The sequence below is a fragment of the Streptomyces sp. SID13726 genome, from assembly GCF_010548375.1.
Taxonomy (GTDB): domain Bacteria; phylum Actinomycetota; class Actinomycetes; order Streptomycetales; family Streptomycetaceae; genus Streptomyces.
This window is the reverse complement of record NZ_JAAGLY010000024.1, coordinates 1-56,165: the sequence shown is the minus strand read 5'-3', so window position 1 is coordinate 56,165 and position 56,165 is coordinate 1. Positions and strand designations below refer to the sequence as shown.

Genomic DNA, 56,165 nt, shown 5'->3' with positions numbered 1-56,165 from the left:
CGGCCAGCGCGAAGTCCAGATGCACGACGGCCGCCTCGGCCGGGTCCTCGCACTCCGCCGCCGCCCGGGCCGCCCGGTGCAGCTGGTTGGTCCGGAAACGCAGCAGCGAGGCCTCCTGCTCGCTCTGCTTGGCCTCCGTCACGTCCTGGAACAGCCAGCCGACGCCCAACGGCACCGGCTCCTCCGCGAGCGGCGAGGCCAGCCGTACGAAGCCGCAGCGCCAGCACCGCCGTTTCTCCCCGTCCGGTGTCCGCACCCCGACCCAGATCTCGGCCGGGGCCGGCGGCGCGCCCTCGGCCAGCACATGGGTCAGCGCGCTCTCCAGCTCCTCCACGCCCTGCGCGAGCAGCTCCCCGAGGGGCCGCCCCAGCACGGACGTACGGCCGATGCCCAGCGAGCGGGCCGCGTGCGCGTTGACCACGGCGGGCCGCAGATCGGCGTCGACCAGCACGACACCCCACGAGGCGTCCTCGAACAGGGCCTCGCTCAGCGCGATCGACCGCTCCAGGTCGATCTGGGTGTGCACCTCGCTGAAGGCGCAGTACACCCCGGCGGGCTTGCCGTCGGGGCCGCGCACGGCCGCGGACTGGGTGCGTACGAGCACCCGGCCGCCGTCCTTGGTCAGCAGCGCGAACTCGTGGACCTGCCGCCCGGGGGCCTGCATGGCGGACATCAGCCGCCCCTCGACCTCCTCGGCGTCCGCCTGCCGTACGGCCCACCCGGCGAAGCCGTGCCGCCCCACCGCCTCGGCGGCGGTCCAGCCGAGGATGCGCTCGGCCTCGCGGTTCCAGTGGGTGACGACACCCTCCGCGTCGAACGCGCACAGGGCCGCGTCCATCCCGTCCAGCAGCGCGGCGAGCAGATCGGAACCGCCCGAGCCCTCGGGGCCGTCCGGTCCCGGCCCGTCCGGCCCCAGCTCGTCGGTGGTCCCACTACGCCGTGAAGCACTCACCACCTGGACCCCCTGCCAGCCGCTCACTAACAATCATTCAACTCGAACGTGACGCAGCACACACCACGTTCCCGCAAGATTGAGGGAATCGTTGTACGCCGGAAACGTGCCGAATCCCCCTAAGAGGCTCACCCGTCGGGCGCCAGCCGCAGATCGATCCACTCGTCGCTCCCGCCGTCCAGCACATACCGGTCGACCTCGACGAACCCGCGCGCCCGCGCGAACCGCGTCCCGTCCTCGTTGACGGCCAGCACACATGTCTCGATCACCCTGGCACCGAGCACGCGCGCGTGATCAAGACCCTTCTCGTACAGAGCCGCCCCGAAACCTCGCCCCCGGAACTCGGGCAGCACCCGCGCGATGACGGTCGCCACAGCGTCGTCCCCCACCGGCGGCCGGACAGTCGAACACCCCACCAACATCTCCCCGAGATAGGCGTTCTCCAGCCGATACCGCCCCACCCGCTCCCGCACGTCCTCCGGCCCCATGGCAGCGGGCGGCACGATCACGTTGTGCACGTGGCGCCACTGCTCGGCCATGGCGTCGCCTACGACGGTTTCGATCCGCAGATCAGTCACGGTCCCCCCTTCCCCTCCCACACCCGACCTCGACGAACGGCCGCATCCGTGTCATGAACAGGAAGCTACCGGGTGATCGCGGAGGCCGGATCCATAGCGGCAAGATCGGCTCAGTCGCTCCCCGACCGCGTGGTCGTCGGCTGACCAGCTCCAGTCATCACGATCCGAGGATCAAGGAGGTGCCCTTGATGACTACGTTTCCTGTAGGCGAGCAGACCCACCTGGCTGTGCTTCCTCAGCAGCCCGCTCTGGAATCCGTGGGAGCAGACACCCCTGGGAGCAGGGACGAAACGGCTCACGGACACCCCGCCGCCGTGCGGGGCGCCGGCAGGGAACATGAGCGAGGGGAGACCGATGGGCACTGCACCGGCGTCCGTCGGCGTCACGCCAAGGGCGTTGCCACGGCAGCGCACGCGGCAGAGAGCTGGAGCGGTGACGCTCCTCCGCACGATCAGTCGTACGCGGGAGGCGTCGGAGAAGGCCAGGTCTTCGTCATCTCCAAGGACGGGCGGCCCCTCATGCCCTGTCACCCCGCCCGCGCCCGCGAACTCCTGAGCAGGGGAAGGGCGGTGGTCGCCCGCCAAGTGCCCTTCGTCATTCGTCTGAAGGACCGCACGCTCGCCGCATCGGAAGTCGACGGCGTGCACCTGCGCATCGATCCGGGCTCCAAGGGGACCGGCCTCGCCCTCATGGACCAGAAGCCGGAGACCGGCGGGCAGGGAGGCACGTTCACCGTCAGACGAGGGCTGATCTCGGTCGAACTCCGACATCGTGGCGAGCAGATCCGGCTGTGCATGAGGCAGCGCGCGGGCTACCGGCACAGACGCCGGTCCGCCGACCGCCGCTACCGAGCGCCTCGCCCGGACAACCGGTCCCGCCCGGCGGGATGGCTGCCACCCTCCCTGCGTCACCGCGTCGACACCACATACGCCGTGGCCGCTCGCCTGTGCCGCTACGCGCCCGTCACCGAGATCCACGTGGAAAGCACGGCTTTCGACGTCCACTCCATGAGCGCGGGCAGGCCCCTCACCGACGTGGAGTACCAGCAGGGCACTCTCGCCGGACTCGAAGTCCGCGCCTACCTGCACTCCAGGTGGAAGAACGCCTGCGCCTACTGCGGGGCCACCGGGGTGCCTCTGAACGTCGAGCACCTCAGCCCTCGCAGCAGAGGGGGCTCGGACCGTATTTCCAACCTTGTCCTGGCCTGCGTTCCCTGCAACAGGGCCAAGGGCGCCCTGCCCGTCCAGATCTTCCTCGCCGACCGCCCCGACCGTCTTGCGCGGATCCTCCGGCAGGCCAGGACGCCACTCAACGACGCCGCCGCGATGAACGCGACCCGTTGGCGGCTCATGGAGTCGCTGAGGACCCTCGGCCGGCCGGTGCATACCTGGTCCGGCGCGCGGACACAGTGGAACCGCGAGACCGCGGGGCTGCACAAGACCCACACGGTGGACGCGCTGTGCGTCGGGGGCATGGAGCCCGAGCGCGGTGACGTGATCGTGCGACTTCCGGACCGGGTGCTGGTCGTCAAGGCCACCGGGCGCGGCTCGTACGCGCGCACCACTCCCGACCGGTTCGGCTTCCCACGCCTGCGGCGCGCGCGGGTCAAGCGTCACTTCGGATACAGCACCGGCGATCTCGTCCGGGCCGTCGTGCCTGCCGGAAAGTGGGCCGGCGCATGGACGGGCCGCGTCTCGGTCCGAGCCACCGGACGACACAGCCTCACCACGCCGGAGGGGCGGATCGATGTCTCGTACCGGAGTCTGCGGCTGGTGCAACGGGGCGACGGTTACGGATACGACTTCCGGCTCGAAGGAGGTTGGCCCTCACCGTCTCGAAAAACCGGTTGAGCCGTGACCGACCGGTTCCTAGTGTGTCTCCTACCGAGGAGAGGAGGTGGTTCGGAGCATGTATGCACACCGGACGTCGGAGGTGGCTGCGGGCTAGCGCCCGTCACCCACCGAGTGCGGTGCCGGACCCGCGTGCACGAGATGTACGCAGCCGGCCAATTCAACGCAGTCACCCGACCCGCGAGCTCGCCGGTAACGTCCGGCCGGCCCCTCTCCGCAAGGTGGAGGGACCAGAGCTCGCGGGTCGCCTGCGTGTGTGGGCCTAGTGCCGGTAGAAGATGCGGTCCCCGTACTCCTCGAAGACCCGGTCGTTCCACTCCAGCCCGCCGTCCACGTTTCCCGAGCGCAGCAGGGGCGGCTCGATGCCCCGGTCGGCGAGTGCGCCGGCCGCCGTGGCCATGACCGCCTGGAGCAGGGCCGAGGTCAGCACCGTGGAGGCGGGGGCGAAGGGGGCCGGGACGGTGTCGAGGGAGAGTTCCGCGTCGCCGACGGGGATCTTGGAGTCGAGGACGACGTCGCAGTGGTCCTTGAGGAAGGTGCCGGAGCTGTGGCGGGGCTCGGTCGACGTCGTGTAGGCGAGCGAGGTGACGCCGATGACCTTGACGCCCAGGGAGCGTGCGGTCAGGGCCATCTCGACGGGGAGGGCGTTGCGGCCGGAGAGGGAGATGATCACGAGGGCGTCGCCCGCGCGGAGCGGTGAGCAGCTCAGGACCGCGCTCGCGAGGCCGTCCACGCGCTCCAGGGCGGAGCCCAGCGTGGCCGGCATGACGTCGACGCCCACCACCCCGGGCACGGTCAGCAGGTTCATCAGGGCGAGTCCGCCGGCCCGGTAGACGATGTCCTGCGCGGCCAGCGAGGAGTGCCCGGCGCCGAAGGCGAAGAGGCGGCCCCCGGCGGCGACGGTGTCGGCGAGGAGCTCACCGGCCGCCGCGACGGACTCGGCCTCCTCGTCGCGGGCCCGCCGCAGCAGTCCGATCGCGGCGTCGAAGAACTGCTCGGACAGCTTGCCGTCGTTCTTCCCGGACCCCGTCTCGCCCATGCGGTATCCAACCCCTTCGTCGCGGTGTCGCGGATCACCGTGCGGTCTGGACCAGTGGGATGTCAATACGGCCGCGAGCCCGGTCGTAACCGCCCTGTTTCCACGGCGCGGCACGCTTGTCAGTGGTATCCGGCAGAATTGACGTCAGGGCCAGCGCACGCGCCGGGAAGCTGTCGTGCTTCCGGCAGATCTCATCAAGGGGCACGTATGTCCGGACTGATCGACACCACGGAGATGTATCTCCGCACCATCCTCGAGCTGGAGGAGGAAGGTGTGGTCCCCATGCGCGCCCGGATCGCCGAGCGGCTGGACCAGAGCGGACCGACGGTCAGCCAGACCGTGGCCCGGATGGAGCGTGACGGACTGGTGTCCGTCGCGAGCGACCGCCACCTGGAGCTGACCGACGAGGGCCGCCGGCTGGCGACGCGCGTGATGCGCAAGCACCGCCTCGCCGAGTGCCTGCTGGTCGACGTGATCGGCCTGGAGTGGGAGCAGGTCCACGCGGAGGCGTGTCGCTGGGAGCACGTGATGAGCGAGGCGGTGGAGCGCCGCGTCCTGGAGCTGCTGCGCCACCCCACCGAGTCGCCGTACGGCAACCCGATCCCGGGCCTGGAGGAGCTGGGTGAGAAGGACGGCGCGGACCCCTTCCTCGACGAGGGCATGGTGTCGCTGGCCGACCTCGACCCGGGTCTCGACGGCAAGACGGTCGTGGTGCGCCGCATCGGCGAGCCGATCCAGACGGACGCGCAGCTGATGTACACGCTGCGCCGCGCGGGTGTGCAGCCCGGTTCGGTGGTGAGCGTGACGGAGTCGGCCGGCGGGGTGCTGGTGGGCAGCGGCGGCGAGGCGGCGGAGCTGGAGTCCGACGTCGCGTCGCACGTGTTCGTCGCCAAGCGCTGAGCGGTCGCGGGCGGGGCGAGCGGGCGCGCGCGGGGGACGCGCAGGGTCTCAAGTCCCGGGTCCCGTGGGGTGGTTGTGGTGTTCCCCGGGGCCGGTGGAGCCAAGATTCACTGTGCGGAATCGCAGCGCTTCGACGCTTCCCGTGCAAGGCTGTCGCGTGAGGCATATGACCTGAGGGGGCGGGCGGATGTGCCGTAGACATGTGGATGGCCCCGGCACCTTTCGGTGCCGGGGCCGGTCCTCCCCTGTGCTGACCTGGAGCCCCGAGCTCTCAAGGTCATCCCCTTCGGACCGATTTCCCCGAGCGGTCCGCCTCCCGCTGAAGGTCTCCCCTCGACTGCGGCGATCATTCCTTGAGCGAGGTCACTCGAACGAGGGGTGTTGCCGCGCGAGACCCGATTTTCGAATACGTATTCGATAGTCTACGGGTGACGGGGCGCACAGGACGTGCGCTGAAGAGATGTGCGACACGGCGAGCGGCGACTGACAGGGCAGGCACGGACAAGACGGGCACGGACAGGACGGAACAGGCACAGCAGTCAGGACACGGTGCACACGGCCGGCCGGCTCGCGCGGGAGCGAGCGGTCCGAGCGGAGCTAGGGGGGTGCCAATGGCGCGGCGCATCGACGTGACCGGGGCGGGCGGCGTACGTCTCGTGGCCTGGGAGTTCGGTGATCCTCCCAAGACGGATTCGGTGGGGGAGCCGCCGGAGGCTCCCGAGGTCCCGGAGAAACGATCACCCGGGGTGCTGTTACTCCACGGCCTGATGGGCCGCGCCTCGCACTGGGCGTCCACCGCCCGTTGGCTCTCCGAGCGGTACCGGGCCGTCGCGCTCGACCAGCGCGGTCACGGCCGTAGCGACAAGCCCCCTCGGGCCTCCTTCACACGTGACGCGTACGTCGAGGACGCCGAGGCGGCCCTCGAACAGCTCGGCCTCGCCCCGACCGTCCTCATCGGCCACGCCATGGGCGCCCTGACCGCCTGGCAGCTCGCCGCCCGCCGTCCCGACCTGGTGCGCGGGGTGATCATCTGCGACATGCGGGCCTCCGCACTCGGCTCCGCCTCGCAGCGGGAATGGGGCGACTGGTTCAAGGCCTGGCCCGTCCCCTTCGCCACCCTCGCCGACGTCCGCAAGTGGTTCGGCGAGGACGACCCCTGGGTGGAGCGGCCCAACCCGGCCCGCGGCGAGTTCTACGCCGAGGTGATGGCCGAGTCCCCCGACGGCTGGCGCCCCGTCTTCGACCCCGAGCAGATGCTGGAGTCCCGAGAGACCTGGGTCTACGACGCCCACTGGGAGGAACTCGCCCAGGTCAGGTGCCCCACCCTGGTCGTCCGCGGCCTCGACGGCGAGCTTGGCCGAGCCGAGGCCCAGGAAATGGTCCGCGTCCTGCCACGGGGCGAGTACGCGGAGGTCGCGGACGCGGGCCACCTCGTCCACTACGACCAGCCGGAGGCCTGGCGGGCGGCCATAGAGCCGTTCCTGGACGGGTTGGCGGGGTTCGAGCGGGAGTGACGGGGCGGGCCGGGGCGGGGATTGAGCGCGGGGGTTGAGCGCGGGGGGTGAGTACCGGCGCCTGCGGACCTGGGTCTCGCCTCCCACGGACCTGGATCTCGGCCCCCGTGCGGACCTTGACCTCGGAACCCCGGCCCCCCGCTTCGACCTCTGCCTCGCCCCCCTGCGCAGACCGCCCAACCGCGCCCCACCCCCACCCCCACCCGCACCCCGTCCGAACTCCCGACCGGACCTCAGCCCTTGCTCACCGCCGTCAGGATCTCCGGCAGCTGACGAGCCGTCCGCGGTGCCGCCAGTCGCAGCCCCGCGAACGTGATCACCGTGCCGTAGACCGCGCCGATGGGCAGCAGCAGCCAGCTCCAGTCGTCGCCGTTCGCGCTGACGTTCGCCCAGATGGCCAGGGCGATCACCGGCGCGCAGAGGAGCGCGGCCGAGACCATTCCGCCGACGACGGCGGCGAGGGCCAGGCCCGACTGGCCGGGGGCCACGTTCTTGTAGCCCTCCTGCGGGATGGAGTACGGGAAGCGCGCCGAGGTCCACGCCCCGGTCGCCAGCATCGCCCCGAGCAGCGCGAACGACATGCCGAGCACCTCGGGCAGCTTCGGCCAGTCGCCGATCAGCGCGGTCGTCAGGACGGTGACGAGAGTGGCGTACGGCAGGGTGATCACCAGCAACGCCAGGGCCCGCGCGCGGAGTTCGACGTAGGCGTCCCGGGTGGAGGAGATGGTCATCGCGACCATCCAGAACGCGGACGTGTCCTGCCCGAACTGGTTGTACATCTGCACGCCGAGCATCCCGGCGGCGAAGCAGGAGAAGTAGATCGAGCCGGTGCCCTGCACCGCGTTGAACACCGGCACGATCAGGCCGATCGCCAGCGAAGTCACCCACGCGGCCTTGGTCTTGGGGTCGCGCCACACATAGCGCAGGCTGCGCTCCATCACGGTGCCGGTGCGGCCGGCGGGCAGCAGGCGCGCGAGTCCGGTCGAACTCCGTTCCCGCGAGGCCCCGTCGGCGGAGGGCAGCGTGGAGCCGTCGGGCGAGGTCATCAGCCGGGTCAGATGCCGGGACCAGAGGGCCAGCAGCCCCGCCAACGCGAGTGCGGACAGGGCGAGTTGGGCGATCGCGATGCCGTACGACCCCTCGCTCGCGGAGTCCACCGCGCCGATCGCCGAGGCGGGCGGCACCCACTTCAGCACGTCCGCCGTTCCGTCGAGCTGCCCGAGGCCGCCTGAACCCAGCCGCTGCGCACCGAAGTTCACGACCTGCGCCCCGACGGCGATGACCAGTCCGCTCAGCACCGCGAGGTCACGGCCCTTGCGACTGGTCAGCAGCCGGATGTTGGCGACGGCGACGGTCCGCGCGAGGGCCACGCAGACCAGCAGCGCGAGCGCGACACCGAGCACGGCGAAGACGTACGCCGCCCCGCCGTGCGCGACCGCGACGACGGACCCGGCGAGCATGCAGAGCGTGAACACCGGCCCGATGCCGACCAGCGAGGCCGCGAGCAGCGCCCCCACCAGGGGCCGGGGCCGCAGCGGCAGCATCACCAGGCGGGTGGGGTCGAGGGTCTCGTCGCCGCCGGGGAAGAACAGCGGCATCACCGCCCAGCCCGCCGCGAGCACCGCGACCAGCGGGACGACGACGGAGCCGGCGTGTTCGTTGCCGCGCAGCGCGACGAGTCCGACCAGCTGGAGGACGGAGACGAGGAGTACGGCGATCGCCGAGGCGACGTAGGCGGCCCGCCGTCCGCCGGACTGGCGCAGGCCGTTGCGCAGCAGCGACAGCTTCAGCCGTACGACGACGGGGGTGATCGCGACGTCCCCGGTCACCGCTTGCCGCCCAGCCAGTCGAGGTCGGACCCGGCGTCCCGCCCCTGCGCGCCCACGAGTTCGAGGAATGCCTGTTGCAGCGAGGGGGCGGAGCCCCGTACCTCGTCGAGCGTCCCGTGGGCGCGGATACGGCCCGCGGCCAGTACGGCGACCCAGTCGCACAGCGACTCGACGAGCTCCATCACGTGCGAGGAGAAGACGACGGTGGCGCCGGACGCGGTGTAGCGCTCCAGCACGCCCCGGATGGTCTGCGCGGAGACGGGGTCCACGCCCTCGAACGGCTCGTCCAGGAAGAGCACTTCGGGGTTGTGGAGCAGCGCGGCGGCGAGCCCGATCTTCTTGCGCATGCCGGTCGAGTAGTCGACGACCAGCTTGTGCTGGGCGCCCGCCAGGTCCAGCACGTCGAGCAGTTGCGAGGCCCGCCGGTCGACCTCGGCACCGGGCAGGCCCCGCAACCGTCCGGAGTACGCGAGGAGTTCACGCCCCGACAGCCGCTCGAACAGCCGCAGCCCCTCGGGCAGCACCCCGATCCGGGCCTTGACGGTCACGGGGTCCTGCCACACGTCGTGCCCGACGACCGAGACGGAACCCTGATCTGGCCGCAGCAGCCCGGTCACCATGGAGAGGGTCGTCGTCTTCCCGGCCCCGTTGGGCCCGACGAGCCCGATGAACTTCCCGGCGGGAAGCTCCAGATCGATCCCCGCAACAGCAACCTGCTGCCCGAACCGCTTCCAGAGCCCACGCACACTCACAGCCGACGTCATGAACGCCAACCTTAGGCGCGCGGAGCCGCGCTCAATAAGCGGCTACCGCCGGACAGGCGACCCCGGCCGCACAGACGACCACTACCGGACAGGCGACCGTAGCCGCACGGACGACCGCCGCCGCGCAAGCCCTGATCAGCGATCCCGGCCGCACGCGTAGGCGAGCGGCGAGATCAACTCCTCCGCGTCCGGAAGCCAGCGGTTCGCGGGCGTGGGACGGCAGGCCCACTGAACGGCCCCCGACGACCCGAACCGAGTGGGTGGCGCGGCGACGTACGCGCCCTCCCCGAGGGCGACCAGGTCGAGGGACGACGGGGCCCACCCGAGCTTGCGCACCAGATCCGGCACCTTCACCGACGCGCCCGGCAGCACGAAGAACTGCATCCGGCGGTCCGGCGTCAGGGTCACGGGCCCCAGCGTCAACTCCATGCGCTCCATCCGCGCGAGCGCGAGGAACCCGGCGGTCTCGGCGACGGAGATCGCGTCGAACGTACGCCCCGTGGGCAACAGGATCGACGCCGCGGGCTGCTTGGACCACATCCGGCGCGCGACGGTCGCACTGCCCGTGGCCTGCGTCGCCCAGTCGTCCCGGGTGGGATGCGCCCCAGGGGCGGCGCACGCGACGTCACCGCAGGAGCAGCGCTGCACCCCCTCGACCGGTTCCAGCCAGGTGCCGGGGAAGACGTCCCAGTGACGCTCCTCGGCGTAACGTACGGCTGTCTCCAGCAGCGATTCCCCGCGCTGCTTCGGAATCTGAGCGGCTTCGGTGCCCGCGATCGTCTCTTCCACGCCCAACACAACTCCCGCACCCACCTGGAGTTACGGCCAGGTCCCGGCGCCGGACCGACTTGTGTCTCGCGACGCCCAGTGCCCTGTGATCTTACGCTGCCCGGAGCACTGTCCGAGCCCTCTCGCGGGACTGCGCCAGGGCCCGACTGCGGTTGCCGCAGGGCCTGTTCGGCGGGCGGAGGCGGCCCGTCCGGCGCCGGTGACCGCGCGCGGGGGAAGCGCACCGGTTCCGCGTCCGGGGCGCATGGATGCATGGGTGGGGGCGCGCAGGAGGAACATCCGCGTGAGCTGGGTAGCCAGGTGTGGGGACGGCAACCGCCTTTACCCCGGCAATCCTCGCATGCCTCGCATTTTCGCCATGACTTCGGGGCATTGATCTTCACGGCCGGAACTTTTCGGTGGAAGACACGTCAACTCGGTGCGTGGGCAGGCACCGCAGCCACAGGGGGTACGCCATGGCCGCAAGGCCTCTCGTCGCGCGGCAGCCGAACGAACGGCTGCAGGCGCTCATCCAGGAGGCGGGGTGCTCGAACGCCGGGCTGGCCCGCCGGGTCAACATGTGCGGTGCCGAGCACGGCCTCGACCTGCGCTACGACAAGACGTCGGTGGCCCGCTGGCTGCGCGGACAGCAGCCGCGGGGCCGGGCGCCCGCGATCATCGCGGAGGCCCTCGGGCGCAAACTCGGCCGTACGGTCACGATCGACGAGATCGGCATGGCCAACGGCAAGAACCTCGCCTCCGGCGTCGGCCTCCAGTTCTCGCCGACGGTACTGGGCGCCATCGAGCAGGTGTGTGAGCTGTGGCGCAGTGACGTGGGCCGCCGGGACTTCCTGTCCGGCTCGTCCGTCGCCGCGTCCGCGCTGGTCGAACCGAGCCGTGACTGGCTGATCTCCTCGCCGGACTCCCAGGTGGCGCGGGCGGCGGGCCCCCGGGTGGGCCAGTCCGACGTGGCGGCCGTCCGCGCGATGACCCAGGCCCTCGTGGACCTCGACCACCAGTACGGCAGCGGGCATGTGCGCCCGGTCGTCGTGCACTACCTCAACAGCGTGGTCTCCGGGCTGCTGGCCGGGTCGTACCGGGAGGCGGTCGGGCGGGACCTGTTCGCCGCGGTGGCCCGACTGACCGAGCTCGCCGGGTACATGGCGGTCGACACCGGCCAACCGGGCCTGGCCCAGCGGTACTACATCCAGGCGCTGCGGCTCGCGCAGGCGGCCGGCGACCGCGGGTACGGCGGCTATGTGCTCGCCGCGTCCATGAGCCATCTCGCCGCGCAGCTCGGGAACCCGCGGGAGATCGCCCAGTTGGCGCGGGCGGCGCAGGAAGGGGCGCGGGGCCGCGTGACCCCGCGCGCGGAGGCGATGTTCCACGCGGCGGAGGCCCGGGGGCACGCGCTCATGGGCGACGCGCGGGCCACCCAGGCGGCGTCCGGGCGGGCGGTGAGCGCGCTGGAGGCGGCCGATCCGTCGGCCGGCGACGACCCGGCGTGGATCGCGCACTTCGACGAGGCCTATCTCGCCGACGAGTTGGCCCACTGCCACCGCGACCTCGGCCAGGCCGACGCGGCGGCCCGGTGCGCGCGGGAGTCCCTGGACGGGCTCCCGGAGAACAAGGCCCGCCGCAGGGCCATCGGCTACGTCCTGCTGGCCACCGCGCAGGTGCAGCAGCGCGAGATCGAGCAGGCCTGCAACACCGGCCTCAAGGCGGTGGAGTTGCTGGAGACCCTCCGCTCCAACCGGGGCGCGGAGTACCTCGACGACTTCCAGCAGCGCCTCGAACCGTTCCGGGACGAGCCGGTGGTCCGGGAGTTCGGGGCCCGTCTCGAACTCCAGGCGGCCGCGTGAAAGGAGGGCATGTATAGCGGACGGGAGCCCGGAACTGTCACATGATCCCCCGGGATTTGTTACCGCGGTCACAGGGACGCAGGTCACGTCCTGTGCTACGTGGCACCGGGCTCGGGGGACCCGGTAGCGTGAGCCGACGATTCCGAAGTTCCCCCATAAGTAGGAGTCCCGGTGACGCAGAGTGGACAGGGCGACCAGCCCTCGGCGCGCGAAGCGCGCGAAGGCATCGTGCTGCCCTCCGACGGCGGGGAACCCCTGCTGCCGGGACAGACGGGCGGATATGGCGGTCCCCGACCCCCCTACGAGAGCCCTCAACCCGCCTACGAGAGCCCCCAACCCGCCTACGGCAGCCCGCAACCGGGCTACGGCGGCCGGCCGTCCGGACAGGACACCCCCCAGGGCTCCTACGGCGGCCCCTCGCAGCCCGACGCGGCCTACAGCCAGCCGCCCGGCGGCCAGGCCTGGGGCACCCCGTGGGGCCCCGACCAGAACCAGGGCGGTCAGGCCCAGGACTGGTCGCAGCCGGCCACCCAGACCTGGGGCACCCCCCAGCAGCCCGGCGGCATACCGCCCCAGTCGCAGCCCGAAGCCCCGTCGCAGCCGCTGCCCCCGCAGGAGGGCCAGATCGCGGCCTACGGCGCCCCGCAGCAGCCGACGCCGGGCTACGACACCAACGAGCCGACCTCCTACTACCTCCCCCCGGTCGGCCAGCCCCTCCCGTCGGCCCCGGCCCCGCAGTCCCAGCCGCTGCCCGCCCAGGAGGGCCAGGTCACGGCCTACGGCGCCCCGCAGCAGCCGACGACGGGCTACGACTCCAACGAGCCGACGTCGTACTACCTGCCGCCCGTCGGCCAGCCCCTCCCGTCGACGCCGGCACCCGGCGCGCCCACCGCGAGCGCCCCCGGCGCCCCCGCCTCCGCGCCCCTGCCGCCCGCCGACGAGGGCGCCACGCAGTTCATCCCGCCGGTCGCGGCCGGTCCCGCGGCCTCCGAAGGGGCCACGCAGTTCATCCCGCCCGTCCCCGCGGGCCCCGCGGCCTCGGAGGGCGCCACCCAGTTCCTGCCGCCCGTCGGCCCCGGCGCGCTGCCGCCCGAGGTGTCCGCCCAGGCGGCCCAGTTCGGCCAGGCCCCGTACGGCACCCAGGGCGCGGCGCCCGGCGCCCCGCTCCCGCCGCACGCCCACCCCGACGCCCAGGCCACGCAGTTCATCGCCCCCGTCCCCGGCCAGGGCCCCGGCACGCCCTACGGTGGGGAGCGGCAGCCGCCCTCCGACTTCGACAACCTCTTCCGCGGCGCGGCCGGCGGCGAGAGCGCGGCCGGGGCCACCCAGCAACTGCCCCGCTTCGCCCAGCCCGAGGCGACCCCGCCCGGGTACGGCGCCCAGCAGCCCCCGTACGGGGCGCAGCAGCCGTCGTACGCCGCACAGCAGCCCTCGTACGTCCCGCCCGGCGGTGACGCCTACGACGACGAGCGGGGCGGTCGCCGCAAGTCGCGGGTGCCGGTCATCGCGGCCGTCGGCATCGGCATCGTGGTGCTCGGCATCGGCGCGGGCGCGCTGCTCGCCGGGGGCGGGGGCGACGACGGCGGCGACAAGAACCAGACCGTGTCCGCGACGGCCCCGGCGACCGACGGTTCGGCCTCGCCGTCCGCCGACCCGGCGCAGACGCAGGCCGCCGAGCTGGACAAGCTGCTCGCCGACAGCGGCAACAGCCGTTCCTCGGTGATCAACGCGGTGGCGAACGTGAAGTCCTGCAAGAACCTCGGCCAGGCGGCCGCGGACCTGCGTTCGGCGGCGACCCAGCGCACCGGCCTGGTGACCCGCCTCAAGGGCATCTCCGTGGACCAGCTGCCGAACCACGCCGAGCTGACGGACGCCCTCACCAAGGCCTGGCAGGCGTCCGCGTCCGCCGACGACCACTACGCGGCCTGGGCCGACCAGGCGGCCGGCCGGAAGGGCTGCAAGAAGGGCCAGGCCCGCACCACCGGCCAGACCCAGGCCGGCAACCGCGACAGCGGCACCGCGAGCACCGAGAAGGCCAAGGCGGCCCGGCTGTGGAACGCGATCGCCAAGAAGTACAGCCTGACCGAGCGCTCGGCGACCCAGCTGTAGGCGGTACGGTCAGTCGACGTCCGCGTTCTGGAGGGTCTTCGTCACATCGGTGAAGCCCTTGTGGGCCGCCACGAGCCGGCCCTGGCGCACGACCTGGAGCGTCACGTTGGCGTTGACCATCCGCGGGAAGCCCACCGAGGCGAGGTCGTCCGCGGAGCTCCAGGTGTCCCGGGTGGTCCACTGGAGGGTCGGGGTCAGACCGCCGGTGCTGATCTTCAGCCCGTCGTTGAGGGCGGCGCGCACGCTGTCCGCGGACACCTGGCCGTCGCCCAGCGACTCCACGACCGCCTTGAACACGGTGTAGGCGATCCAGGTCGTCTGCACCCCGGCGTCCGCCGAGTCGATGCGGTTGTCGTCGAAGGCCTCCGCGTTGATGACCTTCTTCATCCCGTCCCAGCGGGCGTCGCCCTCCACCGGGTACCAGCCGGTGATGTACGACCCCTCGTACGGCCCGGACTTCCCGCCGGAGGCGTCGATCACCGTCTGGTCGACGCTGCCCATCGCCATGGCGGTCCGCACCTGCGGGTACTCCTCGCGGGTGCGCCGGAAGGAGTCCATGAAGGTGCTGGTGCGGTCGCCGAGCGCGGGCACCACGCACCCCTGCTTCGCCGAACCGGAGGCGGAGCCGCCGGATGTGGCGGTGCCGGCCGCCGAGGAGCCGCCGGTCGAGGTGTCGAGCGCCCGCGTCGACTGCTCCGAGTACTCGGTGGCGTCGTCCGCCGCCCGGATGTCGCTCGCCGCCCGGTGCCCGCCGGTGGTCAGTCCGGAGTCGAGGAGCACGGGCAGTTCGTCGCCCGCGATGGTGTCGGGCCGGACCAGAGTGACGTTTCCGCAGGCCGTGGCGAGTTCCTTGCCGAGTCCGGCGAGCAGCGTGGGCTGGCCGCCGTTGACCGGATAGGACAGCGGGCTGGTGAACTCGGCGTTGGTGACGCCGTAGCCGCCTATGTAGGGGATGCCCGCGCCTTCGAGAGGCGGGAAGAAGGAGTCGCCGTACTGGCTGTAGGAGCCGATGACCGCGACGACGTTCTCCTTGACCGCGCGCCGGGCGCACTTCGCGGCGGCCACCCCGTCGTTGTGGTCGTTGCAGGTCAGGACGGTGAGCTTACGGCCGTTGATGCCGCCCTTGGAGTTGATCCAGCGGGCGTAGGCCTGGGCGAAGGCGGGCATGCCGGGTTTGTTGGTCGCCTTGGTGTCCGACGGGGCCCAGGTCATGACCTTGATCGGGTCGTCCCCGGAACCCCCCGTGGTACCGGGGACGACCCCGCAACCGGCGGCGAGCGAGGCACTGGCCACCAGCGCCCCCGCCGCGAGGACGGTGGCTCTGACGGGCCGGTGGTGCTTGGGGAGGAAGGTGCTTCGCATGAATCGCCTGCCGGTCATGGACACACACGCTTCCGCCACACCGCCAACTCGGGAGTGACCCTTGGTCAACGAAGGGTGACGTAAAGGTGAACAGCGAGGGGTCTGTGCGCCCCGTGTGAGGCAGAACGTACGATCGATGACCGTGCAAGGTTCGGAGAACTCTTCCCGTCGCGGCCGTCGCTCCTCCACCATGGGCGGCATGCCACTGAACGACATGCCGTGGTGGCGCTGGCGCAGCAATGTGCGCTCCGCGCTGCACATGCTCTCCGACCCCACGTTCCAGCAGAACGTCTGGCTGGCCGGTGTCGAGGGGTACGGGGACGTCACCGACGCCGTGTACCGCCTCGTCGAGGACACCTGGCTGGACAACTGGTCCGCCGAGAAATACGTCGGCACGATCTTCCGGGACTCCCAGGAGGCGGCCCTGGTCGACACCGCCGTCCTCAGGGTGCTGCGGATCATGCACCAGGTCGGGCCCGACGCCCCCGTCTCCGTGTACATGGAGAACCCGGGCTGGCCGGACGCGGTGCGGGCGGCGCGGGACGCGCACGTGCGCATGGCGATGGCCGACGGGGAGGACCCCGAGGCGCCGCCGCGCACGCTCCAGGTGCTCCAGATCATGACCCGGTCCGCGTGACGGACGCGGTGTCTGCCGGAGCGGGGGATATGCGACCCTGTCCTGCATGAACGCGCAGTCCACCCGGGCCGAGGCCCCGGCCGAGCAGTACGTCCTGACCCTGTCCTGCCCCGACAAGCAGGGCATCGTGCACGCCGTGTCGAGCTATCTCTTCATGACCGGCTGCAACATCGAGGACAGCCAGCAGTTCGGCGACCACGACACGGGTCTGTTCTTCATGCGCGTCCACTTCTCGGCGGAGGCGCCGGTCACGGTGGACAAGCTGCGGGCGTCCTTCGCGGCGATCGGCGACTCCTTCCACATGGACTGGCAGCTCAACCGGGCCGAGGACCGGATGCGGGTCGTGCTCATGGTCAGCAAGTTCGGGCACTGCCTGAACGACCTGCTGTTCCGCGCGCGCATCGGAGCGCTGCCGGTGGACATCGCGGCCGTGGTGTCCAACCACACCGAGTTCGCCGAGCTCGTGGGGTCGTACGACATTCCCTTCCACCACATTCCGGTGACGCGGGAGAACAAGGCCGAGGCGGAGGCGCGGCTTCTTGAGCTGGTGCGCGAGCAGGACGTCGAACTCGTCGTGCTGGCCCGGTACATGCAGGTCCTCTCCGACGACCTGTGCAAGCAGCTGAGCGGCAAGATCATCAACATCCACCACTCGTTCCTGCCGAGCTTCAAGGGCGCGAAGCCGTATCACCAGGCGCATGCGCGGGGTGTGAAGCTGATCGGGGCGACGGCGCACTACGTCACCGCCGACCTCGACGAGGGGCCGATCATCGAGCAGGAGGTCGAGCGGGTGGGGCACGACGTCACGCCGGACCAACTGGTCGCGATCGGGCGGGATGTGGAGTGCCAGGCGCTGGCGCGGGCCGTGAAGTGGCATGCGGAGCGCCGGATTCTGCTGAACGGCCGACGGACGGTCGTGTTCGCCTGACGGCTCGGGGGCTGCTGTCGTAGGGCGGCTGCGGGCCGGTGGGGGCCGTTCGCGCAGTTCCCCGCGCCCCTGAAAGACCTTCAGTGGACGCTTTTCAGGGGCGCGGGGAACTGCGCGAGCAACCACGAATCGCCCGCACTCGCCGACGAACCCGCAACCCACCCCCTACAGACGGCTCAAGCTCGCCGCGGCGAACAGCACATCCCTGATCGCCTCACGGTCACCGAGTTGCCCAGCCGCCGCCTCCGCCGGAGGCACATGGCCCGCCGCCAGCTGGCAGAACTCCACGCCGTCCAGCGCGACATGCGCCACCTCGTGGGCCGCCGACCCCACCGCCGCCGGGGAGTCGAGCGGGATCAGCCACTCGCCGCCGCCCATTCCCTCGATCTCCAGCCGCAGACTCCGGCCGGGGCCGCCCGCGCTCACCAGGTGCCGGCCGTGTACCGGTGCCGCGAGCCCCTTCCGCCGGCGTTCCGCCAGCACCGCGGGCAGCATCCTGGCCGCCAGGTCGATCATGCGGTTGAGGTGGCGGGGCGACGGGGGAGCGTAGGGGTAGTCGACGGCCTCGGCGATGTCGCCCGCGTGGACCCAGCACTCGAAGGCGCGGTCCAGCATCGCGTCGTGCAGGGGGAGTTCGAAGTCGCCGTAGGGCACGGCGAGTTTCCCCGAGGTGCTGCCCGTGAAGGACACCGTGCGCACGAGGTCGTGGCTCTGCTCGCGCCACGGCGCCCGTACCGAGCGGGTCGGCGGGAAGTGCGAGGCGCGCCAGTACGACTCGGTGCGGCCGGCCGGTGTGGGGGCGCCCGCGGGGATCTCGCCCATCGGGTCGTCCAGGCCGAGGGCGACCGCGACGAGGCCGTCGACCGACAGCAGGTGGGCTATGACCCCGGCGACGGTCGTACGGCGGCTGGTGGCCTCGTCGGCCTCGAACCACCGCAGCCGCACGGGCGCGTGCCACTCGGCGTCGCCGAAGTCCTGGAGCAGCGCGTCGAGCCGTGCGGTCTCGGCGTCGTACGGCGTGGCCCACTCGGGCAGCGGGATGCGCGGCGGGCGCCGGTCCAGGCAGCTCTCCAGGACACGGGTGCGCAGACCGGGGTCCAGGTCGAGGCTCTCCGGCCGCTGGAGCAGCCCGACCGCCTCGCGCAGCCGCAGCGCCTCGTCCGCGCAGGAGCCGCACACCCCGAGGTGGTCCTCCACGGCGGCCGTCTCCGCCACCGAACACGCGGCCAGTGCCCACGCCCCGAGCAACGCCTTCAGCACCCGGTGCTCCAGCACGAGCGGCGCGGGCGGCGGCAGCTCGTCCAGCGCGGGCAGCGGCCGCCCGGTGTCCTCGACGGAGGCCCGGGGGAGGGGTATGCGGGGCGGCCGGCCGGGATCGGCGCCGGAGCTGTCGCCGGTGCCGGGGCCGCCGGGGTCACCCGGAGCGCCCGGGCCGTGGGGGCGACCGGGTTTGCCGGGGTCGCCGGGGTCTCCGAAGGGGCCGGGGCCACTCGGCCCGCCCGCTTCCGTGCCGCCCGCGCCGTCGGCGCCGGGGTCGGGCGGATCACCCGCGCCGGCTCCCCTCGGGACGGCGTTTCCGGGGGAGTCCGCACGAGGAGCGCCCCCATGAGGGCCGCCCGCGCGGGGGCCGCTCGCCCCACCCCGGTCGCGCTCGCCGGAGGCCTCCGCGCCGTCGTCGTACCCGAAACCGCCCGGCAGCGAGGCCGCAGCGGCACCTCGGACGCCCCCGGAGCCCCCGGCATCCCCGGACCCCTCGGCGAACATCCCACCGAGCCCCGCATCCCGCGCACCCGAACCCCGCGCACCCGGCTCCCCGTACCCGCCACGCTCGCCGTACACCTCGAAATGGCCGCTCACGCCGCGCCCCCGTATCCCGGTGGCGCGCCCGGCGCTCCGGCGTCGTGCGCCGTGGACAGGAGTTGGAGGCCGAGGCGGAGGCGGCGGCGGGCCTCGTCCTCGGTGACGCCGAGGTCGGTGGCGGTCTGGCGGTAGTCGCGGCGCTGGAAGTAGGCCAGCTCCAGGGCGGCGCGCAGCGGTGTGGGCATGGACTGGACGATGTAGTCGGCGCGGGCCGCGACCGAGGCCCGGCGGACCTTGCCCTCCAGCTCCTCGGCGTCGGCGACGGCCCCCTCGCCGCCTTGGCTGAGCGCGGCGGTCTCGGTGGCGCGCAGCCGCTGCACGGCGAGTCGGTGGGTCAACGTGGCCACCCAGGAGCGCAGCGGGCCCTGTTTGGGGTCGTAGGACTCGGGGTGCTCCCAGACGTGGGCGAAGACGTCCCGGGTGATGCCGTCGGCGGCGCGCTCGTCACCGAGCACCCGGTGGGCGAGTCCGTGCACGAGCGAAGCGAAACGGTCGTAGAGCTCACCCAGAGCGGCCGCCTCCCCGCGCGCGAGCCGCTGCTGCATCTTGCGGTCCCAGCGGGGCGGTGCGTCCTTCTTCGCCATACGGCCCCCTCACCCCTGGAAGTCTCCGAGTCAAGCCTGCGCCCACCGTCTCCTCGAATGTAGTCGGCACCTCCGACAGCGCACGCCCCTTTGTTCCAATACGCGCCCCCCGCGAGGGCGCAAGTGGTAGTGGACCTTCCTCTACCCGTCCATAGATTGATCAGACCTGATCGAACAGGATCGAAGCCGACTAAAACAAGCCTCTTTCGAACGATTCCCGTTTCTCGGTCTGTGTTTCAGGGAACGGCCGCTGGGCAGCCGCGCTGCAAGGAAGCGTAGGTAAGGCTTCCGGTTGCTTTCCGGCGAGCGAAGGGCATGGTGGTGGCGTTCAATGTGACCGGCGACGAGCAGGGCGACTGGACCGTGCTCCAAGTGTCGGGCGAGCTGGACCTGGTGACCTCACCCGTGCTGCGCCAGCGGGTGCACGACGTGGTGGCCGAGGGGCGCCACAGTCTCGTCCTCGACCTCTCCGAGGTGTACTTCTGCGACTCCAGCGGCGTGGGCGTCCTCATCGCCTCCCGCCGCCTCATCCGCTCCTGCCGGGGTGATCTGCGCCTGATACTCCCGGCCCAGGGCGCCGCCGACGGCTCGCACGTCAACCGTGTCCTCGGTGCCCTCGGCGTCCGCCGCCTGTTCGAGGTCCACCCGGACCTGGACTCGGCGACCGACGAGGAGGCGGGACCACTCTCGGCCTGAACCGGCACAGCTGTGACCTGGGGCACTCGCACGGCCACACCGTTGTCCCGAAATTCCCCCGGTCTTGGCACAAGCGACGCCTTCCGGCCCCCGGGGCGCCCCGCGCGTCGTACGCTCCGTGCCAGATGCACCCGACGTGATGTGAGGCGGCCCGAAGAGACATGGTCAGCAGCGAGTACGAGCGCAGGATCGCCGGCCGGTTCGCCACCTTCGACCAGGACGGCAACGGCTACATCGACCGCGAGGACTTCAACGTGGCGGCCAAGGCGCTGCTCACGGAGTTCGGCACCACGGCACGCTCCGACAAGGGACAGGCGCTGTACATCGGCGCGGAGGCGTTCTGGCAGGGCATGGCCGGCATCGCCGACCGGGACGGCGACCAGCGGATCACCCGCGACGAGTTCGTGAACGGCGCGGTCAAGCGGCTGCGCGACAACCCGGACCGGTTCGCCGAGATCGCCCGCCCCTTCCTGCACGCGGCGATCGCCGTCGCCGACCAGGACGGCGACGGACGCGCCACCGTGGCGGACACCGCGCGCGTGCTCAGAATCCTCGGCGTCGGTGAGGACCTCGCACAGGCCGCCGCCGCGACCCTGGACACCGACGGCGACGGCAAGGTCGGCGAGGCCGAGATCGTGCCCGCCTTCGCCCGCTACTTCACCGTCCCCGAATAGCGTTCCCTGAGCTTGTACTTGAGGACCTTGCGCAGGGTCTCGTTGCGCGGAAGGGCGTCCACCACCTCCAGCTGCTCCGGCAGCTTGTGCGGCGACAGCCCTTCCGCGCGCAGATACCCGGCTACGGCGTCCAGGGTCAACTCCCCGGCGCCCTCGGGCTGTTCCACCACCGCGCACACACGCTCCCCGCGCTCGGCGTCCGGCAGCCCGATCACCGCCACGTCCCCGACGTCCGGATGCGCGGCGAGCAGATCCTCGATCTCCTTCGCCGAGATGTTCTCGCCCTTGCGGATGATCACGTCCTTGAGCCGCCCGGTGAGCACCAGATGGCCGGTGGCCGTGAGCCGCCCGAGGTCGCCGGTGCGCAGATAGCCCAACTCGTCGAAGGCCTCGGCGGTCTGGGCCGGGTCGAGATAGCCCTGGCACACCGCCTCCCCCTTCAGCCGCACCTCCCCGTCCACGATCCGCACGGCCATCCCCTCCGGGGGCCGCCCCTCGGTCGTCGCCAGGTTCTCCGCCGTGTCGTCCGGCGCGCCCATGGTGATCATCGGCACCTCGGTCATGCCGTACCCGTGCGTCAGCTGCGCCCCCAACTCCCGTACGACGGCGTGGTACACCTCCGGCGGCTTGGGCGCCCCGCCCCCGGCGAGCAGCCGCAGCGTCGGGATGATCCGCTCGCCGGGCCGCTTGCGCTGCTCGGTGAGGAACATCGAGTAGAACGCCGTCGAACCGCCCGCCACCGTCACCTTGTGCCTGCGGTAGCCCTCCAGCGCGTCCGGCAGCGCGAACTGCTCGAACATCACCGCGGGGAAGCCGTACAGCAGCAGCATCACGGTGTAGTCCGGGCCCGCGATGTGCGCGTACGGGAACGCCATCGAGCCCACGTCGTCCGCCGCGAGGTGCAGCGCGTGCGCGAGGCAGGAGCCGCCCGCGATCAGCGAACGGTCCGTGTGCAGCACGCCCTTGGGGTCGGAGGTGGTGCCCGAGGTCCAGTAGATCCACCGCACGGAGGTGCCGTCGGCGGGCGGGGCGGGCAGCACGGCCGGGTCGCCGTCCGGGAGGTCGTCGTACGCCTCGAAGACGCCCTTCGCGCTGAGCCGTTGGGCCATCTCCGTGTGGTCGAAGCCGCGCCAGACGCCCGGCACCGCGAAGAACTCCGCCTTCGACTCCCGCAGCGCGAAGCCGACTTCGCGGTCCCGGTAGAAGGGGATCACCGGCGACTGCACGGCGCCGAGGCGGGCCAGCGCGAAGGAGAGCAGGGCCGTCTCGATCCGGGTGGGCAGCTGCCAGGCGACCACCGTGCCGGGGCGTACGCCCATGTCGTGGAGCCCCGCCGCCACCCGCTCGGCACGCGTGCGCAGTTCTCCGAACGTGAGCGTGCGGTCGTCCTGGAGGAGGACCGGGCGGTCGGGGGTCAGGTCGGCGCGGCGGGAGACCAGCTCCCACAGGGTGCGGGACGCGCTGAGCGCGTGGGCGGTGTCGTTCACGGCGGCCCCCTTGCGGATCAACGGAGCTGACGGGTAGTCAGATGGTGCGCAGAGCGTAGGGCTCGACGCCTTGTCGGTCCAGGGGTGCGGGACTTAGCCTTCCAGGATCTGACGGTTCATCAGATAGGGGCGGCTGTCATGGACCTCGCGTACACGCCGGAGGAGGAGGAGTTCCGGGCGCGGCTGCGCGAGTGGCTCGCCAAGGCGCTCCCCACCCTGCCCCCGAAACCGTCCCCCGAGGACTGGCCCGGACGCCGGGCCTACGACCTCGGCTGGCAGCGGATGCTCTACGACGCCGGGTACGGGCATGTGCACTGGGACGCCTCGCCGACGACCCGGCTGATCTTCCTGGAGGAGACCGAGACGGCGGGCGCGCCCTACGTGGGGGCGAGCTTCGTCGGACTCCTCCACGCGGGGCCGACCATCGCCGCCGAGGGCACGCCCGAGCAGCAAGAACGCTGGCTGCCGCCGATCCTTCGCGGCGAGTCGGTCTGGTGCCAGGGGTTCAGCGAACCGGACGCCGGGAGCGACCTCGCCTCGCTGCGGACGCGTGCCCGGCGGGACGGCGACGAGTACGTGGTCACCGGGTCCAAGATCTGGACCTCGCATGCCGAAGTGGCCGACTGGTGCGAGCTGTTGGTGCGCACGGATACGGCTGCGCCCAAGCATCGCGGGATCAGCTGGCTCGCGATGCCCATGTCCGCGCCGGGTGTTGTCGTACGTCCCCTCCGCACGCTCGCCGGGTCCGCCGAGTTCGCCGAGATGTTCCTCGACGAGGTGCGGGTGCCGGTGGGGAATCGGGTGGGGGAGGAGAACGACGGGTGGCGCGTGACGATGGTGACGCTGTCGTTCGAGCGGGGGACCGCCTTTGTGGGCGAGGTGGTCGCTTGTCGGCGGGTGCTCCGGTCGCTTGCCGTGGCGGCTCGGGGCAACGGGCGTTGGGACGATCCTGTGCTTCGGCGGCGGTTGGGGCGGCTCAATGCCGAGTTCAGGGCGTTGTGGCGGCTCACGCAGTGGAACGTGAGTGAGGCGGAGGTGAGTGGTGGGGTGCCGGGGGTGGGGGGGTCGGTTTTCAAGCTCCGGTACTCGCATGCGCGGCAGGAGTTGTACGAGGTGGCGGGGGAGGTGCTGGGTGTGGAGTCGCTGGATCTCGAACGGGGCTGGGTGCTCGATCGGTTGTCGTCGCTGTCGTACACGATCGCTGCCGGGACCTCGCAGATTCAGCGGAACATCGTGGCCGAGCGGATTCTCGGATTGCCGAAGGGGCGGTAGCGGTTGTGTGCCGGGTGCGGGTCGTCTGTGGCTGGTCGCGCCCACGCGGCGGAGCCGCAAATCGATACAGCCCCGCGCCCCTGGGTAGGTCACCGTTACCGGTGTTGAGAAGGGGCCGTGGCATGCGGTTTCAACTGACAGATGATCAGCTGGCGTTGCGGGACGGCGTGCGGGGGTTGCTCTCGCGGCGGTTCGACGGGGAGGCACTGCGTGCTGCCGTGGACTCGCCCGGGTTGGACCGTGGGCTGTGGCGGGAGTTGGGGGTCGCCGGGTTCTTCGCGCTGCGGGTGCCCGAGGCGGACGGCGGGGTCGGACTCGGGCTTGCGGAGGCCGTGTTGGTGTTCGAGGAGGCCGGGCGGGTGCTGTTGCCCGGGCCTCTCGTGGCCACTCATCTCGCGGCGGGCGTCGAGGTCGGCGTCGTCGAGGGGGAGGTCGTCGTGGCCGGCGTCGATCCGGGCGGACTCGTGGAGTGGCTGGACGAGGCCGATGTGGTGCGGGGGGATGCCGCAGGGGCCGTAGCGCTGAAGTCGGTCGATCCGCTGACGCCGTTGCATCGGGTGCCCGGGGCGCGCGCGTCCGACCTCGACCCCGTGGCCGTGCTGCTGACCGCTGCCGAGCAACTCGGGACCGCCACGCGGGTGTGTGAGCTGGCCGTGCAACACGCCCGGACCCGGGAGCAGTTCGGGCAGCCGATCGGGGCGTTCCAGGCGGTGAAGCATCTGTGTGCGGGGATGCTGGTGCGGGCGGAGACGGCTCGGGCGGCGGTGTACGCGGCCGCCGTGACCGCCGACCCGGTGGACATCGCGGCGGCCCGGCTGCTGGCCGACGAGGCGGCTGAGCGGGGCGCCCGGGACTGTCTCCAGGTGCACGGCGGGATGGGGTTCACCTGGGAGGCCGAGGTGCATCTGCATCTCAAGCGGGCCTGGGTGCGGGCCCGGCGGGGCGGTGGCGGAGCGGAGAGTGAGGAGTTGCTCGCCGTCGATCTGTTGGCCTGAGCCGCCCTCGGCCTGCCCGGTCTCCGGGAAGCCCGGCGCGGATGTCGCGGATTGTGGCATACCGGAATCACGGAGCGTTGATATCGGGTTGTGTCCTATGTGTGACTCGTCACGTCCTGGAGTCGACGGCGTGCTCCGGTACCTTGTGTGAGATGCGAGTGGTTCGGAGCATGAGCCATGCCGGTGTTGCCGATGGGGCGGCCCCGGACCCGGCGATGCGCGCCGCTGCTCGCAGGGCGGGAGAGCCTGTGGCCACCGCCTGTTCGATCCCCCGCGACGAGCGTCGCACAGTATCCCGCACGGGTACTCCTTCGCGCTGGAATATGCCCGAAGCGCTTGTTGGCGTGACTGTACGTCAACCATGCTGTCCCGTAAGGGATTCACGTTCTGTGACCCCGGCTTTGGCCATTGTTCTGGTCATGCAAAAAATGGCTACGATCGTGGCCCTCGTGAGGCGCGAGGCCATGTGCCCGCCGGTTCGGATGGTGTGAGCGGTGCAGGTGCTTCAAGTGCAGCTGGAGATCCGGCCCGACCCCGCAGAGGTGGGGCGAGCCCGGCGGTGGGCCCGTTCGCGGCTCGCCGGGTCCGGGATAGGGGCTGACGAACCGCTCGCCGAGACCCTGATCCTGCTCGTGTCCGAACTGGTCACCAACGCCGTGGTGCACACCGGTCGTCCGGCCGTGCTGCGGCTGTCCCTGCCGGGTGCGGAGGAGGAGTCGGCCACCGTCCGCCTGGAGGTCGCCGACCGCAGCGGCCGGGCGCCGGTGCCGCGCTGTGTGGACGGTGACGCGACCGGTGGCCGGGGCCTCGCCCTCGTCGACGGCCTCGCGGACCGCTGGGGCTGGAGCGTCGAGGGCTCGGGCAAGAGCATCTGGTGCGAGCTGGACCGCTGCGAGCAGTCGCAGAAGAGTGCGGCGGCCTACGACATCGAGGCCACCGCCTACGAGGGGTTCGCGTTCGAAGCGGTGTGACCGGCGCACGGGCGCGGAAGGTCCGGCAGATCCGGTGCACGGCCGCAGAAACCGCTGTCTCCCCTTGCCTCTTGGTGAGCCGGTGCGCCGGACGTGCACCCGTGCGCGGCTGCGGCAAAGCGGACGTAAGCAATAAATCCCCGTGCGGGTGTTGACGCAGTGTGTTCGATTGATGACGCTGGTGGTCAGCGATTCGCCGTGAGGGGACGGCGGGGGTTTCGGTGACGGAGGCCCTCGGCGAGTGTGGATCGTGGTGCGGTGTCGGTTCTCTCAGGGCGGAGGGGAACCGATGACGGCGGCGCGCGATGCCGAGCTCGGGGCGGGCCTGCGCGCCGCCGGCCGACCTCCTCAGAGAACGGCCACGGGGGCCACGGGCGTTCCGGTGCCCCCGACGAACGGCTCGGGCATCGCCGACAGCAGGAACGCGTAGCGCCCCGCTTCTCCACAGGCTGTGGACAACTCCTCCAGGTTCCAGTTCTGGCCCTGGAGCATCCCCATCTCCACCAGGTCCAGCGCGTGCACCGGCAGCCACAGGTCCTCGATCTCGGGCGGGAAGATCTCGAAGGTCAGGGTGTCGTTCGCGACCGCCGCGACATCGCGCGCGTGGAACCACTCCGGGGTACGGACCGAGAGACCCGGCGACGGATAGGCGTACGACTCCCTGTCCCCGGCCAGGTACACCTGGACCTGCCCGGTCCTTACGAGCACGATGTCACCGGCACGCACGCGCGTGCCCGCGAACTCCTCGGCGGCCTCCAGGTCCTCCGGGGTCACGGCGTGACCACCGTCCAGCCGGTCCACGCCCCGGGCGCGGGCCACGTCGAGCAGCACCCCGCGCGAGACGACGTGCCGCGCCTTCTCGATTCCGCTGAACCCGGCGCCGCCGTGCGGGGTGATGGAGCCGGCCGGGCGGCCGTTGTAGAGCAGACCCGAGTGCGAGACATGGGTGAGCGCGTCCCAGTGGGTGGCCGCCTGGAGCCCCATGGTCACGGCGTCGTCGCTGCACGCGACCGTCCCCGGGCCGAAGATCTCCTGGTTGATCTGCACCATCGCGTGCAGCGGGTTGACCCGGCCCGGCATCATCCCGGTCTGCACGCCGTCCTGCTTCAGGGGGAGGGCGAGAGGGACGCGACGGCCGGTGCGGACGGTCGCCGCCGCCTCGCGGACCACCTCGTCGGTGATCAGGTTCAGGGTGCCGATCTCGTCGTCGGCTCCCCAACGCCCCCAGTTGTTCACGCGCTTGGCGATGTCGTGGAACGCGGCCGGAAGTGACATCGGGCCCTCCCCGGGGCTTGTGTCCGCACATCTGACGGGTCATAAAATCTAACGGTCCGTCAGAAACCGCGGGAAGGGGCCGGGCGTGGGGAACTTCTTGGCAGGCAGGGTCGTCGCCGTGACCGGCGCGGGGCGGGGGATCGGACGGGCGGTCGCGCTGGCCGCGGCAGCCGAGGGCGCGCGGGTCGTCGTCAACGACTACGGCGTCTCCGTGGACGGGGCGTCCCCCGCGAGCGAGATCGCCTCGGGGGTGGTGAAGGAGATCGAGGCGGCCGGCGGTGAGGCCGTCGCCGTCGCCGACGACATCTCGACGATGGCGGGCGGACAGCGGGTCGTCGATGCCGCGCTGGACTCCTACGGGCGGATCGACGGGGTGGTGTGCGTCGCCGGGATCCTGCGCGAGCGGATGCTGTTCAACATGTCCGAGGAGGAGTGGGACCCGGTCCTCGCGACCCATCTGAAGGGCACGTTCACCGTCTTCCGGGCGGCCTCCGCGGTGATGCGGAAACAGCGGGCGGGGACGCTGATCGGGTTCACCAGCGGGAACCATCAGGGGTCGTTCTCGCAGGCCAATTACAGTGCCGCGAAAGGGGGGATCATCTCGCTGGTGCGCAGCGCGGCGCTCGCCATGCACAAGTACGGGGTGACCGCGAACGCGGTGGCGCCGGTCGCCCGTACGCGGATGTCGGCGAACGTCCCCTTCGATCTGGCGGAGATCGGGGAGCCGGAGGATGTGGCCGCGATGGTGGTCTATCTGCTGTCCTCGCGCGCTCAGGAGATCACCGGGCAGGTGTACACGGTGGCGGGGGCGAAGATCGCGGTGTGGGCGCAGCCTCGGGAGCTGCGGGCGGCGTATGCCTCCGGCGGGTGGACGCCCTCGATGATCGCGGAGTTCTTGCCGGGGTCGGTGGGGGTGGATCCGATGCCGTTGCTTTCGGGGCCGGGTGCCTAGGGGGTGCTTGGGGATTGTCGGCTGCGGGTTGTCTGTGGCTGGTCGCGCAGCTCCCCGCGCCCCTGGCTGGGATGCCTGGACCGGTGTCGATAGGAGACCCTCGTGGATTTTGGATTCACCGGCGACGATGAGGCGTTCCGTGCCGAAGTGCGGGAATGGCTCTCGGCCCACGCCGATGGTGCTCAGGACCGTCGTGCCTGGGAACGGACCCTCGGTAAGTCCGGCTGGATCGGGCTTGGTTGGTCCGAAGGCGGTTACGGAAACCGGACCGCCACGCTGACCCAGCAGGTGGCCTGGGCCGAGGAGTACGCGCGGTCGGGCGCACCGGCGCGGTCGGGGCACATCGGGGAGAAGCTGCTTGCGCCCACGCTGCTCGCGCACGGCAGTGAGGAGCAGAAGGCTCGTTTCCTTCCGCCCGTCGCCGCCGGGGACGAGTTGTGGTGTCAGGGGTACAGCGAACCCGGGGCCGGGTCGGATCTGGCCGGGGTGCGGACCAGGGCGTCGCTCGCGTCGGACGGGTCGTACCGGATCAGCGGGCAGAAGATCTGGACCTCCCTCGCGCACGAGGCGGACTGGTGTTTCGTGCTGGCCAGGACCGATCCGGAGTCGAACCGGCATCACGGGCTGTCCTTCCTGCTCGTGCCCATGGATCAGCCAGGGCGGGTCGAGGTGCGGCCGATTCGGCAGCTGACCGGGACCAGCGAGTTCAACGAGGTGTTCTTCGACGGGGCTTGTGCGCGTGCGGAGCATGTCGTCGGGGGCGCGGGGAACGGCTGGCGGGTGGCGATGAGCCTGCTCGGGTTCGAGCGGGGGGTGTCCACGCTGGCCCAACAGGTGGGGTTCGCCCAGGAGTTGAGCCGGGTGATGGAGACCGCCGTACGGGTCGGGGCGGTGGCCGATCCCGTCGTACGCGATCTGCTCGTGCGGCAGTGGGCGGAGTTGCGGGTCATGCGGTGGAACGCCCTGCGGACGCTGGGGAGTTCGGGGGACGCCGGGGCTCCCAATGTGGCCAAGCTGCTGTGGGCGGGGTGGCATCGGCGGCTCGGGGAGCTGGCGATGCTGGTGCGGGGGGCGGAGGCGGCGGTCGGGCCCCGGGAGTGGTCGCCCTCGTCGCCGTACGAACTCGACGATCTCCAGCACCTGTTCCTGTTCTCGCGGGCCGACACGATCTACGGCGGCTCGGACCAGATCCAGCGCACCATCATCGCCGAGCGGGTGCTCGGTCTGCCCAGGGAACCCAAGGGGGTCGTCTGATGCGCGGAGTGCTGTTCGACGGGAAGCGGATCGAGGTCGTCGACGATCTGGAGGTGCGGGAGCCGGGGCCCGGGGAGGTGCGGGTGGCGATCTCGGCGGCCGGGCTGTGCCACAGCGACCTGTCGGTGGTGGACGGGACGATCCCGTTCCCGGTGCCGGTGGTGCTCGGGCACGAGGGCGCGGGGGTCGTCGAGGCGGTGGGGGAGGGGGTCGGCCATGTCGGGCCCGGGGACCACGTGGCGCTGTCCACGCTCGCCAACTGCGGGGCCTGCGCCGACTGCGACCGGGGGCGTCCGACCATGTGCCGCAAGGCAGTTGGGCGGCCCCAGAAGCCGTTCTCGCGGGGCGGTCGGCCGGTGTACCAGTTCGCGAGCAACTCCGCCTTCGCGGAACGGACCGTGGTGAAGGCCGTCCAGGCGGTCCGAATCCCCGACGACATCCCGCTGACGTCCGCCGCGCTCATCGGGTGCGGGGTGCTGACCGGGGTGGGCGCCGTGCTCAACCGGGCCCGGGTGGACCGGGGCGACAGCGTGCTGGTGATCGGGACCGGCGGGATCGGGCTCAACGTCATCCAGGGGGCGCGGATCGCGGGGGCCTCGCGGATCGTGGCCGTGGACGCCAACCCGGCCAAGGAGGCGATGGCCCGCCGGTTCGGGGCGACCGACTTCCTGAACTCCGTGGACGGGGTACGGGAGTTGCTGCCGTACGGTGTGGACCACGCCTTCGAGTGCGTCGGCCGCGTCGAACTCGTCCGCGCCGCCGTCGACTCGCTCGACCGGCACGGCCAGGCGGTGCTGCTCGGGATGCCGGCGGCGGGCGCGGAGGCGTCCTTCGTCGTCGCGTCGATGTTCCTCGACAAGTCCGTCCTCGGCTGCCGCTACGGCTCCTCACGCCCCCAGCACGACATCCCCCTCTACGCCGACCTCTACCGCCAGGGCCGCCTGTTCCTCGACGAACTGGTCACCGAGACCTATCCGATCGAGGACTTCGAGAAGGCGGTGGAGGACGCGGAGGCGGGGCGGGTGGCCCGGGGGGTGCTGACGTTCTAGTGGGGGGCGCCGGGGCGACGTGCTCACCGAGAGCGCGCTCAGGCCAGTTCCTCCGATACGACATCGGTGGCCCGGCCCCGCTCGTTCGTGGCGACTATGGACAGCGCGTCGAAGGCGGCGTGCCGGGCGGTCTCGAACGGGATGCGACGACCGTCGGCGAGTACGACCAGGTCGGGATCTTCAGGGTCCACGAAGCGCGGCGCGGCGAGTGCGCAGTGCGTCCTCGTCCCGGCTCTCGCAGAACATCGCGTCGTAGCCGTGCACCGCACCGTCGAACAGCAGAATCCGCTGTCCCGACGCGCATTGGGCATGCGCTCGTTCATCGGGCATCCGGCCATCGGTACGGGGTTTTCCACAGGGTCGGGAAAACCGTTGGGGCGATGTCGGTGCCGGGGCCTAGTTTCGGCGCATGACGTACCGCGATGTCGCCAACCCCAAGGTCCTGGTCTGGGCGTGCACGACCGTCGGCGCCCGGATGCCGGTGGCGATGGCTCCGCTCGCCCTCGTCTTCCTGGTGCGCGAGCGACCGGGAGGGTATGCGCTGGGGGCGATGCTCGCGGCGGTGTACGTGATCGGCGAGATCATCGGCGCTCCGGTGCTCGGGATGCGGCTTCGTCCGGAGCGTCCCCGGCCCCAGCTGGCCGTGGGGCTCGCGGCCGGCGCCGCGGGGTTCGCCGGGCTCGGGCTGTTTCCGCACGCGAGCTTCCTGGTGCTGGGCGCGTTCGCGTTCCTCGCCGGGGCCGCCCCGGCCGCGGCGACCGGTGGCCTGCGCGCGCTGCTCACCGAGATCGTCCCCGAACGGGCCGTGGCGCAGGCGCTGTCCACCGAGTCCATGCTCAACTCCGTCATCTGGGCGGTCTCCCCGGCCGCCGTCACCGGCCTCGCCCTCGGAGTCGCGCCGCGGGTCCCGCTGCTGCTGACCGCCGGTCTGATGGCCGCTTCGGTGACGGGGCTGTGGCTGCTGCCGGCCGGGTGGGAGGTGGCCGACGACGCGGAGGGCGGGGCGTGGAGCGGTACGTCGTCGCGCCGACTGCTGCTCGGTGCCTGGCCGGTGTACGTCATGGGCGCGGCCAGTCTCAGCCTGCTGGGGCTCGCCGAACTCGCGTTGCCCGCCCTGCTCGAACAGCGGGGCATCGGCGTCGGCTGGTCCGGGCCGATGCTGACCGGGCTGGCGGTGGGCGGCGGACTCGGGGCGTTCCTGTACGGCCTGCGCACCTGGCCCGGCCTGCTGCGCACCCGCGGTGTCGTGCTGATGTGCGGAACGTCGGTCTGCGTGACCCTGGTCGCGCTGATACCGGACCCCGCCGGGATCGCGGTCGCGCTCGCCGTCGGCGGTCTGCTCCAGGTGGGCGCGCTGCTCACCCGCAACCTGGCCCTGCGCGACGCGCTTCCGCCCGCCGCCCTGGCCGCCGGGTACTCCGTGATGTACGCGGCGGCGGGCGCGGGCTACGCGGCCACCGGTTCGCTCGCCGGAGCCCTGCTCAAGGTGACGGAGCCGTCCCGCGCGATCCTGGCCGGGGTGGTGCTGACCCTCCTGCTGACGGGGGTGGGGTGGTGGGGCGAGGTGCGCCGGGCGGGGAGGTCAGCGCGGGGCGCCGACATCGCCGTGTCGCGCGGCGGAGCCGTCGAGGCCCCCGTCCCCGACCCCGCCCCCGGCCTCGTCCCCGACCCCGCCCCCGGCCCGGAAGGTACGGCGATACGCGGTCGGCGTGACCCCGAGAGCCGTCTGTAGGTGCTGGCGCATCGACTGGGCGGTGCCGAAGCCCGCGTCGTGGGCGACCTGGTCGACGGAGAGGCCGGTGGACTCCAGGAGGTGCCGGGCCCGCTCCACCCGCTGCTGGGTGAGCCACTGGCCGGGGCTGACGCCGACCTCCTCGCGGAAGCGGCGCGTGAAGGTGCGCACCGACATGGCCTCCTGCTCGGCCATGTCCCGCAACTGGATCGGCTCGTGCAGCCGGCCCAGCGCCCAGGTACGGGCCGAGGTCGTGGTCGACTGCTGCGGATCGGGCACCGGCCGGTGGATGTACTGCGCCTGTCCGCCGTCGCGGTGCGGCGGTACGACGGTGCGGCGGGCCACCTCGGTGGCGACCGCGGTGCCGTGGTCGCGGCGCACCATGTGCAGGCACAGGTCGAGCCCGGCGGCCACGCCCGCGGAGGTCAGGACGTCGCCGTCGTCGATGAACAGGACGTCCGGGTCGACCCTGACCTGCGGGAAGAGCTGCTGGAGCCGGTCGGCGTCGGCCCAGTGCGTGGTGGCGGGGCGGCCGTCCAGGCGACCGGCGGCGGCGAGGACGTAGACGCCGGTGCAGATGGAGGCGAGTCGGGTGCCGGGGCGGATGTGGGCGAGGGCGGCGGCCAGTCGGTCGGTCAGCACACCCTGCTCGAAGACCGGCCCGAGTTCGTACGACGCCGGGACGATCACGGTGTCCGCGGTGGCCAGGGCCTCGGGCCCGTGCTCGACCTGGATCGCGAAGTCGGCGTCGGTCTGCACCGGCCCCGGCGGACGGATCGAGCAGGTGACGACGTCGTACAGCTGACGCCCCTCCGCGTCCTTGGGCCGCCCGAAGATCCGGTGCGGGATACCCAGCTCGAAGGGGAGCACCCCGTCCATGGCGAGGACGACCACGCGATGCGGTTTCATGGCCTGATCCTAACGAATGCTGTCCTTCGGGCCAATGGATCCGGGAAGGCGCAGGCCGCAAGCTCTATGTCGTGACCCAGACAACCGAAGCCGCAGCCGTCGAGGAAACCCGGTCCCCCGGAGGATTCCGTATCCACCGCGCCTGGTTCGTCGCCGCCGTCACCTTCGTGACGATCATCGGGGCGGCCGCCTTCCGGTCGTTGCCGGGGCTGCTCATCGATCCGCTGAACCAGGAGTTCGGGTGGTCGCGCGGGACGATCGGCGCGGCCGTCTCCGTCAACCTCGCGCTCTACGGGCTGACCGCGCCCTTCGCGGCGGCGCTGATGGACCGGTTCGGTATTCGGCGGGTGGTCGCGGTCGCGTTGACCGTGATCGCGATCGGTTCGGGGCTGACCGTGTGGATGACGGCGGCCTGGCAGCTGATGCTCTACTGGGGCCTGCTGGTCGGGCTCGGCAGCGGGTCCATGGCTCTCGCCTTCGCCGCGACCGTCACCAACCGCTGGTTCACCGAGCGGCGCGGGCTGGTCACCGGCATCCTGACCGCCGCCTCCGCCTCGGGGCAGCTGATCTTCTTGCCTGCGCTGTCCTGGATGGTGGAGAAGCACGACTGGCGACCGGCGGCGATCACGGTCGCGCTCGCCGCCCTCGCGGTCGTGCCCTTCGTCTGGCTGCTGCTGCGCGACCACCCGGCCGACGTGGGGCTACGGCCGTACGGCGCGACGGAGTTCGTGCCGAAGCCCGCTCCGGTGACCGGTGCCGCGCGCCGGGCGGTGACGGTGCTGTTCAAGGCCGCCCGCACCGGGCCCTTCTGGCTGCTCGCCGGCACCTTCGCGATCTGCGGGGCCTCCACCAACGGCCTGATCCAGACCCACTTCGTGCCCGCCGCCCACGACCACGGCATGCCCGTCACGGCCGCCGCCTCGCTGCTCGCGGTCATCGGTGTCTTCGACGTCGTCGGCACCGTCGCCTCCGGCTGGTTCACCGACCGCTTCGAGCCCCGTCGCCTGCTCGCCGTCTACTACGCCCTGCGCGGTGTCTCGCTGCTCTTCCTGCCCATGCTGCTCGCCCCCTCGGTCCACCCGCCGATGCTCTTCTTCATCGTCTTCTACGGCCTCGACTGGGTCGCCACCGTCCCGCCCACCGTCGCCCTGTGCCGCGAGCAGTACGGCGAGGACAGCGCGATCGTCTTCGGCTGGGTCCTCGCCTCGCACCAGGTCGGCGCCGCCCTCGTCGCCTTCCTCGGCGGTGTCGCCCGGGACGTCTTCGGGACGTACGACATGGTCTGGTACGCGTCGGGGGCGCTGTGCGCGGCGGCGGCGCTCATGGCGCTCGTGATCCGGCGGCGGCCGGCCGCCCCTGGCTCCGCCTCCGCCTCCGCGCTCGCGAGCGCGTGACCGTCTGACGGTCTGCCCCCGCCCGTCTCGCCGTCGGACGGTCTGGCCCCGCCCGTCTCGCCGTCGGACGGTCTGGCCCCGCCCGTCTCGCCGTCGGACGGTCTGGCCCCGACTGCCTCGCCGTCGGACCGTCTGCCCCCGCCCGCCTCACCGCCCGACCGCCTAGAGGTCGCCCTCCAGCACGGTCCGTGTGATCGGCGGGCGGTTCCACAGCGCGAGGAGTTCGTTCGCGAGGTCCACGATCGGGAGCGGGTGGCGCTCGCCGTGGACCTCGATGCCCGCCGCGAGCAGGCTCCGGGGGACCGCGTCGGCGTCGAGCAGGACCCGCCAGTCCTCCGGGCCGAGCTCCAGGTACTCGAGGCCGGTCAGCTTGGTGATCTCCAGCGGGTCGGCGAGCGTGCCGGGATACGCGCTGAGCGTGCGCAGCCGGGGCAGTCCGGCGACGGGGGCCAGGCTGACCGGGCCGCCCTCCCACACGCCGATGGACAGCACTTCGAGGGCGGGGTCGGCGGCGGCCTGGACACTGCTCACCCCGTGGACGTTGACGTAGGCCACGGCGGGCGTCTCGCGGCGCCGGGAACCCTCCTCACCGGACTCGCCGTCGAGCACCAGGCCGGTGAGGGACGGGGCCAGGAGGATGCCGCCGATGTTCTCCTCGTGGCTGAGCAGGATGATCTGCCCCGAGTGGCCGCGCGGGCCCGGGGTCAGGTCGATCGCGAGCCGGTCGCCGCCGCCGTTGTCACCGAAGACGATCCAGCCCGGTGAGCCGACCAGGCCCTGCACGGCGGCGTCGGGCGGGGTGACGACCGCCTCCATCGCCGCGAACTGCCAGGGGCACCACCGGGACGAGGCGTCGGCGACGTACACGTCGTCGAGAGGGAGCAACTCGCAGCCGACCGCCTCGGCGACCCGCTCCGCCTTCTCGTAGTCGCCGTCCCAGTCCTCCCAGTGCGCCCGCACCACCCGGTACAGCGCCTTCAGCTCTTCGGGCAGCGGTATGCAGAGGCGCTCCTCCGCGGCCGCGATCTCCGCCTCCGTGGCGCCGATCGCGTCCGGCAGCCGCTCGCGCAGCGTCCGCTCCAGCAGCGTGGGGTCGGCCGCCGGGTCCGGTACGGCTCCGGTCACGGGGTCGGGCAGCCGCCGCCACGGCTCCGCCACGGCGTCCTCGACCAGGTGGATCGATCCCGGGTGCGGTCCGCCGATGCCGGGCTCCACGGCGGGACCGTGGTCGAGGAGGTGGAGGACGGTTCTGCCGGCCGGGAAGATCTCCGCCACGAAGGTGACGTCGTCGGTGCCGGACTCGGTGAGCGCGGTGTGCACCAGCCCGATCGCGTCGTACTCGGCCTGCGAGTCCTCGATCTGGGCGGCCCGGCCCGGTGGCGGGGACGGCCGGTGCAGGGGCACGCTCCACGAGCCGTGACCGATCCGGCCGGCGACATGGCCGCCCGTCGGGGCGAGGCGCTCCGCGTGCTGGGCGTGCAGGAGCCTGAGCAGCGGTTCCCAGGTGGCGAACGTGTGGATCGAGGACAACGGGAGCCTCCGGCCGTACCGGTGAACGGGACGAAACCGATTATCACGGAGACCACTGACAACGGGCCGTACGGCCCCGGTACCTCAGGCGAACCGCCACCAGTCCCTCAGGCGATCTCTCAGACGAACTGCCCGGTCCCTCAGACGAACCGTCCCCGGCCCCTCACACGAACCGCCCCCGGTGGAACAGCAGCGGCGACTCGCCCTCCCCCGTCCCCAGCGCGTCCACCCGCCCCACCACGATCAGATGGTCGCCGCCGGTGTGCACCGCGTGGATCGTGCAGTCGATCCACGCGAGCGTGCCCGCGAGCCGGGGAGAGCCGGAGACCGGCGCCGGGTCGTGGTCCACGCCCGCGAACTTGTCCGCGCCGCGCGCCGCGAACGCCCTGCACAGCGGGCCCTGTTCCGCGCTCAGTACGTTCACGCAGAACACGCCCGCCCGGGCGATCCGCGGCCAGGTCGTCGACGTACGGCCCACCATGAAGGCGACGAGCGGCGGGTCGAGGGAGAGGGAGGAGAAGGACTGGCAGGCGAAGCCGGCGGGAGGGGTGCCGGGGGCCGTGACCACCGTGACCCCGCTCGCGAAGTTCCCGAGCACGCGCCGGAACTCGGCCTGGTCGACCGGCGCCCGCTCGTCCTCGCGGACACACCGCAACTCCGGGCGGGGCAGCGCCTCGACGGAGAGGGCCCTGCCGGACCTGAGGTAGCGGACGGCCGCTTCCGCCATCCCTGCTTGTCCCATCACATCTCCCATTGAAGCTGACGGTGTGTCAGATGGGAAGCCCCGGGCGGCCGAACCCTCAACGCCCCCGGTACTCAGGGCTCCTGCGCGCCACGAAGCTCGCCACGCCCTCCCGCGCGTCCGCCGTCGTCATGTTGATCTCCTGCGCGGTTGCCTCCGCGGCGAAGGCGGTGGCGCGGTCGGAGTCCAGGGAGGCGTTCACGAGCTGTTTGGTGAGGGCGAGGGCGCGGGTCGGGCCGGTGGCGAGCCGGGCCGCCCATTCGCGGGCCGTCTTGTCCAACTCCCCGTCCGCCACTACCCGGTTGACCAGGCCGAGGCGTTCGGCGTCCGGGGCGGTGAGCGCGTCGCCGAAGAACATCAGCTCCTTGGCGCGCTGCGGGCCCAGAAGTCGGGTCAGGAGGTAGGCGCCGCCGCCGTCGGGGACCAGGCCCCGGCGCACGAACACCTCGATGAACCTTGCCGATTCGGCGGCCAGGACCAGATCGCAGGCGAGGGCGAGATGCGCGCCGAGGCCGGCCGCGGTGCCGTTCACCGCCGCGATCACCGGTTTCTCGCAGTCGAGGACGGCCGCGATCAGACGCTGGGCGCCGAGGCGGATCGTACGGGCGACGTCGCCGGCCACGCGCTCGCCGTCCGCCGCCCCGCCCCGCAGGTCCGCGCCCGCGCAGAAGCCGCGCCCGGTCCCGGTGAGGACCACGGCCCGTACCTCCGGATCGGCCGACGCCCGCCCCAACAGCCCGATGAGCAGGTCCCGTTGGCCGGGAGTGAGGGCGTTGAGGACCTCGGGCCGGTTGAGGGTGAGGTGCATGACCTGGCCGTCGACGCGGTGCAGCACCTCGCTCACCGGCACACCACCAGCGCGTCGAGCGCCACCGCCCCCTGCCCCCTGGGCAGCACCATCAGCGGGTTGATGTCCAGCTCCGCGAGGTCGTCCCCCAGCTCCATCACCATGCGCTGCACCCGGAGCACCACTTCCACGAGCGCGTCGAGATCCGCCGGGGGCCGCCCCCTGACCCCGTCCAGCAGGGCTCGCCCGCGCAGGTCCTCCAGCATGTCCCGGGCCTGCTCCTCCCCGAACGGCGGCACGCGTACGGCGGTGTCGCGCAGCACCTCGACCAGGACCCCGCCGAGCCCGACCGTCACCGTCGGCCCGAACAGCTCGTCGTGCGCGGCCCCGACGACCATCTCCACGCCCCGCTCGATCATCTGGCAGACCAGGACACCGTCCAGGGAGACGTCCTCGTAGCGGGCGATGTCCGTCAACTCGCGGTAGGCGTCGCGGACTTGGCTGGCGGAGGTCAACTCGATCCGCACCAGGCCGAGTTCGGTCTTGTGGGCGATCTTCGCGCCGGATGCCTTCATGACGACCGGGTAGCCCACCAGGCCCGCCGCGCGGACGGCCGCCGCCGCACTGGTCACCAGCTGCTCGCGCGGCACCCGGATGCCGTACGCCCGCAGCAGTTGCTTCGCCGCGTGCTCGCTGAGCTGCTGGCCCGGGCGCATCAGGGCCTGTGCCTTGCGGAAGGACGGCGAGGGGGTGCGCGGGGCCTCGTCGAAGGGGGAGCGGTAGCCGGTGACGAAGCGGTGGTGGTCGAGATAGGCGCGGACGGCGGTGATGCAGTTGCCGACCGTGCGAAAGGTGGCCACCCGGGAGGAGCCCAACAGGACCTCACGGTAGGCCGGTTCGGTGCCGACCGGCGAGCCCCACACCACGCACACCAGCTTGTCGGTCTGCTCGGCCGCGTCCACCAGGTCCTGGACCAGCCGGTCGCTCAGGGGCGGGAAGGGCCCGGTCACCGGGCAGATCAGCACGCCCACCGACGGGTCGGCGAGGATCGCGTCGATGATCTTCCGGCCCCGCCAGTCGCCGACCGGATGCCCGCCGTTGTCAACGGGGTTGGCCACGCTCAGGAACTCCGGTATCCACTGGTGCAGTTCGGCCTGCTTGGCCTCCGACAGGGCGGGCAGCCTCAGGCCCGCCTCCGTCGCGAGGTCGGCGAAGTGGGCGCCGGTGCCGCCGGAGATGGAGTAGACGACGACCCCCTCGGCCCGCGGCGGCCGTGCGCGGGCCAACAGGGCCGCGGTGTCCTGGAGTTCGTCGAGGCCGTCGACGCGGATCACGCCGTACTGCCGCATCGCCGCGTCCACCACCTTGTCCGCGCCGGTGAGTTTGCCGGTGTGGGAGGCGGCCGTACGGGCGCCGGTCTCGGTGCGGCCCACCTTGACCGCGACCACCGGCACCTGGCGGCGGGCGGCGCGGTCGGCGGCGAGCAGGAAGGAGCGGCCGTCCTTCAGGCCCTCGACGTAGCAGGCGATGGCGCCGACCTCGGGGCGCTCGGCGAAGTAGGAGAGGAAGTCGGCGGTCTCCAAGTCGGCCTCGTTGCCGGTGGGCGCCCAGTGGGTGAGCCGGATACCGAGTTCCTGGAGGGCGTAGACCGGGCGGCCCTGGTGTCCTGACTGGGTGATCAGGGCGATGCCGGGGCCGTCGAGGTCCTCGCGGAAGGAGGAGAACGCGTTCAGGTTGGTGTTGGGGCCGAGCAGCCGCATCCCGGACTCGGCCACGGCGGCGGCGAGACGCTCCTGCGCGAGCGCCCCCTCCTCGCCGGTCTCGGCGAACCCGGAGGCGAAGACGACCGCGAACTTCACCTTGGCCTCGGCCAGCCGCTCGATCACCGGCAGCGGGTCGGCGACCAACAGGACGGCGAGGTCGACCTGTTCGGGCAGGTCGGAGACGGACGGCACGCAGGGGATGCCGAAGACGGCCGGACGGGTCGGGTTCACCGGGTGCAGCCGGGCCCCGACCCGTTCCGCCCAGTCGACCAGCTGCCGGGTGACCCCGGTGTTCGGGCGGCCCTCGGCGTCCGAGGCGCCGATCACGGCGACCGATTCCGGCCGGAAGAACCGGTCCAGATCGGGGACGTCCGTATACAGCGGTCGGCCGCCGACGTCGAGGTCGTCGACATCGGCCGGCCTGCCGTGGACGGCGGGTCCGGGTTGCTCGCCGCATGCGATGACCCGGGCCCGGCGGGAGTCGGTGGTGAGGGTGCCGTGGGTTGATCCAAGCATCGGTCCGCCCGCTCCTGTGTGACAGCGTGAACAACTGACGCACTGTCAGATTACAGAACTGACGGGTTGTCAGGAACGGGCGTGCACACAAAGTTGGCGAAACAGCGCTGTTGATCGCGCGGCACCTACAGCACCGCGAGTACCTCCTTCGCCACCCGCTCGCCGGAGCGGACGGCTCCGTCCATGAAGCCCATCCAGTGCACGGACGTCTCCGTCCCCGCCCAGTGGATGCCACCGACCGGGGTGCGCAGGGCGGGGCCGTACTGGGTCAGCACACCGGGCGCGCCGATGGAGACGGGGCCGCCGCGGGTGTAGGCCTCGTTGTTCCAGCGTTGCAGCACGAAGGAGGTGGGGGAGGCCGCTTTCGAGCCGAAGTAGGTCACGTAGTCCTTGAGGACGGCCGCCTTCACCTCCGCCTCGCTCGCCGCGTCGTACTTGCGGGCCTCGTCGGCCTCGATGAAGCCCATCAGGGCGCCGTAGGACGCGTCCGGCGGGGAGTTGTCGAAGGTCGAGCTGATCACACCGGTGTCGCTGACGACCTGGCCGTTGAGACCGTCGGCCCGCCAGAACGGGGTGTCGTAGATGGCGATCGCCTTGCCGACCGAGGCCATCGGCAGCCGCTGGGTGAGCTGGTCGCGGGCGGCCGGGAGCAGCGGGTCGTAGGTGATGCGGGCCGCGAGCGGCGGCGGTACGGCGACCACGACCCGCTTGGCGGTGACGGTGACCCCGTCGGCCGTGACGACGTACTTGGAGCCGGACTTGGCGATCGTGCGCACCGGGGCGTTCAGCACCACCCGGTCGCCCAGTGTCGCGGCGAGCTTGATCGGCACCAGCTGCGAGCCGCCGACGAAGCGCAGCTCCTGGGCGCCGCCCGCGGTCTCGGTGAGGCGCTCCAGGGTGCCGGGGGTGGTCTCGTTGCCGGCGGCGGCGATGTAGAACAGCACGAACAGCAGGGAGAGTTCACGGGGCTCGGCCGAGAAGATCGACGTACAGGCCACGTCCAGAAGGAACTTGGCCGACGGGATGACGGCGTTGCCGCGCAGCCAGCTCTCGAAGGTCTGCCGGTCCCACTCCTCGGCCTTCGCCGCGGTCCAGGGCGCGTCCACCGGGATCGTCTTGGCCATGTCGTCGAGGGAGGCCTGCACGATCGCCGCGTTGGCGAGTCCGGCGGCGTCGATCGGCGGGACCGAGCCGAGGAGGCCGTCGGTGGCGTACGGCGTCTTCTTGCCGTCCTTGTAGAGCAGGTTGTTGCCGGTGTTGTAGGTGGCGAAGGTGGCCACCCCGAGCGAGTCGGCGAGGGCCTTGATGCGGTCCTGGGTGGGGCCGATGAACTCGCCGCCGCCCTCCGTCTCGCCGCCGTTGGCCAGCTTCAGGTTGAGGACCCGGCCGCCGACGCGGTCGCGGGCCTCCAGGACGGCCACCGTCTTCCCGCCCGCGACTAGGTCACGGGCCGCGGTGAGCCCGGCGAGCCCACCGCCGACGATCGCGACGTCCACGTCACGCGCGGTGGCGGCGGAGGCCGGAGAGGCGGCGGTACCGGTGAGGGCGACGGCACCGGCCGCGGCGGCGGCACCGCCGAGCAGGGAGCGCCGGGAGAGCGGGGAGACCGAGGGGAGCGGGGGGAGCTGTCTGTCGCGTGCCACGTGCGTCCTCCGTAGTGGAGAGAGTGTGGAGCTAGAACATGAGAAGTGTTCACATTCTGGCCCCGTACGACGGCACACGACAACGCTCCTGTCACATCTCTCACACATGTAACAGGAGCGCTGGTGAAGCGAGTTGGGGTGTTCCGGGTCAGACGGGCAGCCGCGAGAGCCGGCCCGCGCCCTCCTTCTGTACGGCCTTCGCGATCTTCTCCGCGTCGATCGCGACCTCGCGGAAGGTGCCGCTGATCGGGGTGACGTACCCGGTGAAGTAGAGGCCGGGGGTGTTCTTCGGGACGCGGGCGCCGTTGACGACCGGCCCCCCGACCCCGTCGAGGACGTCCAGGTGGCCGACCAGCCCGTCGAGCGCGCGCACGTACCCCGTGGCCGCGATCACCGCGTCCGGCGTGATCCGGGTGCCGTCGGCGAGGAGCACCTCGCCCTCCTCGAAGCCGTCGACGGCGGCCACGACCTCCACCCTGCCCTTGCGGATCGCGTCGATGAGGCCGACGTCCTGGACCGGGATGGCGCCCTCCTTGACCCGGCTGTACAGGCCGGTGTCCGGGCGGGGCAGGCCGTGCTCGGCGAGGTCGGGCACGCTGAGCTTCGCCATCGGGCGGGCCAGCCGGTCCACCAGGCCGACCGGCAGCCGTCGTACGAGAACGCCCGTGTACTGGGCCGCCCAGCCCGCCGTGGAGCGGCGGACGATGTGCGGGGCGGTGCGCACGGACAGCCGTACCCGCGAGGCACCGCCCTCGACCAGGTCCACGGCGATCTCGGCGCCGGTGTTGCCGACGCCCACGACCAGGACGTCCCGGCCGGCGTACGGCTCGGGGTTGCGGTACTCGCCCGCGTGCGCCAGGTCGCCCTTGTACGTCTCGCGGCCCGGCCAGTCCGGCAGCCGCGGGGTGTGGTTGTAGCCGGTGGCGACGACCACGGCGGCGCCGGTCAACTCGCGGCCGCCGGTGGCGTGCAGGAGCCAGCCGGTGCCGTCGGGGGTGCGTTCGACGCGGGAGACCTCGACCCCGGTGACGGTCTCCAGCTCGTGGAACTCGGCGTACTTCTCCAGGTAGCGGACCACGTCGTCGCGGGCGACCCAGCGGCCGAAGCGGCGGGGCATCGGCAGGCCGGGCAGGGCCGACAGGCGGCGGGTGGTGTGCAGGTGGAGGCGGTCGTAGTGGCGCCGCCAGGAGGCGCCGACCCGGTCGGCCTTCTCCAGGACGACCGCGCGGATGCCCCGGGCGCGCAGCGCGTACGCGACCGCGAGTCCGGCCGGGCCGCCGCCGATGACGTACACGGGGCGGTCGGTGGTGCCTGCGGAGGGTGTGGAGTCGTCCATGGGCGCGAGCGTAATCAGACAGCGCGTTGATGGGTCTCGGTCAAGCCCGGAATTGGTTGCGGATCGATCACGCCTGTAGGAGAAGTGCGTGGGCCCTGTGACGTAGTGCACATGGAAGGCGCCACGGCGCCGAGGCCCGCGGATGCGGAGCTCGGCGCCGTGGTGTGCGGCGGCCGGAGACTGACGGGAAACCGGGGGCCGCGTTCCTGGGGGTTACTTGGTCTTCCCGGTCTTCCCGGTCTTCCCGGCCTTCTTGTGGCCCGTGACCTTGGCGATCCAGGTGATGAAGTCGCCCGGGTCGGTGTTGGCGCCGTGGCCCTGGTCCCAGTAGTAGAGGTGGTTCACCTCGTCGCCGAGGCCCGCGGCGGCGGCCGCGAGGTTCGCGGAGACGACGTGCGAGGTGTCGGAGTCGCTGGTGCCGAGGCGGATCCACCAGTGCCTGGAACGCGCGGAGTTGACCTTCTCCACCAGGTGGTACATCGGGTTCATCTGGTCGAGCTTGGCGGGGATGTCGCTCGCGACCCGCTTGGTGGACAGGCCGGTGCTGTCGTTCTTGGCGCCGTACGCGGTGAAGTGGCGGTTCTCGGTCGTCCCCGCGCCGAACAGGTTGTTCTCGCCGGCCGACAGGTCGAAGGCGTCGAAGGCCGGGGTGGTCTTCTTGCGGGCGCCGACATGGGTGAGGAAGTCGGCCCAGGTGAAGCTCGCCCGGCCGCCGGACCAGGTGATGAAGGTGTTCTCGGCGAGGTAGGTCTCGCGGTCGGAGTCCGAGAGCGCGGCGAGGTAGGTGGTGGCCGACGGTTCCAGGTACTGCTTGACCAGGTACTCGTCGTAGTTGCGGGCGGTCAGAGTGCCGAAGCCGGAGCCCTTGAGCCCGCGCAGCCTCAACTTCGCCTGGTACTCGGCGAACTGGGCCTGGAGCTCCTTCGACACCGACTGGTCCACGACCTTGCCGGTGGAGGCAGTGACGTTGGTGCCCCAGTTCCACTCGTAGGCGCCGTCGGCGTGCTCCAGGTCGGTGATCGGGCACCAGGCGCCGACCGCGAAGATCGCGTCGGAGGCGTCGGCCGCGCCTATCTCCCTGAGGAGCTTGTCGTAGATCGGGGAGTCGCCGGAGGCACCGAGCAGCGAGGACAGGGCGCCGCCCGCGCTGGTGCCGGCGGAGACGATCCGCTCCGTGTTGCCGGGGATGCGGCCCTTGTTGGCCTTGATGTACCGCACGGCCGCCTTGAGGTCGACGATCGCGGCGGGGGCGGTGCCGTAGTACTCGCCCGAGGAGTTCTTGAGGGTACGACCACGGGCGCCGGGCTCGATCACGACGTACCCGGCGGCCAGCGCGAGGAGCTGGTTGCTCGCGGTGGCGCCGCCGGTGGCGTTGGTGTTCGCGTTGGCGTTGGAGGCGGCGGAGGCGCTGGGAGCGGCACTGCCGGTCGGGGCACCGCTGGGAGCGCCGCCGCCCCCGCCCATGCCCCCGGCGCCGACGCCGGTCGCGGTCGCGACGGAGGACGGCATGTAGCCGCCGATGGAGTTGGCGAGCAGGATCGGGGCGTTGCTCGCGTCGACCGCGGTGCCGTCGATCTCGACCGGCGCGCTGACGATCAGGGACTGGTAGGTCGCGTCGACCGGCTTGGAGACGTAGGTGATCGCCTTCCAGAAGTGGTAGGTCACCGAGTGCTCGGTGCCCTCCGTGTCGGTGACCGTCGTCGTCAGCTCGGTGAAGGCGTCCGGGTCGAAGACGAGGCTGTCCTCCGTGGCCTTCGAGCTGCTGCCGGTCGACGCGCTGGCACTCAGAGCGATGCCTCCGACAGCGGCGACCCCCGCCGTCGCACCGATCCCGATGACGACGTTCCTGCGCTTGATTGCCCTGTGCTTCACGGTTGGCTCCCTCGGCGTTTTCGCTGGCGGGAACGAACGTAGCCGCGTCTCCGACAAAATTGCCAACAATCCGCGGGTATTCATGGGGGACCCACAGCTTCTCGGGGGGCGCACAGGTTTCTCTCATGGGTTCTCACCGTGTGTGCCGGAGCGTGCGGTCGCCGGTCAGCGGAGGTTGCGTCGGGTCTCCGCGAGATGGATGCCGATGTACCGCGTGAGGGTCAGCGCGTCCTGCGGCTCGTCGGCCCGGAAGGCGACCAGGCGCAGCAGACTCACCCCGTCGAGCGTGATGCCCTCGCGGGCGAGGACGAAGAGGAGGGTGAGGAAGGCGGACCGGGCGTTGCCGTCGTCGAACGGGTGGAAGAAGCACACGTCGAGATACGCGCGTGCGGCCCGTGCGGTGAGGGGGACGGGCGACTCGGCGGAGCGCGCGCTCCCGGCCAGGCAGGAGTCGAGGCGGGCCCGGGTGTCCTGGCCGATTCCGTAGCGCTCCCTGCCGCGCTTGGCGAAGGCCGGCAGGGTGCGGAACGGCGGTGGCTCCGGTGTCCCCAGGACGTGCCGCTGCCAGCTCCGCAGCAGTTCGAAGTCGAGGGAGGCGCCGCGTGCCGCGTCGGCCCGCAGCAGGTCCAGGGCGTCGAGCAGCCCCTGGGCGCGAGCGGGATCCAGGGCGCCGTCGAAGGCGCGTATGTCATCCGCCGCGCCGTCCCGCGCCGGGGTCACCGGGTCGTCCCGGTCGTCTTCCGAGGCCTCCTGCCAGGGCACGTCCTCGCGTACCGAGAGCCAGCGCTCCAGGTAGTCCGGCGGGGGCTCGGCGGGTCGTGCGCCGTCGTCGGGCCGGAGCGACAGTGCGAGCTGCTCCGCGACATCGTCGACCAGCGCCGGGTCGGGACCGGTCCAGCTCTCGAACCGCCCGCCGATCGCCTCGCCGACCAGCTCCTGCGCGAGGTCGGGAGCGACCCCCCAGCGGCTGAGGAACCAGGTGAGCACCTGACGGCAGTGGCCGTACCAACCGCTGCCGCAGCCGGTGCGATCAACCACCTGGAGGATCAGGTTCCGGGTGGTGCGGTCCCACAGGATTCGCTGGTCCTCGATCCCGGCCAGGTCGAGGGGGTACGCCTCGAACCGCCCGGCGAGGCTCTCCAGCCACTCACGCCACTCGCACAGGGCCGCGACGACCCTGTCCAGCGTCTCCTGCGGTGTGGTGATCGAGTGCCGCGCGCAGCACCAGTTCCCGACGGGACCGCCGTCGAAGTCACCCTCGTCGTGCGCCCAGCGCCAGCCCAGGGTCCAGCGGCCGTAGTGCTCGACGAGGGCGTACGCCATGGCGTCGGACCAGCGCCGTCCCGCGTTCGGGCTCGGGCCGCCGGCCGGCGGGTCGCCGTAGGGGCCGCCGCGGTCGCCGGGCAGTGTCCGGGCGGGCCCCAGTGACCGCACCACCCGCGCTGCCGACGCGCTGTCGAAGGCGTGGCGGGCGGGATCCACGTCGTCCCAGCTCAGATCGGAGGGGAACAGCTCGGCCATCACCGCGCAAGCCTGCCATGGCCACCCGTCCGCGGTTCAAGCGGATTTTCCGGCCCGGATGAACGCCCGCAGGGGCGGATGCCGGCAACTGCACTGCCCGGAGCGTCAGTTGGGGTGCCCGCGTGACGACTGTCGCGCTTCGGCCCACCGGGAGGAAGGTCTTCCCGGCGTCACGCCGGCTTGAGTGTCAGACCTGAACGCTCGTGCAGGGACGCGAGTGCGGTGTGCTCCACGGCCCCGACGTGCAGGGTGGCGGTGTTGTAGGAGTAGCTGGCCAGAAGGCGTCGCGACGGGTCGACGAAGCTCAGCCAGTGGCCGCCCTTCTGCATCTCGCGGGACCCGACGTAGCTGAGCAGTGATTCGACGACCCCCAGCTGCTGCTCACGGACCCGGCAGGTGGCTCGGTGCGGCAGCGACGCCACGGCCTGTCTGCCGGCGACATTGATCAGGAAGGCCGACAGCCTCCGGGATTCGCTGTACCACTTCCCGCCCGGCTCGCTCCGGCCGTGGACCCTCGGGTCGGGCCAACCGACATCGTCCGGGCGCACGCTCCACCGCGCGGGCCAACGGTTCTCCCCGCAGAAGACCAGATGTCCGTCCTCGATGTCCAGGTGCTCGGGAGCCGTCACCCGCAGGGTGTGCTCGTGGCCGTTCAGGCCCATCAGTTCCGGGTGGCGGCCCGCGGTGGCGTAGTAGTCGCGCAGGGCGTCCGGCAGGCTGATCCCCAAGTGGTCCTCGGTGGCCGTGACTTGGGCATCGGTGCAGCCGTCGTCCGGGGTCCAGTCGCCGAACGCGGTCGACATGAGTTCCTGAAGCGACTCTTTGATCATGGCAGGCCTCAAGCCGATGGGGTCATCACTCGCTGGGAGTGGGCGTTCCGTCCGCAATGATCATAAGTGACCTGCCGCCCGGGCCCACCAGGAACGAGGTCTTCCCGCCGTCCGCGATCTGACGTACCGTCAGATTCCATGGACACGATCTGGCTGACCGGCGCGCAATGGCTGGCCGTCCTGCGCATAGGCCTCGGTCTGTGGTGGCTGGAGAGCTGGCGGCACAAGGACAAGAAGACGTGGTTCGAGGGCGGTGGCATCACCTGGGCCGCGAACATCGCCGCCAAGCACCGCTGGACGCCGGTGCGCAGTGGCTTCGACGTGGTGGTCGCGCCGCGGCCGAAGACGATGGCGTACGTCGTCGCGTACGCCGAACTCGCCCTGGGTGTCGGCCTGATCCTCGGCCTGCTCACCCCGCTGGCGCTGGTCGGCGGACTGCTGCTGAACGCCCTCTACTTCACCCTGATGATCCATGACTGGGCCGAGCAGGGGCAGAACTCGATGATGGCCCTCATCTCGCTCGTCGCCCTGTTCGGGATGTCCTGGCAGACCTGGTCGCTCGACGCCGCGCTGGGCTGGTTCTGATGACCGCGGGCTTCGACCGGCCGGAGGCGGACGCCTTCACCCGGACCTACTGGGACGCGGCGGCGCGCGGCGAACTGCTCCTCAGGCACTGCGCCTCCTGCGCCCAAGTCCACCACTACCCAAGGGAGTTCTGCCCCCGCTGCTGGAGCGAGGACGTCTCCTGGCACCCGGCGACCGGCCGTGCCACCCTCCACACCTGGTCCGTCGTCCACCGCAACGACCTGCCCCCCTTCAAGGACCGCCTGCCGTACGTCCCCGCCGTGGTCGACCTCGCGGAGGGCCCCCGGATGATGACGGAGATCGTCGGCTGCGCGCACGGGGAGTTGCGGGCCGGGCTGGAGCTGGAGGTGGTCTTTGCGGGCGGGGTGCCGAGGTTCAGGCCGTGGGGGACTGCTGTGGTGGTGTGAGTGGGTGGGTGAGTGGTCGGCGCGGATGGTGACGGAGATCGTCGGCTGTGCGCACGGGGAGTTGCGGGCCGGGCTGGAGCTGGAGGTGGTCTTTGCGGGCGGGGTGCCGAGGTTCAGGCCGCGTGAGACGGCCGTGGCGGTTTGAATGGGCGGATGACCGATGTCGACGACGAGCACCTGATACGACCCTTCGCCCCGCTGCACGGCCACGGCCTGCGCCTGAGCTCCTGGGACGCCGAATCCGACGCCCAGGTCCAGGACTGGCTGCGCGCCGCCCTGGACCCCGAGTTCGGACGCTGGAACACCCCCCTCACCCCGATCCACGACCTCGACGGCGCCCGGGACGCCATCCGGCGCAGGGCCGAGCAGGCGGCTCAGGGCACGAGCGTGTCGTACCGGATCACGGACGAGTCGAGCGGTACGACGCTCGGGCACCTCGGCGTCAACCTGATCGACCACGTCTTCCGCACCGCCCGCGTCGGCTACTGGGTGCTCCCCGAGGCCCGCGGCCACGGCGTCGCCACCCGCGCCCTGCGCCTCGCCACCCCCTGGGCCCTGACCGACCTCGGCCTGCACCGCCTGGAACTGGGCCACGCCCTCGGCCACGAGGCCTCCTGCCGCGTCGCCGAGCACTGCGGCTTCCGCTACGAGGGCACACTGCGGGGCGCGATGTTCGAGGCGGGCCGACGCGACACCTTCCGGGACGTGCACCTGCACGCGCGGCTGGCCACGGACCCAGAGCCGGAGCCGGACCCGGATCCAGCCCCGGCCCCGGCGTAATTCGCGGGCGCCTGGGCCCGGTCGCGCAGCACCATGGAGCATGACCACGCTTCCCGACGACCGGCACTCGGCCGAGGGCCCCTGGCACCCCGCCGGGGACGCCTGGCACCCCGCCGGGGACCCCTGGCACTCCACCGGGGACCCCTGGCACACCACCGAGGACCTCGACGAGTTCCTCGCCCGCGGCGGAGCCTTCCTGCGCTCACGGCCGGACCTGCACACCGTCCTGCTCACCGTGACCGAGGGGCTGCGCACGCGCGGGCTGCACGCGTACGGCAGTGCCGCGCCCGTGTTCGGGCTGCTGGCGGAGGGCGGGGAGGTGTGCGGGGCGTACTTCCGGACGCCGCCGTACCGGCTGTACCTGTCGCCGCTGACCGCCGAGCGGGCCGAAGCCCTCGCCGCGCATCTGGCGGCCCTGGGCCAGGACGTGCCCGGGGTAAGCGCCGAGGCCGGGACCGCCGGCCGGTTCGCCGAGGCGTGGGCGCGCCGCACCGGGGCCGTGGCCGTGCCGTACCAGCGGCAGCGGCTGTACCGGCTCGGCGAGCTGAGCGTGCCGCGGCCCGCGCCCGCAGGACGGGCCAGGATCGCCGGGCCGGGCGACCGGGAGCTGCTGGTGCGCTGGTTCGGCGAGTTCGTCCGGGACATCGGGGAGGACGAGAAGGACCCCGTGCGCGCCGGGTCCTGGGCGGACACCCGGCTCGCCTACGACGGTGTCGCCCTCTGGGAGGCCCCGGACGGCACCCCCGTCTCCATGGCCGGGCTCACCCCGCTGGTCGCCGGGCAGATCCGGGTGGCGCCGGTGTACACCCCGGCCCCGCTGCGCGGCCGAGGGCACGCCGGGGCCGTCACCGCCGAGGTCAGCCGGGTCGCCCGGGAGCGGGGCGCCGAGGAGGTGCTGCTCTTCACCGACCTGGCCAACCCGACCAGCAACGGCCTGTACCAGCGCATCGGTTACCGGCCGGTGGCGGACTTCGCGGTGTACGACTTTCAGGGCCAGAGCAGTTCCTGAGCCCAACCGTCCGCCGTACGAAGGTAGTTGAGCCGTACGTGCCGCCTGCGCTCGTCGCCCTGGAAGAACTCCACCGCCTCCGGCGCCAGCCGGTACAGCGTCCAGGACGCGACCGGCGCGGCGGGATCTCGCTGCGCCCGCTCCCAGGACTCCTCCGACGCCCGCGCCAACTCCCCGAGCGAGCCCAGGACTTCGCTCTGGCGGCCGGTGAGCGCGGCGGCCAGGGCGCCGGTCGAGCGGGCGTGCAGGTCCGCCTGGGCCTCCGTGGAGGGGGCCGCGGTCACCGGCCCCCGCACCCGTACCTGGCGGCCCAGCACCGGCCAGTAGAAGCCGAGGGCGGCGTAGGGCCGTCCCGCCAGGTGTCCGCCCTTGCGGCTGCGCGCGTGGCTCGCGAAGGCCCAGCCGTCCGCGTCGGCGCCGTGCAGCATCACGGTCCGTACGTCGGGCCGGCCCTCCGTGTCCGCCGTGGCCAGGGACATGGTGTGCGGCTCGGTCTGCCCGGCCGCCACCGCCTCCGTGAACCAGGCGGCGAACAGCTCCAGCGGGGTCGCGGGCGCGGAGTCCGGGTCGAGGGCGGGCAGGGAGGTGACCTCCGGGTCCCACACCCGCAGTGACCTGAGCAGCTCGTGAAGATCCGTTGCCATGCCTCAGACGGTACCGAGGTCCGAGGACACCTACCTTTCGGGCCGCATCCGTACGACGGCCTGCTCGCCGTGGTCCTTCCACGCGAAGTCGACGTGGCCGACCGCCTTGCCGTCGCCGTGATCCGCACGGTGCCGTCGGACTCGTACCGCCGCCGCATCGGCACAGTGAGCGGTGCGCGCCCTAACGGCCCAGCACCACCGTCCCCGACGAGCAGAACCAGCCCCCCGTCCCCGACGCCACCGCGAGCCCCGGCGCCGACCCGTCCCGGCGCCGCACCTGCCGTGCCCCCGCCTCCCCGCGCAGCTGCCGTACGGCCTCCACGAGCAGGAACAGCCCCCGCATTCCGGGGTGTTGGGCGGAGAGTCCGCCTCCGTCGGTGTTCACCGGCAGCTCACCGCCCTCGACCTTCAGCCGTCCCTTCTCCACGAAGGAACCGCCCTCGCCCTTCGCGCAGAACCCCAGGTCCTCCAGCGTCACCAGCGTCATGTAGGTGAACGCGTCGTAGATCTCGGCGAGTTCGATCTCCTCGGGCCGGACCCCGGCCCGCTCGAAGGCCAGCCGTCCGCTCACCGCCGCCGGGGACACCGTGAAGTCCGGCCACTCGGACATGCTGACGTGCGAGACGTGCTCGCCGGTGCCGAGCACCCAGACGGGGGCGGTACGGCAGTCCCGTACGTACTCCTCGGCCACCAGCAGCACCGCCGCGCCGCCGTCGGAGCGGATGCAGCAGTGCAGCTTGGTGAAGGGGTCCGCGATCATCTCGCCGGACAGGACGTCGTCCACGGTGATCGGGTCGCGGAACATCGCCTCCGGGTTGAGGGCGGCGTTCGCGCGCGCCTGCACCGCGACCTCCGCCAACTGCTCGATCGTCGTGCCGTGTTCGATCATGTGGCGGCGGGCGGCCATCGCGTACTTGGCGATCAGGGTGTGACCGTACGGCACCTCGAACTGGAGCGGGCCCCGGGCGCCGAAGGAGAGGGTGCCGGTGCGGCGGCCCGCCCTGATGTCGGCGCGGGCCGTGGAGCCGTAGACCAGGAGGACGGCGTTCGCGTGGCCCGCGGCTATCGCGTCGGCCGCGTGTGCCGCCATCACCTCCCAGGTCGAGCCGCCCACCGACGTCGAGTCGACCCAGGTGGGGCGCAGGCCCAGGTACTCGGCGACCTCGGCGGGGGCGAGCAGGCCGGTGCCGGTGGAGGCCAGGCCGTCGATCAGGGAGCGGTCCAGGCCGGCGTCGGCGAGCGCCCCGCGGGCGGCCTGGGCGTGCAGGGCGTAGGGGGACGTGTCGTCCACGCGGCCGCATTCGGAGAGGGCCACACCGGTGATCGCGACTTTCCGGCGGCTGGGGGGCATGAGGGGGCTCCTGCCTCTGTGCAACTGGTGCGGGCGCTCCTAATATGACGGACCGTCAGATCGGGAGGGAAGAGCCATGGACGCACGGTTCACCGCCGAACAGGACGAGATCCGGCGGACCTTGAGAGAGCTGTTGCGCAAGCGCTGCGGGCCGAAGGAGCTGCGCGCGGCCACGGAGACCCCGGCAGGCCACGACCCCGCGCTGTGGCGGGCCCTCGCCGGGCAGCTCGGTCTGCCGGGACTGGCGGTCCCCGAGGCGTACGGCGGTGTCGGCTGCTCGGCGACCGAACTGGCGCTGGCCTGCGAGGAGACGGGCCGCGTCCTCGCCCCCTCGCCGCTGCTGGCCACCGCCGTGCTCACCGTGCCGCTCGTTCGGGCCCTGGGCACCGAGGCACAGCGCGCCGACCTGCTGCCCCGCCTCGCCTCCGGCGCCCTGACCGCCACGCTCGCCGTACCGCCGGGCACGGCGCTCGGGCTGACCGGGGACAACCGGGGCGACTGGGCGGGCGGAGGGCGCGCGGGCGGGGTCCAGGCCCGGCGCGCGGGGGCGGGCTGGCGGCTCTACGGCCAGGTCGACCAGGTCCTCGACGGGCACAGCGCCGGTCTCCTGCTCGTCGCCGCGCACGCCGGTGGGTTCGCCCGCTCCCGCACGCTCCTCTTCCTCGTCCCCGGCGACGCCCCCGGCCTCGTCCGCACCCGGCAGACCGCGCTGGACGCGACTCGCCCCCAGGCCCGGGTGCAACTCCGGGACGTCGAAGCCGAGTTGCTGGGCGACAGCGACAGCGGCAGCGACAGCGACGGCGGCAGCGGCAGTGGCGACAGCGACGGCAACCCCAACGGCTCCAACGGCAACCGCAACGCCACCGCCCCCGCCCCCGCAGCCGACGTACCCGCCGCACTCGCCCACGTCGGAGACACCGCCGCCGCCGTCCTCGCCTGCGAGGCCGTCGGGGCCGCCGACCGGGCGCTGGAGCTGACCGTCGGGTACGTCGGGCAGCGGGAGCAGTTCGGGCGGCCCGTCGGGTCGTTCCAGGCGGTCAAGCACCGGCTGGCCGACGTGTACGTACAGCTCCAGGCGGCCCGTTCCGCCGCCTACTTCGCCGCCTGGGCCGTCGGCCAGGGCGAGCAGCGGGTCGGCGGGCTTGCCCTCGCGCAGGCCCTCGAAGCGCTGCGCACGGCCGCCGCCGAGGGGATCCAGCTGCACGGGGGCATCGGGTTCACCTGGGAGCACGAGGCGCATCTGTACTTCAAGCGGGCCGCCGGTGACGAGCTGCTGTTCGGGCCCGCGCACCGGCTCAGGGCCCATGCCGCCGACGCGGCAGGGCTGTTCGAGCGGGCGACGGAGGTGGCGGTGTGATCGGTACGAGGGTCGTCCAGAAGGTGTCCTCCACGCGCGGCTTCGCCAAGGTGGCCCCGCATGTGATCCCGGCCCTGGACCGGGCCGTGCACCGGCTCACCCGGGGCAGGGTGCTGCTGAGCGCCCAGATGCTGCCGGGGGTGATCCTCACCGCGACCGGGGCCAGGAGCGGGGTGCCGCGCCGGACACCGCTCGCCTGCATGCCCGAGGAGCCCGGCCGCACCTGGATCCTCATCGGCTCCAACTTCGGCCGCGAGGGGCACCCCGCCTGGACCGCCAACCTCCTCGCCCACCCGGACGCCGAGGTCAGCTGGAAGGGCGCGGACATCCCGGTCACGGCGGCCCTGCTGACGGGGGAGGAGCGGGCGGCCGTATGGAAGACCGCGCTGGCCTTCTGGCCGCCGTACGCCACCTACCAGGCCCGGGTCGAACGGGAGATACGGCTCTTCAGGATCACCCGTAAGTGACCCTTGGACGCACGACAGGCGGCCGTCCACCCGGGTGAACAGCCGCCTGCCAGACAGGACTCGGGAAGGGCCTACTTCGTCGGCTTCTTGCCCGTCACGCCCAGGTGCACCAACAGCGCGAGGTTCGGCTTGAGTTCAGCCTGCTTCACGCCCCACGTCTGGAAGCCCTTCTGGTGCGAGGCCACCGCCGCGAGCATCGCGACGAGTGAACCCGCGACCGCGGCCGGGTTGACGTCCTTGTCGACCTTGCCCTTGGACTGGAGCTCGGCGACCGCGTCCGCGAGGGAGTTGTTCACGGAGTTGAGGATCTTCATACGGAGTTTGTAGAAGCGCTTGTCGCCCTCGGCGGCGCCCAAGTCGACGACCCGAAGGATCGCGTCGTTCTTGCGCCAGAACTCCAGGAAACCGTCCACGAGTTCCTGCGCGGTCTGCCAGCCGGCCTTGCCGACCCACGACCGGCCCGCCAGCAGCTCGGTCAACCCGGCGCCCTCGGTGGCCATTTGCTCGGCGATCTCCAGGACGGCGCCCTCGACGTCCGGGAAGTACTGGTAGAAGGTCGCGGGTGAAGTCCCCGCCTTCCGGGCGACATCGATGACCTTGACGTCCCGGTAAGGGGAGGAGCTGAGCATCTCGCTGAGGCAGTCGAGCAGCTTCTGCCGGGTCGCCTGCCCACGCCGACCGGCCACACGGCCGTCGACGGTACGCACTTGTCCTGTCATGCCGTCAGCTTACCGAGGGGTGATCGGAGCGCGATTCGGCCGACTGCAAATGGGGTGCACGAGGGCCGAGAGGCGGGTGTGCCTGGTCCTGCGGGGTGCGTGCGTCGCCGTTACTTTGACGGTATGGCCGAAAACAGGGCATCCGCAGACGGAACGGGATACGCCGAGGGCGTCCCCTGCTGGGTGGACGCGCAGCTTCCCGACGTGGCCGCCGGGCGGCGGTTCTACGGTGAGCTGTTCGGATGGACGTTCAAGGACGCCCACGGGGGTGCCGTATGGGCGCATCTCAGGGGTGAGCCGGTCGCCGCGCTCGCCCACAAGACGGACGGGCGGATGCCCACGGTGTGGACGGTGTACTTCGCCACCCCGGATATCGAGGGCCTCGCCGACCGGATCTGGGCGGCCGGCGGACAGGTCGTGACCGCGCCTGTGCCGGTCGCGGAGCTGGGTACGTCCGCGCTGGTCACCGACCCGGAGGGGGCCGTCTTCGCCCTCTGGGAGCCCGGTCGGCACCAGGGCTTCGGCCGGCGGCACGAGCCCGGCGCCTTCGCCTGGGCCGAGCTGTACGCCCGGGACACCGAGGCCGCCAACACCTTCTACGGCGGGCTCTTCCACGACGCCCTGTTCGGACCCGAGGCCCGCCCCGACTTCGGCCGCGCCCCCGTCGCCGACGTGTTCCCGGCCGAGATGCCGCCGCACTTCCTCGTCCACTTCGGGGTGGAGGACTGCGAGGCCGCGCTCGGGACGGTCAGCCGTCTCGGGGGGCGGGTGCAGGCGCCGCCATTCGAGACGTCGTACGGGAAAGTGGCCGTCGTCACGGACAATCAAGGGGCGTCGTTCGCCATCATGGAGCGGTCCGGGTGGTAGAAGGTACCGCTTTGATGGGAGACACCCCATTTGGGGCCGGGTTCGCAACCAGGCCTCCGGCCAGGAAGAATCAGGGTTGCGTGCCGCCATGGCGGTGCGGTGGTGAGACGCTGCACGGGGTCGCGTGACTATGTGGGTTGACGGGGCCCGTACGGGGAGGTGGCAGGCAGAGTGGTGGATCAGCTGACGCAGCACGATCCGCGCAGGATCGGGCCGTTCGAGGTGCTGGGACGGCTGGGTGCCGGCGGCATGGGGCTGGTCTATCTCGCGCGCTCGGCTTCGGGCCGGCGGGTGGCGATCAAGACGGTGCGCACGGAGCTCGCCGAGGACCAGCTCTTCCGGGTCCGCTTCACCCGTGAGGTGGAGGCGGCCCGGGCGGTCTCCGGCTTCTACACGGCGGCCGTGGTCGACGCCGACCCGCGCGCGGCCGTGCCCTGGCTGGCCACCGCGTACGTCCCCGCGCCCTCCCTCGAAGAGATAGTGAACGACTGCGGGCCGCTCCCGGCCCAGGCGGTGCGCTGGCTCGCGGCGGGCGTCGCGGAGGCCCTCCAGTCCATCCACGGCGCCGGTCTCGTCCACCGCGACCTCAAGCCCTCCAACGTCCTCGTCGTGGAGGACGGCCCCCGGGTCATCGACTTCGGCATCGCGTCCGGCGTCTCGAACACCCGTTTGACGATGACGAACGTCGCCGTCGGCACCCCCGCCTATATGTCCCCCGAGCAGGCCAAGGACTCCCGCAGCGTCACCGGCGCAAGCGACGTCTTCTCGCTCGGCTCCATGCTGGTCTTCGCCGCCACGGGGCACCCGCCCTTCCACGGCGCCAACCCGGTCGAGACGGTCTTCATGCTGCTGCGTGAGGGCCCCGACCTGGAGGGCCTCCCGGACGAGCTGCGGCCGCTGATCGAGTCCCTCATGCAGATGGAGGCCATCGGCCGCCCCAACCCGGCCGACCTCCAGGCCCAGCTGGCCCCCCACCTCTTCGGCTCCGGCTCCGACGACAGCGGTACGGCGTCGGCGTGGCTGCCCGAGAAGGCCGTGGCCATGATCGAGGCCCGCCGGGGTGGTCGTACGCCCACCACGCAGGCCGGTCCCGGCGGCCGCAGCGGAGGCGGGCGCCCCGCCGCCGTCGTACCGCCGCCGCCCTCCTACGACCCGCTGCCGCCCGCGCCCGTCCCCGTCGGCGCCCCCGACACCGGCCCCGTCCGGCTCGCCGGCGCCCAGGTGCCCATCGGCCCAGGACCCC

Annotated in this window: 51 protein-coding genes and 2 pseudogenes (1 of these 53 running past the window's edge); 26 read left to right on the top strand and 27 right to left on the bottom strand. The window is 72.0% G+C overall.

Translation table 11 applies throughout. The annotated features are described in order from the left end of the window. Both G3I78_RS38785 and G3I78_RS38780 read right to left on the bottom strand, forming a co-directional pair. Positions 1–952, bottom strand: the 5' portion of a protein-coding gene (locus tag G3I78_RS38785; RefSeq protein WP_164433634.1) for a PAS domain-containing protein. The gene continues 464 nt to the left of window position 1, outside the view; the window shows 952 of its 1,416 coding nt (coding positions 1–952); its start codon is at positions 950–952; its stop codon lies off the left edge, out of view. Between the two features lie 128 nt (positions 953–1,080). Beyond that, a complete protein-coding gene (locus G3I78_RS38780) occupies positions 1,081–1,491 on the bottom strand; it encodes a GNAT family N-acetyltransferase (RefSeq protein WP_164433754.1) in 411 nt (136 codons plus the stop codon). 533 nt (positions 1,492–2,024) lie between these two features. Between G3I78_RS38780 and iscB the strand changes: the two genes are divergently transcribed. After that, positions 2,025–3,380: an RNA-guided endonuclease IscB gene (gene iscB, locus G3I78_RS38775; protein WP_343243962.1), complete on the top strand. Its 1,356-nt coding sequence runs from the start codon at positions 2,025–2,027 to the stop codon at positions 3,378–3,380. A gap of 262 nt (positions 3,381–3,642) precedes the next feature. On the opposite strand, the gene G3I78_RS38770 is transcribed toward iscB, so the two are convergent. Continuing rightward, the gene (locus tag G3I78_RS38770) at positions 3,643–4,419 is read right to left on the bottom strand and encodes an SIS domain-containing protein (RefSeq protein WP_164433630.1); all 777 of its coding nucleotides are present in this window, start codon (positions 4,417–4,419) and stop codon (positions 3,643–3,645) included. 207 nt (positions 4,420–4,626) lie between these two features. On the opposite strand from G3I78_RS38770, the gene G3I78_RS38765 reads away from it, so the two are divergent. Both G3I78_RS38765 and G3I78_RS38760 read left to right on the top strand, forming a co-directional pair. After that, positions 4,627–5,319 carry a metal-dependent transcriptional regulator gene (locus G3I78_RS38765; protein ID WP_164433628.1) on the top strand — a complete coding sequence of 231 codons (693 nt, stop codon included), beginning with the start codon at positions 4,627–4,629 and terminating at the stop codon, positions 5,317–5,319. Positions 5,320–5,930: 611 nt separating this feature from the next. After that, positions 5,931–6,833, top strand: coding sequence for an alpha/beta hydrolase (locus G3I78_RS38760; protein WP_164433626.1), 903 nt, complete (start codon positions 5,931–5,933; stop codon positions 6,831–6,833). Positions 6,834–7,066: 233 nt separating this feature from the next. On the opposite strand, the gene G3I78_RS38755 is transcribed toward G3I78_RS38760, so the two are convergent. The 3 genes from G3I78_RS38755 to G3I78_RS38745 all read right to left on the bottom strand — a co-directional run bounded on the left by G3I78_RS38755 (position 7,067) and on the right by G3I78_RS38745 (position 10,224). Then, positions 7,067–8,662, bottom strand: a complete 1,596-nt coding sequence (locus G3I78_RS38755; protein WP_164433624.1) for a transporter — start codon at positions 8,660–8,662, stop codon at positions 7,067–7,069. After that, on the bottom strand, positions 8,659–9,426 hold the full coding sequence (locus G3I78_RS38750) for an ABC transporter ATP-binding protein (RefSeq protein ID WP_164433622.1): 768 nt from the start codon (positions 9,424–9,426) through the stop codon (positions 8,659–8,661). Before G3I78_RS38750 ends, G3I78_RS38755 begins: the two co-directional genes overlap by 4 nt. A 135-nt stretch (positions 9,427–9,561) precedes the next feature. Continuing rightward, positions 9,562–10,224 (bottom strand): bifunctional DNA primase/polymerase, encoded by a 663-nt coding sequence (locus G3I78_RS38745; protein WP_164433620.1) that lies wholly within the window; start codon positions 10,222–10,224, stop codon positions 9,562–9,564. Between the two features lie 446 nt (positions 10,225–10,670). On the opposite strand from G3I78_RS38745, the gene G3I78_RS38740 reads away from it, so the two are divergent. Further along, a complete protein-coding gene (locus G3I78_RS38740; RefSeq protein WP_164433618.1) occupies positions 10,671–12,056 on the top strand; it encodes a transcriptional regulator in 1,386 nt (461 codons plus the stop codon). Positions 12,057–12,227: 171 nt separating this feature from the next. Next, positions 12,228–14,165, top strand: coding sequence for a hypothetical protein (locus tag G3I78_RS38735; RefSeq protein WP_164433616.1), 1,938 nt, complete (start codon positions 12,228–12,230; stop codon positions 14,163–14,165). A 9-nt stretch (positions 14,166–14,174) separates the two neighbouring features. Here the strand turns inward: G3I78_RS38735 and G3I78_RS38730 are convergent, their stop codons facing one another. Next, entirely contained in the window at positions 14,175–15,545 is a 1,371-nt protein-coding gene (locus tag G3I78_RS38730; protein ID WP_164433614.1) for an ABC transporter substrate-binding protein, read from the bottom strand. A 118-nt stretch (positions 15,546–15,663) separates the two neighbouring features. Between G3I78_RS38730 and G3I78_RS38725 the strand changes: the two genes are divergently transcribed. Next, on the top strand, positions 15,664–16,164 hold the full coding sequence (locus G3I78_RS38725) for a hypothetical protein (RefSeq protein WP_164433612.1): 501 nt from the start codon (positions 15,664–15,666) through the stop codon (positions 16,162–16,164). A gap of 46 nt (positions 16,165–16,210) precedes the next feature. Continuing rightward, a complete protein-coding gene (gene purU, locus G3I78_RS38720; protein ID WP_164433610.1) occupies positions 16,211–17,092 on the top strand; it encodes a formyltetrahydrofolate deformylase in 882 nt (293 codons plus the stop codon). A gap of 165 nt (positions 17,093–17,257) precedes the next feature. Here the strand turns inward: purU and G3I78_RS38715 are convergent, their stop codons facing one another. Both G3I78_RS38715 and G3I78_RS38710 read right to left on the bottom strand, forming a co-directional pair. Beyond that, complete coding sequence (locus tag G3I78_RS38715) at positions 17,258–18,790, bottom strand: MDMPI N domain containing protein (RefSeq protein WP_164433753.1); 1,533 nt, start codon at positions 18,788–18,790, stop codon at positions 17,258–17,260. A gap of 155 nt (positions 18,791–18,945) precedes the next feature. Beyond that, positions 18,946–19,536 (bottom strand): sigma-70 family RNA polymerase sigma factor, encoded by a 591-nt coding sequence (locus tag G3I78_RS38710; RefSeq protein WP_164433608.1) that lies wholly within the window; start codon positions 19,534–19,536, stop codon positions 18,946–18,948. A 315-nt stretch (positions 19,537–19,851) separates the two neighbouring features. On the opposite strand from G3I78_RS38710, the gene G3I78_RS38705 reads away from it, so the two are divergent. Together G3I78_RS38705 and G3I78_RS38700 are read left to right on the top strand one after the other, a co-directional pair. Then, positions 19,852–20,232, top strand: coding sequence for an STAS domain-containing protein (locus G3I78_RS38705; protein WP_164433606.1), 381 nt, complete (start codon positions 19,852–19,854; stop codon positions 20,230–20,232). A 161-nt stretch (positions 20,233–20,393) separates the two neighbouring features. Further along, positions 20,394–20,906 (top strand): EF-hand domain-containing protein, encoded by a 513-nt coding sequence (locus tag G3I78_RS38700; RefSeq protein WP_164433604.1) that lies wholly within the window; start codon positions 20,394–20,396, stop codon positions 20,904–20,906. On the opposite strand, the gene G3I78_RS38695 is transcribed toward G3I78_RS38700, so the two are convergent. Then, a complete protein-coding gene (locus tag G3I78_RS38695; RefSeq protein WP_164433601.1) occupies positions 20,885–22,393 on the bottom strand; it encodes an AMP-binding protein in 1,509 nt (502 codons plus the stop codon). The two genes, G3I78_RS38700 and G3I78_RS38695, sit on opposite strands and share 22 nt — an antisense overlap. Positions 22,394–22,531: 138 nt before the next feature. Here G3I78_RS38695 and G3I78_RS38690 point away from each other — a divergent pair, with 138 nt between their 5' ends. The 3 genes from G3I78_RS38690 to G3I78_RS38680 all read left to right on the top strand — a co-directional run bounded on the left by G3I78_RS38690 (position 22,532) and on the right by G3I78_RS38680 (position 25,631). Beyond that, the gene (locus G3I78_RS38690; RefSeq protein ID WP_164433599.1) at positions 22,532–23,665 is read left to right on the top strand and encodes an acyl-CoA dehydrogenase family protein; all 1,134 of its coding nucleotides are present in this window, start codon (positions 22,532–22,534) and stop codon (positions 23,663–23,665) included. 122 nt (positions 23,666–23,787) lie between these two features. Then, on the top strand, positions 23,788–24,660 hold the full coding sequence (locus tag G3I78_RS38685) for an acyl-CoA dehydrogenase family protein (RefSeq protein ID WP_164433597.1): 873 nt from the start codon (positions 23,788–23,790) through the stop codon (positions 24,658–24,660). A 509-nt stretch (positions 24,661–25,169) separates the two neighbouring features. Next, complete coding sequence (locus G3I78_RS38680; RefSeq protein ID WP_164433751.1) at positions 25,170–25,631, top strand: ATP-binding protein; 462 nt, start codon at positions 25,170–25,172, stop codon at positions 25,629–25,631. Between the two features lie 348 nt (positions 25,632–25,979). Here the strand turns inward: G3I78_RS38680 and G3I78_RS38675 are convergent, their stop codons facing one another. Next, entirely contained in the window at positions 25,980–26,906 is a 927-nt protein-coding gene (locus G3I78_RS38675; RefSeq protein WP_164433595.1) for a cyclase family protein, read from the bottom strand. Positions 26,907–26,991: 85 nt separating this feature from the next. Between G3I78_RS38675 and G3I78_RS38670 the strand changes: the two genes are divergently transcribed. The 3 genes from G3I78_RS38670 (at position 26,992) to G3I78_RS38660 (ending at position 30,161) form a co-directional block, all read left to right on the top strand. Next, the gene (locus G3I78_RS38670; protein WP_164433594.1) at positions 26,992–27,858 is read left to right on the top strand and encodes an SDR family oxidoreductase; all 867 of its coding nucleotides are present in this window, start codon (positions 26,992–26,994) and stop codon (positions 27,856–27,858) included. Between the two features lie 102 nt (positions 27,859–27,960). Continuing rightward, positions 27,961–29,112 (top strand): acyl-CoA dehydrogenase family protein, encoded by a 1,152-nt coding sequence (locus G3I78_RS38665; protein ID WP_164433592.1) that lies wholly within the window; start codon positions 27,961–27,963, stop codon positions 29,110–29,112. Continuing rightward, positions 29,112–30,161: a Zn-dependent alcohol dehydrogenase gene (locus tag G3I78_RS38660; RefSeq protein WP_164433590.1), complete on the top strand. Its 1,050-nt coding sequence runs from the start codon at positions 29,112–29,114 to the stop codon at positions 30,159–30,161. Before G3I78_RS38665 ends, G3I78_RS38660 begins: the two co-directional genes overlap by 1 nt. Before the next feature lie 38 nt (positions 30,162–30,199). Here G3I78_RS38660 and G3I78_RS38655 read toward each other — a convergent pair whose 3' ends face one another. Both G3I78_RS38655 and G3I78_RS38650 read right to left on the bottom strand, forming a co-directional pair. Then, positions 30,200–30,352: a hypothetical protein gene (locus G3I78_RS38655; protein ID WP_164433588.1), complete on the bottom strand. Its 153-nt coding sequence runs from the start codon at positions 30,350–30,352 to the stop codon at positions 30,200–30,202. Continuing rightward, positions 30,342–30,491 carry a hypothetical protein gene (locus G3I78_RS38650; protein ID WP_164433586.1) on the bottom strand — a complete coding sequence of 50 codons (150 nt, stop codon included), beginning with the start codon at positions 30,489–30,491 and terminating at the stop codon, positions 30,342–30,344. Before G3I78_RS38650 ends, G3I78_RS38655 begins: the two co-directional genes overlap by 11 nt. A 79-nt stretch (positions 30,492–30,570) precedes the next feature. On the opposite strand from G3I78_RS38650, the pseudogene G3I78_RS38645 reads away from it, so the two are divergent. Beyond that, positions 30,571–31,755, top strand: a pseudogene (locus G3I78_RS38645) (MFS transporter); the annotation flags it as partial. On the opposite strand, the gene G3I78_RS38640 reads toward G3I78_RS38645, so the two are convergent. Then, positions 31,744–32,802 carry a helix-turn-helix domain-containing protein gene (locus G3I78_RS38640; RefSeq protein WP_164433584.1) on the bottom strand — a complete coding sequence of 353 codons (1,059 nt, stop codon included), beginning with the start codon at positions 32,800–32,802 and terminating at the stop codon, positions 31,744–31,746. The pseudogene G3I78_RS38645 and the gene G3I78_RS38640 overlap by 12 nt on opposite strands. A 71-nt stretch (positions 32,803–32,873) precedes the next feature. Between G3I78_RS38640 and G3I78_RS38635 the strand changes: the two genes are divergently transcribed. Continuing rightward, positions 32,874–34,196 carry an MFS transporter gene (locus tag G3I78_RS38635; RefSeq protein WP_164433582.1) on the top strand — a complete coding sequence of 441 codons (1,323 nt, stop codon included), beginning with the start codon at positions 32,874–32,876 and terminating at the stop codon, positions 34,194–34,196. Positions 34,197–34,358: 162 nt separating this feature from the next. Here G3I78_RS38635 and G3I78_RS38630 read toward each other — a convergent pair whose 3' ends face one another. The 9 genes from G3I78_RS38630 to G3I78_RS38590 all read right to left on the bottom strand — a co-directional run bounded on the left by G3I78_RS38630 (position 34,359) and on the right by G3I78_RS38590 (position 46,709). Beyond that, the gene (locus G3I78_RS38630; RefSeq protein ID WP_164433580.1) at positions 34,359–35,726 is read right to left on the bottom strand and encodes an SMI1/KNR4 family protein; all 1,368 of its coding nucleotides are present in this window, start codon (positions 35,724–35,726) and stop codon (positions 34,359–34,361) included. 163 nt (positions 35,727–35,889) lie between these two features. Continuing rightward, positions 35,890–36,468, bottom strand: coding sequence for a flavin reductase family protein (locus G3I78_RS38625; RefSeq protein WP_239158318.1), 579 nt, complete (start codon positions 36,466–36,468; stop codon positions 35,890–35,892). A 58-nt stretch (positions 36,469–36,526) separates the two neighbouring features. Beyond that, positions 36,527–37,276 carry an enoyl-CoA hydratase-related protein gene (locus G3I78_RS38620; protein ID WP_203616103.1) on the bottom strand — a complete coding sequence of 250 codons (750 nt, stop codon included), beginning with the start codon at positions 37,274–37,276 and terminating at the stop codon, positions 36,527–36,529. A gap of 32 nt (positions 37,277–37,308) precedes the next feature. Next, positions 37,309–39,534 (bottom strand): acetate--CoA ligase family protein, encoded by a 2,226-nt coding sequence (locus G3I78_RS38615; RefSeq protein WP_164433576.1) that lies wholly within the window; start codon positions 39,532–39,534, stop codon positions 37,309–37,311. 125 nt (positions 39,535–39,659) lie between these two features. Beyond that, a complete protein-coding gene (locus G3I78_RS38610) occupies positions 39,660–41,177 on the bottom strand; it encodes an FAD-dependent oxidoreductase (RefSeq protein WP_164433574.1) in 1,518 nt (505 codons plus the stop codon). Between the two features lie 148 nt (positions 41,178–41,325). After that, a complete protein-coding gene (locus G3I78_RS38605; protein WP_164433572.1) occupies positions 41,326–42,513 on the bottom strand; it encodes an NAD(P)/FAD-dependent oxidoreductase in 1,188 nt (395 codons plus the stop codon). A 213-nt stretch (positions 42,514–42,726) separates the two neighbouring features. Then, complete coding sequence (locus tag G3I78_RS38600) at positions 42,727–44,349, bottom strand: subtype B tannase (protein ID WP_164433747.1); 1,623 nt, start codon at positions 44,347–44,349, stop codon at positions 42,727–42,729. 201 nt (positions 44,350–44,550) lie between these two features. Continuing rightward, positions 44,551–45,906, bottom strand: coding sequence for a Fic family protein (locus G3I78_RS38595; protein ID WP_164433570.1), 1,356 nt, complete (start codon positions 45,904–45,906; stop codon positions 44,551–44,553). A gap of 170 nt (positions 45,907–46,076) precedes the next feature. Beyond that, positions 46,077–46,709 (bottom strand): SMI1/KNR4 family protein, encoded by a 633-nt coding sequence (locus G3I78_RS38590; RefSeq protein WP_164433568.1) that lies wholly within the window; start codon positions 46,707–46,709, stop codon positions 46,077–46,079. 165 nt (positions 46,710–46,874) lie between these two features. Between G3I78_RS38590 and G3I78_RS38585 the strand changes: the two genes are divergently transcribed. From G3I78_RS38585 to G3I78_RS38565, 5 genes are read left to right on the top strand one after another with little or no spacing between them, the layout of a single operon-like run. Next, positions 46,875–47,321, top strand: coding sequence for a DoxX family membrane protein (locus G3I78_RS38585; RefSeq protein ID WP_164433566.1), 447 nt, complete (start codon positions 46,875–46,877; stop codon positions 47,319–47,321). Continuing rightward, positions 47,321–47,728 (top strand): OB-fold domain-containing protein, encoded by a 408-nt coding sequence (locus G3I78_RS38580; protein ID WP_164433564.1) that lies wholly within the window; start codon positions 47,321–47,323, stop codon positions 47,726–47,728. Before G3I78_RS38585 ends, G3I78_RS38580 begins: the two co-directional genes overlap by 1 nt. A gap of 4 nt (positions 47,729–47,732) precedes the next feature. Further along, positions 47,733–47,873, top strand: a complete 141-nt coding sequence (locus tag G3I78_RS38575; RefSeq protein WP_343243960.1) for a hypothetical protein — start codon at positions 47,733–47,735, stop codon at positions 47,871–47,873. A gap of 8 nt (positions 47,874–47,881) precedes the next feature. Continuing rightward, entirely contained in the window at positions 47,882–48,508 is a 627-nt protein-coding gene (locus tag G3I78_RS38570) for a GNAT family N-acetyltransferase (RefSeq protein ID WP_164433562.1), read from the top strand. A gap of 40 nt (positions 48,509–48,548) precedes the next feature. Further along, on the top strand, positions 48,549–49,517 hold the full coding sequence (locus G3I78_RS38565) for a GNAT family N-acetyltransferase (protein ID WP_164433560.1): 969 nt from the start codon (positions 48,549–48,551) through the stop codon (positions 49,515–49,517). Here G3I78_RS38565 and G3I78_RS38560 read toward each other — a convergent pair. The 3 genes and pseudogenes from G3I78_RS38560 to G3I78_RS38550 form a co-directional block, all read right to left on the bottom strand. Further along, positions 49,496–50,161 carry a pyridoxal 5'-phosphate synthase gene (locus G3I78_RS38560; RefSeq protein ID WP_164433558.1) on the bottom strand — a complete coding sequence of 222 codons (666 nt, stop codon included), beginning with the start codon at positions 50,159–50,161 and terminating at the stop codon, positions 49,496–49,498. The two genes, G3I78_RS38565 and G3I78_RS38560, sit on opposite strands and share 22 nt — an antisense overlap. 30 nt (positions 50,162–50,191) lie before the next feature. After that, positions 50,192–50,260: pseudogene (locus G3I78_RS52400) on the bottom strand (pyridoxamine 5'-phosphate oxidase family protein); the annotation flags it as partial. Positions 50,261–50,342: 82 nt separating this feature from the next. Then, entirely contained in the window at positions 50,343–51,512 is a 1,170-nt protein-coding gene (locus G3I78_RS38550) for an acetyl-CoA acetyltransferase (RefSeq protein WP_164433556.1), read from the bottom strand. A 76-nt stretch (positions 51,513–51,588) separates the two neighbouring features. Here G3I78_RS38550 and G3I78_RS38545 point away from each other — a divergent pair, with 76 nt between their 5' ends. Together G3I78_RS38545 and G3I78_RS38540 are read left to right on the top strand one after the other, a co-directional pair. Next, positions 51,589–52,869, top strand: a complete 1,281-nt coding sequence (locus tag G3I78_RS38545) for an acyl-CoA dehydrogenase family protein (RefSeq protein ID WP_164433555.1) — start codon at positions 51,589–51,591, stop codon at positions 52,867–52,869. Next, a complete protein-coding gene (locus tag G3I78_RS38540; protein WP_164433553.1) occupies positions 52,866–53,336 on the top strand; it encodes a nitroreductase/quinone reductase family protein in 471 nt (156 codons plus the stop codon). The genes G3I78_RS38545 and G3I78_RS38540 overlap by 4 nt, the downstream gene beginning before the upstream one ends. Positions 53,337–53,407: 71 nt before the next feature. Here G3I78_RS38540 and G3I78_RS38535 read toward each other — a convergent pair whose 3' ends face one another. Further along, positions 53,408–54,043, bottom strand: a complete 636-nt coding sequence (locus G3I78_RS38535; RefSeq protein WP_164433745.1) for a TetR/AcrR family transcriptional regulator — start codon at positions 54,041–54,043, stop codon at positions 53,408–53,410. A 135-nt stretch (positions 54,044–54,178) separates the two neighbouring features. Here G3I78_RS38535 and G3I78_RS38530 point away from each other — a divergent pair, with 135 nt between their 5' ends. Together G3I78_RS38530 and G3I78_RS38525 are read left to right on the top strand one after the other, a co-directional pair. Continuing rightward, positions 54,179–54,922, top strand: a complete 744-nt coding sequence (locus G3I78_RS38530; protein WP_164433551.1) for a VOC family protein — start codon at positions 54,179–54,181, stop codon at positions 54,920–54,922. A gap of 171 nt (positions 54,923–55,093) precedes the next feature. Continuing rightward, positions 55,094–56,165 (top strand): serine/threonine-protein kinase (locus G3I78_RS38525; RefSeq protein ID WP_164433549.1); only part of this gene is annotated, 1,072 nt, incomplete at its 3' end.

What these genes read in the sequence shown, in the direction of transcription:
- G3I78_RS38780 (WP_164433754.1), bottom strand. Translation starts at nt 1,491, where the DNA reads ATGGCCGAGCAGTGGCGCCACGTGCACAACGTGATCGTGCCGCCCGCT.
- G3I78_RS38770 (WP_164433630.1), bottom strand. Translation starts at nt 4,419, where the DNA reads ATGGGCGAGACGGGGTCCGGGAAGAACGACGGCAAGCTGTCCGAGCAG.
- G3I78_RS38765 (WP_164433628.1), top strand. Translation starts at nt 4,627, where the DNA reads ATGTCCGGACTGATCGACACCACGGAGATGTATCTCCGCACCATCCTC.
- G3I78_RS38760 (WP_164433626.1), top strand. Translation starts at nt 5,931, where the DNA reads ATGGCGCGGCGCATCGACGTGACCGGGGCGGGCGGCGTACGTCTCGTG.
- G3I78_RS38750 (WP_164433622.1), bottom strand. Translation starts at nt 9,426, where the DNA reads ATGACGTCGGCTGTGAGTGTGCGTGGGCTCTGGAAGCGGTTCGGGCAG.
- G3I78_RS38740 (WP_164433618.1), top strand. Translation starts at nt 10,671, where the DNA reads ATGGCCGCAAGGCCTCTCGTCGCGCGGCAGCCGAACGAACGGCTGCAG.
- G3I78_RS38730 (WP_164433614.1), bottom strand. Translation starts at nt 15,545, where the DNA reads ATGACCGGCAGGCGATTCATGCGAAGCACCTTCCTCCCCAAGCACCAC.
- G3I78_RS38725 (WP_164433612.1), top strand. Translation starts at nt 15,664, where the DNA reads ATGACCGTGCAAGGTTCGGAGAACTCTTCCCGTCGCGGCCGTCGCTCC.
- purU (WP_164433610.1), top strand. Translation starts at nt 16,211, where the DNA reads ATGAACGCGCAGTCCACCCGGGCCGAGGCCCCGGCCGAGCAGTACGTC.
- G3I78_RS38710 (WP_164433608.1), bottom strand. Translation starts at nt 19,536, where the DNA reads ATGGCGAAGAAGGACGCACCGCCCCGCTGGGACCGCAAGATGCAGCAG.
- G3I78_RS38705 (WP_164433606.1), top strand. Translation starts at nt 19,852, where the DNA reads ATGGTGGTGGCGTTCAATGTGACCGGCGACGAGCAGGGCGACTGGACC.
- G3I78_RS38700 (WP_164433604.1), top strand. Translation starts at nt 20,394, where the DNA reads ATGGTCAGCAGCGAGTACGAGCGCAGGATCGCCGGCCGGTTCGCCACC.
- G3I78_RS38690 (WP_164433599.1), top strand. Translation starts at nt 22,532, where the DNA reads ATGGACCTCGCGTACACGCCGGAGGAGGAGGAGTTCCGGGCGCGGCTG.
- G3I78_RS38685 (WP_164433597.1), top strand. Translation starts at nt 23,788, where the DNA reads ATGCGGTTTCAACTGACAGATGATCAGCTGGCGTTGCGGGACGGCGTG.
- G3I78_RS38675 (WP_164433595.1), bottom strand. Translation starts at nt 26,906, where the DNA reads ATGTCACTTCCGGCCGCGTTCCACGACATCGCCAAGCGCGTGAACAAC.
- G3I78_RS38660 (WP_164433590.1), top strand. Translation starts at nt 29,112, where the DNA reads ATGCGCGGAGTGCTGTTCGACGGGAAGCGGATCGAGGTCGTCGACGAT.
- G3I78_RS38650 (WP_164433586.1), bottom strand. Translation starts at nt 30,491, where the DNA reads ATGCCCGATGAACGAGCGCATGCCCAATGCGCGTCGGGACAGCGGATT.
- G3I78_RS38640 (WP_164433584.1), bottom strand. Translation starts at nt 32,802, where the DNA reads ATGAAACCGCATCGCGTGGTCGTCCTCGCCATGGACGGGGTGCTCCCC.
- G3I78_RS38625 (WP_239158318.1), bottom strand. Translation starts at nt 36,468, where the DNA reads ATGGGACAAGCAGGGATGGCGGAAGCGGCCGTCCGCTACCTCAGGTCC.
- G3I78_RS38620 (WP_203616103.1), bottom strand. Translation starts at nt 37,276, where the DNA reads ATGCACCTCACCCTCAACCGGCCCGAGGTCCTCAACGCCCTCACTCCC.
- G3I78_RS38615 (WP_164433576.1), bottom strand. Translation starts at nt 39,534, where the DNA reads ATGCTTGGATCAACCCACGGCACCCTCACCACCGACTCCCGCCGGGCC.
- G3I78_RS38605 (WP_164433572.1), bottom strand. Translation starts at nt 42,513, where the DNA reads ATGGACGACTCCACACCCTCCGCAGGCACCACCGACCGCCCCGTGTAC.
- G3I78_RS38595 (WP_164433570.1), bottom strand. Translation starts at nt 45,906, where the DNA reads ATGGCCGAGCTGTTCCCCTCCGATCTGAGCTGGGACGACGTGGATCCC.
- G3I78_RS38590 (WP_164433568.1), bottom strand. Translation starts at nt 46,709, where the DNA reads ATGTCGACCGCGTTCGGCGACTGGACCCCGGACGACGGCTGCACCGAT.
- G3I78_RS38585 (WP_164433566.1), top strand. Translation starts at nt 46,875, where the DNA reads ATGGACACGATCTGGCTGACCGGCGCGCAATGGCTGGCCGTCCTGCGC.
- G3I78_RS38580 (WP_164433564.1), top strand. Translation starts at nt 47,321, where the DNA reads ATGACCGCGGGCTTCGACCGGCCGGAGGCGGACGCCTTCACCCGGACC.
- G3I78_RS38570 (WP_164433562.1), top strand. Translation starts at nt 47,882, where the DNA reads ATGACCGATGTCGACGACGAGCACCTGATACGACCCTTCGCCCCGCTG.
- G3I78_RS38565 (WP_164433560.1), top strand. Translation starts at nt 48,549, where the DNA reads ATGACCACGCTTCCCGACGACCGGCACTCGGCCGAGGGCCCCTGGCAC.
- G3I78_RS38560 (WP_164433558.1), bottom strand. Translation starts at nt 50,161, where the DNA reads ATGGCAACGGATCTTCACGAGCTGCTCAGGTCACTGCGGGTGTGGGAC.
- G3I78_RS38550 (WP_164433556.1), bottom strand. Translation starts at nt 51,512, where the DNA reads ATGCCCCCCAGCCGCCGGAAAGTCGCGATCACCGGTGTGGCCCTCTCC.
- G3I78_RS38545 (WP_164433555.1), top strand. Translation starts at nt 51,589, where the DNA reads ATGGACGCACGGTTCACCGCCGAACAGGACGAGATCCGGCGGACCTTG.
- G3I78_RS38530 (WP_164433551.1), top strand. Translation starts at nt 54,179, where the DNA reads ATGGCCGAAAACAGGGCATCCGCAGACGGAACGGGATACGCCGAGGGC.